The 55,211-nt window shown below is 53.1% G+C and carries 66 protein-coding genes and 1 pseudogene (1 of these 67 cut by a window edge); 18 read left to right on the top strand and 49 right to left on the bottom strand.

Annotation, left to right across the window (positions count from 1 at the left end; all coding sequences use genetic code 11):
* Positions 1 to 238: 238 nt before the first annotated feature.
* The 3 genes from O1724_RS17475 to O1724_RS17485 all read left to right on the top strand — a co-directional run bounded on the left by O1724_RS17475 (position 239) and on the right by O1724_RS17485 (position 1,498).
* A complete protein-coding gene (locus O1724_RS17475) occupies positions 239 to 418 on the top strand; it encodes a type II toxin-antitoxin system HicA family toxin (RefSeq protein ID WP_012906750.1) in 180 nt (59 codons plus the stop codon).
* Between the two features lie 21 nt (positions 419 to 439).
* Complete coding sequence (locus O1724_RS17480; protein WP_045895535.1) at positions 440 to 850, top strand: type II toxin-antitoxin system HicB family antitoxin; 411 nt, start codon at positions 440 to 442, stop codon at positions 848 to 850.
* Between the two features lie 81 nt (positions 851 to 931).
* On the top strand, positions 932 to 1,498 hold the full coding sequence (locus tag O1724_RS17485; protein WP_045345254.1) for a serine acetyltransferase: 567 nt from the start codon (positions 932 to 934) through the stop codon (positions 1,496 to 1,498).
* A 3-nt stretch (positions 1,499 to 1,501) separates the two neighbouring features.
* Here the strand turns inward: O1724_RS17485 and O1724_RS17490 are convergent, their stop codons facing one another.
* The 38 genes from O1724_RS17490 to O1724_RS17675 form a co-directional block, all read right to left on the bottom strand.
* Complete coding sequence (locus tag O1724_RS17490) at positions 1,502 to 1,924, bottom strand: tail fiber assembly protein (protein WP_045895538.1); 423 nt, start codon at positions 1,922 to 1,924, stop codon at positions 1,502 to 1,504.
* 1 nt (position 1,925) lies between these two features.
* Positions 1,926 to 4,487 carry a phage tail-collar fiber domain-containing protein gene (locus O1724_RS17495; protein ID WP_052705602.1) on the bottom strand — a complete coding sequence of 854 codons (2,562 nt, stop codon included), beginning with the start codon at positions 4,485 to 4,487 and terminating at the stop codon, positions 1,926 to 1,928.
* A gap of 2 nt (positions 4,488 to 4,489) precedes the next feature.
* Complete coding sequence (locus tag O1724_RS17500; RefSeq protein ID WP_023299876.1) at positions 4,490 to 5,041, bottom strand: phage tail protein I; 552 nt, start codon at positions 5,039 to 5,041, stop codon at positions 4,490 to 4,492.
* A complete protein-coding gene (locus O1724_RS17505; RefSeq protein WP_045895540.1) occupies positions 5,034 to 5,948 on the bottom strand; it encodes a baseplate assembly protein in 915 nt (304 codons plus the stop codon). The genes O1724_RS17500 and O1724_RS17505 overlap by 8 nt, the downstream gene beginning before the upstream one ends.
* On the bottom strand, positions 5,932 to 6,285 hold the full coding sequence (locus O1724_RS17510; protein ID WP_045325028.1) for a GPW/gp25 family protein: 354 nt from the start codon (positions 6,283 to 6,285) through the stop codon (positions 5,932 to 5,934). Before O1724_RS17510 ends, O1724_RS17505 begins: the two co-directional genes overlap by 17 nt.
* A gap of 38 nt (positions 6,286 to 6,323) precedes the next feature.
* Complete coding sequence (locus O1724_RS17515) at positions 6,324 to 7,442, bottom strand: contractile injection system protein, VgrG/Pvc8 family (protein ID WP_045895543.1); 1,119 nt, start codon at positions 7,440 to 7,442, stop codon at positions 6,324 to 6,326.
* A gap of 2 nt (positions 7,443 to 7,444) precedes the next feature.
* Complete coding sequence (locus tag O1724_RS17520) at positions 7,445 to 7,660, bottom strand: tail protein X (protein ID WP_045345265.1); 216 nt, start codon at positions 7,658 to 7,660, stop codon at positions 7,445 to 7,447.
* Positions 7,635 to 8,096, bottom strand: a complete 462-nt coding sequence (locus O1724_RS17525) for a phage tail protein (RefSeq protein WP_373418811.1) — start codon at positions 8,094 to 8,096, stop codon at positions 7,635 to 7,637. Before O1724_RS17525 ends, O1724_RS17520 begins: the two co-directional genes overlap by 26 nt.
* Before the next feature lie 5 nt (positions 8,097 to 8,101).
* The gene (locus O1724_RS17530; protein ID WP_045895544.1) at positions 8,102 to 10,192 is read right to left on the bottom strand and encodes an AAA family ATPase; all 2,091 of its coding nucleotides are present in this window, start codon (positions 10,190 to 10,192) and stop codon (positions 8,102 to 8,104) included.
* A 114-nt stretch (positions 10,193 to 10,306) separates the two neighbouring features.
* Positions 10,307 to 10,594, bottom strand: coding sequence for a phage tail assembly protein (locus O1724_RS17535; RefSeq protein WP_023299869.1), 288 nt, complete (start codon positions 10,592 to 10,594; stop codon positions 10,307 to 10,309).
* 51 nt (positions 10,595 to 10,645) lie between these two features.
* Positions 10,646 to 11,152, bottom strand: coding sequence for a phage major tail tube protein (locus O1724_RS17540; RefSeq protein WP_023299868.1), 507 nt, complete (start codon positions 11,150 to 11,152; stop codon positions 10,646 to 10,648).
* Positions 11,149 to 12,618, bottom strand: a complete 1,470-nt coding sequence (locus O1724_RS17545) for a phage tail sheath C-terminal domain-containing protein (protein WP_045895546.1) — start codon at positions 12,616 to 12,618, stop codon at positions 11,149 to 11,151. Before O1724_RS17545 ends, O1724_RS17540 begins: the two co-directional genes overlap by 4 nt.
* Before the next feature lie 38 nt (positions 12,619 to 12,656).
* Positions 12,657 to 13,280 (bottom strand): phage baseplate assembly protein V, encoded by a 624-nt coding sequence (locus O1724_RS17550; RefSeq protein ID WP_032619493.1) that lies wholly within the window; start codon positions 13,278 to 13,280, stop codon positions 12,657 to 12,659.
* Entirely contained in the window at positions 13,273 to 13,827 is a 555-nt protein-coding gene (locus O1724_RS17555; RefSeq protein WP_023303465.1) for a hypothetical protein, read from the bottom strand. The genes O1724_RS17550 and O1724_RS17555 overlap by 8 nt, the downstream gene beginning before the upstream one ends.
* A gap of 8 nt (positions 13,828 to 13,835) precedes the next feature.
* Positions 13,836 to 14,498 carry a hypothetical protein gene (locus O1724_RS17560; protein ID WP_045895548.1) on the bottom strand — a complete coding sequence of 221 codons (663 nt, stop codon included), beginning with the start codon at positions 14,496 to 14,498 and terminating at the stop codon, positions 13,836 to 13,838.
* Position 14,499: 1 nt separating this feature from the next.
* Positions 14,500 to 14,856 carry a head-tail joining protein gene (locus tag O1724_RS17565; RefSeq protein WP_045895549.1) on the bottom strand — a complete coding sequence of 119 codons (357 nt, stop codon included), beginning with the start codon at positions 14,854 to 14,856 and terminating at the stop codon, positions 14,500 to 14,502.
* Entirely contained in the window at positions 14,856 to 15,191 is a 336-nt protein-coding gene (locus tag O1724_RS17570) for a DUF2190 family protein (RefSeq protein WP_032658106.1), read from the bottom strand. Before O1724_RS17570 ends, O1724_RS17565 begins: the two co-directional genes overlap by 1 nt.
* 67 nt (positions 15,192 to 15,258) lie before the next feature.
* Positions 15,259 to 17,319: a ClpP-like prohead protease/major capsid protein fusion protein gene (locus tag O1724_RS17575; RefSeq protein ID WP_049134849.1), complete on the bottom strand. Its 2,061-nt coding sequence runs from the start codon at positions 17,317 to 17,319 to the stop codon at positions 15,259 to 15,261.
* Positions 17,309 to 18,829: a phage portal protein gene (locus tag O1724_RS17580; RefSeq protein ID WP_023299860.1), complete on the bottom strand. Its 1,521-nt coding sequence runs from the start codon at positions 18,827 to 18,829 to the stop codon at positions 17,309 to 17,311. The genes O1724_RS17575 and O1724_RS17580 overlap by 11 nt, the downstream gene beginning before the upstream one ends.
* 8 nt (positions 18,830 to 18,837) lie before the next feature.
* Positions 18,838 to 19,053 carry a hypothetical protein gene (locus O1724_RS17585; RefSeq protein WP_023299859.1) on the bottom strand — a complete coding sequence of 72 codons (216 nt, stop codon included), beginning with the start codon at positions 19,051 to 19,053 and terminating at the stop codon, positions 18,838 to 18,840.
* Complete coding sequence (locus O1724_RS17590; protein ID WP_045895552.1) at positions 19,050 to 21,170, bottom strand: phage terminase large subunit family protein; 2,121 nt, start codon at positions 21,168 to 21,170, stop codon at positions 19,050 to 19,052. The genes O1724_RS17585 and O1724_RS17590 overlap by 4 nt, the downstream gene beginning before the upstream one ends.
* A gap of 3 nt (positions 21,171 to 21,173) precedes the next feature.
* A complete protein-coding gene (locus tag O1724_RS17595; RefSeq protein WP_023299857.1) occupies positions 21,174 to 21,677 on the bottom strand; it encodes a DUF1441 family protein in 504 nt (167 codons plus the stop codon).
* 209 nt (positions 21,678 to 21,886) lie between these two features.
* Positions 21,887 to 22,402: a hypothetical protein gene (locus O1724_RS17600; protein ID WP_045895555.1), complete on the bottom strand. Its 516-nt coding sequence runs from the start codon at positions 22,400 to 22,402 to the stop codon at positions 21,887 to 21,889.
* Positions 22,399 to 22,935: a lysozyme gene (locus O1724_RS17605; protein WP_045895557.1), complete on the bottom strand. Its 537-nt coding sequence runs from the start codon at positions 22,933 to 22,935 to the stop codon at positions 22,399 to 22,401. Before O1724_RS17605 ends, O1724_RS17600 begins: the two co-directional genes overlap by 4 nt.
* The gene (locus O1724_RS17610; RefSeq protein WP_045895560.1) at positions 22,935 to 23,150 is read right to left on the bottom strand and encodes a class II holin family protein; all 216 of its coding nucleotides are present in this window, start codon (positions 23,148 to 23,150) and stop codon (positions 22,935 to 22,937) included. Before O1724_RS17610 ends, O1724_RS17605 begins: the two co-directional genes overlap by 1 nt.
* An 84-nt stretch (positions 23,151 to 23,234) precedes the next feature.
* Positions 23,235 to 23,423, bottom strand: a complete 189-nt coding sequence (locus O1724_RS17615) for a hypothetical protein (protein WP_072050888.1) — start codon at positions 23,421 to 23,423, stop codon at positions 23,235 to 23,237.
* A gap of 524 nt (positions 23,424 to 23,947) precedes the next feature.
* Positions 23,948 to 25,012 carry a DNA-methyltransferase gene (locus tag O1724_RS17620; RefSeq protein WP_045895564.1) on the bottom strand — a complete coding sequence of 355 codons (1,065 nt, stop codon included), beginning with the start codon at positions 25,010 to 25,012 and terminating at the stop codon, positions 23,948 to 23,950.
* Between the two features lie 226 nt (positions 25,013 to 25,238).
* Entirely contained in the window at positions 25,239 to 25,643 is a 405-nt protein-coding gene (locus tag O1724_RS17625) for a hypothetical protein (RefSeq protein WP_045895566.1), read from the bottom strand.
* A complete protein-coding gene (locus tag O1724_RS17630; protein ID WP_045895568.1) occupies positions 25,643 to 26,395 on the bottom strand; it encodes a hypothetical protein in 753 nt (250 codons plus the stop codon). Before O1724_RS17630 ends, O1724_RS17625 begins: the two co-directional genes overlap by 1 nt.
* 472 nt (positions 26,396 to 26,867) lie before the next feature.
* On the bottom strand, positions 26,868 to 27,560 hold the full coding sequence (locus O1724_RS17635; protein WP_045895571.1) for a bacteriophage antitermination protein Q: 693 nt from the start codon (positions 27,558 to 27,560) through the stop codon (positions 26,868 to 26,870).
* Positions 27,561 to 27,581: 21 nt separating this feature from the next.
* Positions 27,582 to 28,643 (bottom strand): DUF968 domain-containing protein, encoded by a 1,062-nt coding sequence (locus O1724_RS17640; RefSeq protein ID WP_045895573.1) that lies wholly within the window; start codon positions 28,641 to 28,643, stop codon positions 27,582 to 27,584.
* Positions 28,640 to 29,332: a phage antirepressor KilAC domain-containing protein gene (locus tag O1724_RS17645; RefSeq protein WP_045895575.1), complete on the bottom strand. Its 693-nt coding sequence runs from the start codon at positions 29,330 to 29,332 to the stop codon at positions 28,640 to 28,642. Before O1724_RS17645 ends, O1724_RS17640 begins: the two co-directional genes overlap by 4 nt.
* A gap of 14 nt (positions 29,333 to 29,346) precedes the next feature.
* Entirely contained in the window at positions 29,347 to 31,389 is a 2,043-nt protein-coding gene (locus tag O1724_RS17650; RefSeq protein WP_045895576.1) for a DNA cytosine methyltransferase, read from the bottom strand.
* Positions 31,382 to 32,281, bottom strand: a complete 900-nt coding sequence (locus tag O1724_RS17655) for a phage N-6-adenine-methyltransferase (RefSeq protein WP_479983900.1) — start codon at positions 32,279 to 32,281, stop codon at positions 31,382 to 31,384. Before O1724_RS17655 ends, O1724_RS17650 begins: the two co-directional genes overlap by 8 nt.
* Positions 32,278 to 33,141, bottom strand: a complete 864-nt coding sequence (locus O1724_RS17660; protein ID WP_479983901.1) for a conserved phage C-terminal domain-containing protein — start codon at positions 33,139 to 33,141, stop codon at positions 32,278 to 32,280. The genes O1724_RS17655 and O1724_RS17660 overlap by 4 nt, the downstream gene beginning before the upstream one ends.
* Positions 33,131 to 33,310, bottom strand: coding sequence for a DUF4222 domain-containing protein (locus O1724_RS17665; protein WP_020690687.1), 180 nt, complete (start codon positions 33,308 to 33,310; stop codon positions 33,131 to 33,133). Before O1724_RS17665 ends, O1724_RS17660 begins: the two co-directional genes overlap by 11 nt.
* 172 nt (positions 33,311 to 33,482) lie before the next feature.
* Complete coding sequence (locus O1724_RS17670; RefSeq protein ID WP_023294083.1) at positions 33,483 to 34,031, bottom strand: YmfL family putative regulatory protein; 549 nt, start codon at positions 34,029 to 34,031, stop codon at positions 33,483 to 33,485.
* A 22-nt stretch (positions 34,032 to 34,053) separates the two neighbouring features.
* Complete coding sequence (locus tag O1724_RS17675; protein WP_045347916.1) at positions 34,054 to 34,269, bottom strand: Cro/CI family transcriptional regulator; 216 nt, start codon at positions 34,267 to 34,269, stop codon at positions 34,054 to 34,056.
* A 99-nt stretch (positions 34,270 to 34,368) separates the two neighbouring features.
* On the opposite strand from O1724_RS17675, the gene O1724_RS17680 reads away from it, so the two are divergent.
* From O1724_RS17680 to O1724_RS17725, 10 genes are all read left to right on the top strand, one after another.
* Positions 34,369 to 34,995: a LexA family protein gene (locus O1724_RS17680; protein WP_045895580.1), complete on the top strand. Its 627-nt coding sequence runs from the start codon at positions 34,369 to 34,371 to the stop codon at positions 34,993 to 34,995.
* Positions 34,996 to 35,750: 755 nt separating this feature from the next.
* Complete coding sequence (locus tag O1724_RS17685; RefSeq protein WP_045895582.1) at positions 35,751 to 36,290, top strand: hypothetical protein; 540 nt, start codon at positions 35,751 to 35,753, stop codon at positions 36,288 to 36,290.
* Entirely contained in the window at positions 36,278 to 36,475 is a 198-nt protein-coding gene (locus O1724_RS17690) for a hypothetical protein (protein ID WP_016247400.1), read from the top strand. The genes O1724_RS17685 and O1724_RS17690 overlap by 13 nt, the downstream gene beginning before the upstream one ends.
* Positions 36,472 to 36,744: a hypothetical protein gene (locus O1724_RS17695; RefSeq protein ID WP_045895912.1), complete on the top strand. Its 273-nt coding sequence runs from the start codon at positions 36,472 to 36,474 to the stop codon at positions 36,742 to 36,744. Before O1724_RS17690 ends, O1724_RS17695 begins: the two co-directional genes overlap by 4 nt.
* Positions 36,745 to 36,759: 15 nt before the next feature.
* Positions 36,760 to 37,332: a 3'-5' exonuclease gene (locus O1724_RS17700; protein WP_049133527.1), complete on the top strand. Its 573-nt coding sequence runs from the start codon at positions 36,760 to 36,762 to the stop codon at positions 37,330 to 37,332.
* Positions 37,333 to 37,366: 34 nt separating this feature from the next.
* Positions 37,367 to 37,573, top strand: coding sequence for a hypothetical protein (locus O1724_RS17705; protein WP_047683674.1), 207 nt, complete (start codon positions 37,367 to 37,369; stop codon positions 37,571 to 37,573).
* Complete coding sequence (locus tag O1724_RS17710; RefSeq protein ID WP_463726402.1) at positions 37,534 to 38,709, top strand: Arm DNA-binding domain-containing protein; 1,176 nt, start codon at positions 37,534 to 37,536, stop codon at positions 38,707 to 38,709. The genes O1724_RS17705 and O1724_RS17710 overlap by 40 nt, the downstream gene beginning before the upstream one ends.
* A 249-nt stretch (positions 38,710 to 38,958) precedes the next feature.
* Positions 38,959 to 39,807 (top strand): ParA family protein, encoded by an 849-nt coding sequence (locus tag O1724_RS17715; protein WP_324641860.1) that lies wholly within the window; start codon positions 38,959 to 38,961, stop codon positions 39,805 to 39,807.
* Positions 39,804 to 40,220, top strand: coding sequence for a hypothetical protein (locus O1724_RS17720; RefSeq protein ID WP_049133511.1), 417 nt, complete (start codon positions 39,804 to 39,806; stop codon positions 40,218 to 40,220). The genes O1724_RS17715 and O1724_RS17720 overlap by 4 nt, the downstream gene beginning before the upstream one ends.
* Positions 40,220 to 40,888, top strand: coding sequence for a hypothetical protein (locus O1724_RS17725; protein ID WP_479983902.1), 669 nt, complete (start codon positions 40,220 to 40,222; stop codon positions 40,886 to 40,888). The genes O1724_RS17720 and O1724_RS17725 overlap by 1 nt, the downstream gene beginning before the upstream one ends.
* Here O1724_RS17725 and O1724_RS17730 read toward each other — a convergent pair.
* A protein-coding gene (locus O1724_RS17730) for an IS1 family transposase (RefSeq protein WP_223433957.1) occupies positions 40,882 to 41,579 on the bottom strand; the annotation gives its coding sequence in 2 pieces (ribosomal slippage) (positions 40,882 to 41,330 and positions 41,330 to 41,579; 699 coding nt in all). The genes O1724_RS17725 and O1724_RS17730 overlap by 7 nt on opposite strands.
* 46 nt (positions 41,580 to 41,625) lie before the next feature.
* Here O1724_RS17730 and O1724_RS17735 point away from each other — a divergent pair.
* From O1724_RS17735 to O1724_RS17745, 3 genes and pseudogenes are all read left to right on the top strand, one after another.
* Positions 41,626 to 41,835: pseudogene (locus O1724_RS17735) on the top strand (secretion protein HlyD); the annotation flags it as partial.
* Positions 41,836 to 42,085: 250 nt separating this feature from the next.
* A complete protein-coding gene (locus O1724_RS17740) occupies positions 42,086 to 42,385 on the top strand; it encodes a type II toxin-antitoxin system RelE/ParE family toxin (protein ID WP_015571638.1) in 300 nt (99 codons plus the stop codon).
* 10 nt (positions 42,386 to 42,395) lie between these two features.
* Entirely contained in the window at positions 42,396 to 42,743 is a 348-nt protein-coding gene (locus O1724_RS17745; RefSeq protein ID WP_022651701.1) for a HigA family addiction module antitoxin, read from the top strand.
* 75 nt (positions 42,744 to 42,818) lie between these two features.
* Here O1724_RS17745 and O1724_RS17750 read toward each other — a convergent pair whose 3' ends face one another.
* Complete coding sequence (locus tag O1724_RS17750; protein WP_045335665.1) at positions 42,819 to 44,000, bottom strand: aminotransferase-like domain-containing protein; 1,182 nt, start codon at positions 43,998 to 44,000, stop codon at positions 42,819 to 42,821.
* Between the two features lie 20 nt (positions 44,001 to 44,020).
* The gene (locus tag O1724_RS17755; protein ID WP_032660046.1) at positions 44,021 to 44,908 is read right to left on the bottom strand and encodes a LysR family transcriptional regulator; all 888 of its coding nucleotides are present in this window, start codon (positions 44,906 to 44,908) and stop codon (positions 44,021 to 44,023) included.
* Positions 44,909 to 45,005: 97 nt separating this feature from the next.
* Here O1724_RS17755 and O1724_RS17760 point away from each other — a divergent pair, with 97 nt between their 5' ends.
* The gene (locus O1724_RS17760; RefSeq protein WP_023314696.1) at positions 45,006 to 45,608 is read left to right on the top strand and encodes a short chain dehydrogenase; all 603 of its coding nucleotides are present in this window, start codon (positions 45,006 to 45,008) and stop codon (positions 45,606 to 45,608) included.
* On the opposite strand, the gene O1724_RS17765 is transcribed toward O1724_RS17760, so the two are convergent.
* From O1724_RS17765 to O1724_RS17785, 5 genes are all read right to left on the bottom strand, one after another.
* Positions 45,605 to 46,336 carry a class I SAM-dependent methyltransferase gene (locus O1724_RS17765; protein WP_023314697.1) on the bottom strand — a complete coding sequence of 244 codons (732 nt, stop codon included), beginning with the start codon at positions 46,334 to 46,336 and terminating at the stop codon, positions 45,605 to 45,607. The two genes, O1724_RS17760 and O1724_RS17765, sit on opposite strands and share 4 nt — an antisense overlap.
* A 74-nt stretch (positions 46,337 to 46,410) precedes the next feature.
* Positions 46,411 to 47,409, bottom strand: a complete 999-nt coding sequence (locus O1724_RS17770) for a transketolase family protein (protein WP_045346167.1) — start codon at positions 47,407 to 47,409, stop codon at positions 46,411 to 46,413.
* Positions 47,409 to 48,254 (bottom strand): transketolase, encoded by an 846-nt coding sequence (locus O1724_RS17775; protein ID WP_022651707.1) that lies wholly within the window; start codon positions 48,252 to 48,254, stop codon positions 47,409 to 47,411. The genes O1724_RS17770 and O1724_RS17775 overlap by 1 nt, the downstream gene beginning before the upstream one ends.
* 12 nt (positions 48,255 to 48,266) lie before the next feature.
* Entirely contained in the window at positions 48,267 to 49,016 is a 750-nt protein-coding gene (locus O1724_RS17780) for an SDR family NAD(P)-dependent oxidoreductase (RefSeq protein WP_003862216.1), read from the bottom strand.
* 36 nt (positions 49,017 to 49,052) lie between these two features.
* Entirely contained in the window at positions 49,053 to 50,384 is a 1,332-nt protein-coding gene (locus O1724_RS17785; RefSeq protein WP_023323645.1) for an MFS transporter, read from the bottom strand.
* A 215-nt stretch (positions 50,385 to 50,599) separates the two neighbouring features.
* Between O1724_RS17785 and O1724_RS17790 the strand changes: the two genes are divergently transcribed.
* Positions 50,600 to 51,520, top strand: a complete 921-nt coding sequence (locus tag O1724_RS17790) for a LysR substrate-binding domain-containing protein (protein WP_023323646.1) — start codon at positions 50,600 to 50,602, stop codon at positions 51,518 to 51,520.
* A gap of 18 nt (positions 51,521 to 51,538) precedes the next feature.
* Here the strand turns inward: O1724_RS17790 and O1724_RS17795 are convergent, their stop codons facing one another.
* The 3 genes in view from O1724_RS17795 to O1724_RS17805 are tightly spaced (at most 1 nt apart) and all read right to left on the bottom strand, a layout consistent with a single transcriptional unit that may run on beyond the window.
* The gene (locus O1724_RS17795) at positions 51,539 to 52,918 is read right to left on the bottom strand and encodes an amidohydrolase family protein (protein WP_058672811.1); all 1,380 of its coding nucleotides are present in this window, start codon (positions 52,916 to 52,918) and stop codon (positions 51,539 to 51,541) included.
* A gap of 1 nt (position 52,919) precedes the next feature.
* Positions 52,920 to 53,876 (bottom strand): carbamate kinase family protein, encoded by a 957-nt coding sequence (locus tag O1724_RS17800; protein ID WP_045335668.1) that lies wholly within the window; start codon positions 53,874 to 53,876, stop codon positions 52,920 to 52,922.
* Positions 53,873 to 55,211: the 3' portion of a xanthine permease gene (locus O1724_RS17805; protein ID WP_126296918.1), read on the bottom strand. 242 nt of this gene lie beyond the right edge of the window; 1,339 of the gene's 1,581 nt are visible here — the last part of the coding sequence; its start codon lies beyond the right edge, outside the window — the gene reads right to left on this strand; its stop codon occupies positions 53,873 to 53,875. Before O1724_RS17805 ends, O1724_RS17800 begins: the two co-directional genes overlap by 4 nt.

Raw genomic sequence — 55,211 nt, forward strand, 5'->3', positions numbered from 1 at the left:
GTATTTTGAAGGTGAAAATGTTCAATACAGTTATTACCTATCAATTATTATCCGTGGATAAGTTATTGATAAAATTCCTTTCTGCTAGTATCTCTACAATGTTCATAGGGTGAAATGCTGCCAGCAATGCACTCCTGCCTAACCCATACTTAATAACCCCTATAACCCTAAAAAACATTGACGCCACTCAGACGTAGGGTTATTATAACCCCATCAAGACAACACAGAGAGCCGGAGGATGGATAGCAGGAATGCAATAGCAATGATAGAAGCCGATGGGTGGTATCTGGTGAGAGTGAAAGGCAGTCATCACCAGTTCAAACACCCAACGAAAAAGGGGCTGGTAACGGTAAAGCATCCGCAGAAAGACATACCGTTACCAACACTGAAAAGCATCAAAAAACAGGCGGGGCTCTAAGCCCCCCTACTGGAGGTTTACATGTTGTACCCTGTTGCTATTGATAAAGGCGATTCATCCTTCGGCGTTCGCGTACCTGATATTCCTGGCTGCTTCTCTGGTGGTGATGATTATCAGGACGCGATTGAAAGCGTACGTGAAGCGATCGAGGCACACATTGAATTACTGGTTGAAGATGGCGAGACCGTACCAGAAGCTACGACCGTCGAAAACTGGCTATCTGATCCGGAATACGCCGGTGCGGTATGGGCACTGGTTGACGTGGATATAACTCGCCTGATGGGAAAAGCGGAAAAAATCAATGTGACGCTTCCCTCATTACTGATCCGTCGTATCGATCAGTTTGTGGCCGCGCATCCAGAATACGGCAGTCGGTCTGGCTTCTTATCGCGCGTCGCGGCAGATAAAGTAATTGGACGAGAAAAACGATAAGCCTCGAAAGAGGCTTTTAGCGAAAGTACCCTCTATGTATTCGCGGATCCAGTCAGAAAAAGTGAAAATGAGAATTTGAAAATGAGTAATCAACTATCAAAACGCCATTTACGTGAGTGCTTACAAGCTGAAGTAATGAAAAGCGACAAGAAATTCTCATGGACGCGCGTTTTTCATAAAGCATTAAAGTGCCCAGAGAGACGCTTTAATTTTTGGTGGCGAGTTGCTTCTTATCTTTATAGTTCTGATGCCAAATGGAAAAAACAATTGGCCAGAAGAATTAATAGAAAACTTGTCCAAAAGTACAACACTGAGATACAGCTGCCAGCTACAATTGCACCTGGTCTTCATATAACTCACTTCACATCAGTTGTTATAAACGGATGTGTAATTATCGGACGAAATTTCAAAATAAGACATAACTGTACCATTGGCATTGGTGGGGGGGTAAAGAATGAAAACTCCAGCCCAAGGATAACAATAGGTGATAACGTTGATCTGGGAGTTGGGACCTCGATTATCGGTAACAATCTCACTATAGGCAGCAATGTCACGATAGGCGCAATGACTTTTGTTAATAAAGACATTCCGGACAACACTGTTGCCTACAATGAGAAGAAGTTAATATTAAAATTTAAGCATTCCTGATTATCATGCTGGCAATACAGGCCACTCGATATCTGGTGCATGCGATGTATCAACCCGCATCAACAGCACCCTATATTGCTGCCATGCCAACAGTAAATCTTCCTCTTCATCTGTTGACATGCCCAACTCAACGGCATCTTTCAATGGCTCAATTACGGCATTGGCTGAGTTCATGAGCGCTTCTTTCTGAGCATCAGCCTCGGCAAGGAGCTGCTCTTTAGTGGCGGTTGGCGGGTCTACAAGGACAGGCTGATCGAAATCATTTACAGTGATTACCTTACCTTTCTGTTGACCTTCCAACAGATACAGGAACCACTTCTCCGAAATTTCAAGTAAATCATTCGGCCACGTACCTGCTAGTAAATAAGCTTGTTTATCTGATTCATGATAAAAACCAATTTCGCCAGGGCTAAAATAAATCCTCATTTCAATATCCTTTAGCAATTAGCATAAATTTGCCATCGGCGTTATGAGCATATAGTGTGCATCCTGTACGTGAATAAGACGGAACATAAATTGCCGAATCATCGCCAGACCCATGCCCTGCCCCATTATATGTAATTACAACCCCTACACATGCATTTGGAAAAGCCGCAGGAAATGTCACGTTAACATTTGTTTTGCTTGGAACGTTTATATTACTCATAACTACTTCCATAACACCTGTTGAAGCATCTTTATGCGTCATGGCATTGGCTGATTTGGTTGCGGTATTTTTAAGGTTATACCGCGCATCGCTTTCCGCCTTCGTATAAGCCTGCCCCGCAGGGGTGTAACTCCCTTTAGGCTGAAAACGCCCGTCACTCTCAGCTTTGGTGTATGCGCCTGTTCTTGGCATATACCCCGCATCTGATTGTGCTTTGGTGTAATAACGGTTATCAAAATTGGCATAGCTGCCCGGATTCACCTGGCCCGGCGCGTTAAAGTTGCCGTTAGTATCCCATTTAAAATTAACCTCTGATCCGCCACTGCCTTTCATGTGCAGATGCCATGAAAGTTCGGTTCCCGCGACCAGAGAACCCATTGAAAATGCCCAGGAGTTTTTACTCGCAATTGTCGCTTGTTGTTTGATTACGGGATGATATTCACTCGAACCGGTTGTCGAATACGCGTTAAAAAATGGCGCCTTTGCTTTGTACTGTTCAGCCCAGGCGTAGGGGCCGGAATAACCTGCCACCATTTCTTTGCCTGCGGTAATTTGTTCGCTTGCAGTGATTGTGTTGTAAACCGATAGCGGCGTTCCTGACTGAAGGGCGCCCGTGGTTAGATTCACATACAGCGGGCGAAGTGAGTTGTAATTACCCAGCGAATCGCCAGAGTTTGTTAACATCAAATAAAGCGTTGTGCCATCATTTCGCCAGAATGCGCCAAAATTACCGTAGGCGATACGCAGGCCATTCGCAGCTCTTGAAACAATTTCACCATGAGCAGAAATTGCCCCCCGGACTTCTGCGGCACCATTAAAATTAAATGATATGGAACCATTTACATTACGTTGCGAATAAAAGTGGTATCCCGTCGCATCTTTAAATTCTAATACTGTCGGTCGGTCAGTATTACCCCAAAGATTAATTATCCCATCAAGGGTGGATGTATTTGAAGAACTGACTTCAAGCTTGCGAGTATTACCTGAACGCAAATACCCATTCGCAATCACATTACCCGTGACGGTACCACCAGTAATAGGCAGCGCTCCAACCTCCGTCGCGGTTGGTTTTTTGGCTGTGGTATAAAACTCACACCATTCTGTCCACGTGTTATCTGCCGGGTTATAAGATCGAAGGAAAATCCGCCGAGAACTGAAAGTGCGATATTCCTGCACGCAGGCCTCGGCTCCATTTGCACTGGTCTGGTGAACATCCAGTTCGCCGGCTTCAGTAATGGGGTAATTCCTCGCAGTAGTAGCATTGGCAGTTAAAGCCTGATTAAACCGCCCGTACTGCGTACCTCTGACTGTATTCAAATCGACTGTACCAAGCGTCCCTCGATATGGAACAGCACCGACTTCAGTCGCGGTGGGCTTCTGAAACTCTGTGTAAATTTTTCCCCATTCACCAAAAATGCCTTGTGGCGTAGAGCCTGCCAGCCCGATTAACGGCGCCTGGCCGCCTTGTTTTGCAATAAGGTGCACCTGAGAGCCTGAGTCATAGCCAAAGCTAATCAGGGAAGCATTTCCATATGTCGGCTCCGACTGCACGCCGTAGAAGCCATTCCGCAGAGGTTTTTTGGCATCAGCAGCAGTAAGCAGAATGTCCGAACCATATCCACCTAACCCCATCCAGCCTACAACCGGCACGCGGCCAGCAGTTGCATCTGTTTTTGAAGTGACGACGTCTTTAGATGCGGACGTTCCCAGCGTGTCCTTGATCTCCTTAGCGGCTTCTCTGACAGCTTTCGGTGTCGCAGCCAGCGTCTCTGACGAGCTGTCGGTTTCGCTACTGAGCTGCACAAGTCCTTTACGTGAGGTTGTCGCATCATAAACGCCTATGGCTTCGCGAGACCCTTTTTGTGCAGCCTCCCCGCGCGCCGCTATTTCAGAAAGGTTTTTATCAATGCGCAGGAACAGACCATCTCCGGTCGCTACTTTGAGCTCTACGTTTGCCGCATCAGATACTGCAAGACGGAATTGCAAACTGACGCTGACACCGTTTTCAGGCTTTTCAATGGCGGCACAGTTCGCAACAGAATACAGTTCGCCTGCATCTGTCAGCAGGCCAACTTCCCTGACTACGAATCCACCAACGGCAACCGGAAGTACCAGCTGAGCAAAAAACTGGTTCGCCTGATCCGGAGAAACCTGTAGTGCAGAAATTGCGCTGCGATATACCTCACGCACCAGCTTCGTCTGCGCAGGATCCGGTTTAACGGCCTGCCCGTTCCCGTCCCCCACAACAAAATCTTTGATGATGACGGGCTTCCCGGTTGCAGAGGATTGCGTCTCCAGCTCCTTGCCCCGGTTTGTCAGAATGCTGTAATACTTCTCAGCCATGGTTATTCTCCGGCCTCAATAACAACGTCAATCCAGGCGGTAACAGCACCGCCGGCATAATAAGTTCCCTTCGCACCCAGATCGGCGATCACATCGATAGTGGTCAACAGGCTGCGGAGGTTTTTGGCTTTATCGACCTGGCGCCGTATGCGCTGGTAAAGCGCTTCGTCAACAGCCTGTAAGCTGTAAACCTCCACGCGGAAGGTGTAGGGATCCTTGCGCGGTGTATCCTCCCACCACTCAATCACAGTGGTCGGGAGACTGACGGCGCTTAGCGACCGCCTGACCGCCCCGGCGGTGCCCCGGTGCTGATGGACATAAGCGGCATCCCTGATCACCTGCCTTTTTTCTTCCTCGGTCCAGGCCTCCTCCCATGAATCCACCGCGAATTCCCAGGCTAGCCATGGCAGCAAATGTGCGGGACAGGTATCAGGATTTTTCACCTTACGTACCATGTCAGTATCCAGCGCCGCGATCAGCTCTGTGCTTGCCTGTTCCTGCGCCCGTTCCGGGTGAATAGCTGAAGGTGGAAGCAGAGATCGAAATTTATCCACTTACTCCTCCTTTACGGGTGATGTTTATCGCGCTGCACCACGGGGCCTGTCCTGCTGCCGCTTCCAGATCAGCCGTCGGGCTGAGCAACTTAACTCTGGATACGCCGGGCTGCTGAAGTGCTGAGTAAATCGCGGAAAGCGGTACGATGGCATTAATGCGATGGGAAAGCTGTGTGTAGCTCGTCAGCGTACTTATCGCGTTTTCCAGTACCGTCTGTGCATCCGGACCGTCTGGTATTTCAAGTTCAGCCTTAACGGTATAGCTGGCGATACTGGCACTCTTCACACTGACAAAATCGGTGAGCGGCCTGACTTCATCCGCGCTCAGTGTGTTCATGACAGTTTCAATAAGAATGAGTCCTGCCTGACCGTTCCCTGTGCGCGAGAGCACGTACACATCCACCTCGCCGGGTCGGTTATGGGTTTCAGGCCCGTAGGCGTCCGCATCCAGCACATCGTTATCCGCAGATTTGGCATGAAAGCGATAAGCGTTACGCGCGCCGGCCGTATTCAGCTGCGCCCACGAAAGCTGTATACGTTCCCGGAAAGCGTCGTCGTCTTCATAAACAGGGTCGACAGGGGGAACCGCATCCGGATCGCCGGTATTAATCACCAGACGGGAAACGTTAAAGGCCGCGCCCAGCTGGTCGAGATCGGCCCCTCTTGCACTGGCAAGGAAAACTGCGCGTACTGCGTCGTTAACCCGCTGGAACGCCAGGGTGAGCTGGTAAGCGGTGATTTCCCCCTGCTTATACGCCGGGTCCGATTCCACAAGCGCATCAAATTCCGTATCGAGTTCACGCAGGCGTGCCAGCCAGCGGGTAAAAATGTCGGCGGTATCCGGTACCACAACGGCATCCGGCACCGCCAGGGCGGACAGGTTAATTACGTCATAGCTGCTTGCCATAAATCGGTATACCTCCGGTACTGACAGGAAGATTGTTCTCTTTGTTAATCCCTTCGATATCCACCACACACCCCGTTTTATCTGCCGGGAAGGAGACGAGCACTCGTGTGACCTTAAGCCGGGGTTCCCAGCGCGCGAGCGCTGTGGCAGTCGCGGCGATAATGCGTAGCCTGGTCAGGTCATCACGTGGATTGTCCACCAGCGAAAACAGATCGCTGCCATAATCACGGACCAGCACGCGGCTGCCGACAGGCGTGGAGAGAATATCGCTGACGGACTGGCGCAAATGGTCGCTACCGGACAGGCGTTTCCCGGTCCGGCTGTTTACACCGTTCATAATTTTTTTCCGTATCAGGGTCGCCGGGCGGCGGCGTGTTAGCCGAAGTAATTCGGGCCGGTTTTATCCGAACTGCCGGATTTTTTTGAGGACTTCGCAGGCTTGCGAATATCAACCACCAGGTTGTATGTGTAGCTGAACCCGGCGGGCGTCAGGGAAAACACCAGCGACTCAACCACCCAGGCGCGATCTTCCCGTTCGCCAAAGCCGGACGTGGATAAGCCAGACTCTGCCGTGAGAGGAACGTGCCTGGGTCGGCAGGGCCCCGTTACTGTCATTTTTTGTTCATTGCGGCGGGCCTGCGTTTTTTTCGCTTTGGCCTGTTGATCGGCAGTAGCTTTTACAGGCTGGGTATACGGGTTAGCCATTGAGGGACCATCATGATCAACCGTGGTGGTTTTGGTCTTCCCGTCAGCCTCATCGTAATAACGTACGCCGATTTTTCCTGAAGACTTACCACTGCTGGCGGTGGCCTTCCCTGTCGAACTGCCCCGCTCTCCTTCGCTGTAAGACCAGTTTGACACCTCTTCTGGTGTGATAATCAGAGCTGCGGTCTGTTCGCCGGAAGCATTTGCCGTGGCTCCCTGACGCAGAAAGAGCCAGTATCCGCCCGACGGTTTACTGACAGCATTCCATGTTCGGGCCAGGCGCGTCAGCAGATTGGCGTCCGATTCTGCCACCTGGTCAACGTGGTCGATATGGATATCGGCGAGCTCTGCGGCCACTTTCGGTACCAGACCGTTTTCAGTCGCTACTGTTTTAACCAGATCCGCCAGTCGCAGATTATCCCAGCTGCGTGTCTTCTGGCTGATCACATCACCCGGTTGTTTTTGCGCGTTCATTGGCGCAGCGGTGGCATAAATCTCGATACGACGTGGCGGGCCGCTGCTGGCCACGCCGGACACCACGAACCAGCCCTTATCCACCAGCTGATCATTAAAACCCAGCGCCACCCGAAGACGAGCGCCTTTAGTCGGAAGGGAGAGCGTTTCCGAGAGCAGGGTGATTTTCAGCTCATCTGCTTTTGCCGTGGCACCGCCGTAATCAGTCAGCGTCAGCTCTGCCAGGCATTGTTGCAGCGCACGGGTAATATCTTTTCCTTCAGCGCTGACGCTGAAAGCGGGAGCATATTCCGGTTTAACAATCTGATCTGCCATTTTTAATCCCACAGGTTGTAAGCGGAAGCCTGAACCGGCGGAGCCAGATCCGGTAAAGTGATATACAGACCTGACGGATAAACGGCCCCACGGTCAGCCAGTCCAGGATTCGCTTCAAGAACCTGCGTCACAATAAAAGAGAGGTTCTCCGTGCCGTAATGCGTCGCGCAGATCGCATCCAGAACATCACCGTCACGGGTTTGATATGTCGTCGGCATAATGTTTCAGCGTCATCGTCCAGTTTTTGTTTCGGTGGCCGCCGCCAGGCAGGAATCGGCTGGTCGTATCTGAGAAGTCGATTACCACCCACCAGCCCAGGACATCTCCTTCACCGCTGACCAGTTGCTGAGGCTTATTCTGGTCTGCCAGGTCGAAGAGATCGTTAACAGCATCCACACCCTTGCGAAAGAAAGCATGCGATTCTCCTTCAAGCCGGACGGTTCGCCCGGGCTTGCCGGTATACTGCAATAAATCCTGCTTCCCGATCCGCTCCTGTTCGCTCCATCGCCAGCTGGCCTCGCGGGTCAGCTGGTTGTATGCCGTGGTGTCGATCGAAAAGGCAAAATCGCCCAGCATCATCATCACCCGGGCGGCCTGAGCCCCCCGAGCAGCGCTGGACTGAAGCTGCCCGAAGTCTTCAAAGACAGGAATGATTTCACTCACCAGATTTGTCCTCCGTCCAGCATGCTGCTGTCACCGTTAAATACCGGACTGGTTTTAGTCACCGCGACAACTTCATCCCCGATCGCCCTTTCGTCCTGGCCAGGTGCGCCATGTATTTCATAATGAAATTCGAAACGACGGTTGTCAGTCAGTTGTCGGGGAGGCGGCGCTTTGTCCGCAAAATCCAGCTTCTGAAGTAATGTTTCCCAGTAACTGCTTTCCACTTCACCTGACAGTTCTGCCGGTCTGTCTGAAACAGGATCAGGAGACTGTCGGGAGTTAATCTCAGGCGGTAAGTGCAGGACGTCTGCGCTTTTATCCCTGTAACGTTCGTTACCCCTGAATGAACCCTGCGCTTTGCCAGTACCCGGTAACGAATCGACATCAACATTCACATCCGGGATAGGCTGTGCCGGGTATTTTGAATTCCCCTCAGATCCTTCCTCTGCTGCTGTCCAGTTAAGGGAAGGATAAACATCGACATTGACCACCGGCTTATCCGGTGAGATGCTGTCTGCGGATCCCTTCTGTTTTTCCGCTGCGGGCCAGACGCTACTTTTTTCAAACGAGGGAAAGGAAGGAAGTCTGTAGTTATTCCAGGCGCCGGCAGCCCTGTCAGATGTTTCATGTCCCGGTTGCACAGACGTCTCCTGGTTCTGGTTGAGTGCTGATTCCCAGGAGAACGGCGCGCCGCTGCTTTCCGGCGTCACGTATTTATCGAGCGTACTGTTAAAGGTATCATCGTCGTCGCGGAAAAATCCCCGGGTGTCCCGGTACGATTTTTTCACATCATCAGGCAGGTCCGGCTTTTCCTTCAGTTGCTGCTCAAACCATTCGCCCTGACCATTGCGTTGCGCCGTCATGCGCGCAATATCAACCGAGCCGGTCATGGCCAGCGATTTGAGCACGTCCCGCTGATCGCTTCTCTCATCCGGTAAAAGCCAGGACAGTTTTTTCGCCAGCGCGTAGGCCACTTTCCCGACGAACACAATGCCCTGGCCGAACGTCAGCACACCGGGGTAAAGATCATTACGCAGGAAACTGACAATGCGTTTGATCCCGCCCCCCTTAAACCACTCCGCCATATCATCCGTCAGCCGGCGGATATCCGGTGCCAGCTCGTTTCCCAGTTGCCCTGAGATTTCCGCTACAGCGGAGGAGAAGACCGTGCGCAGGCTGGTGATGGCGCGGTTGCCCTCCATCGCCCCTTCAGCCCCCTCTTTCGTGACGAGGTTATAACGCCGCTGCTCGTCCATCAGGTCACGGTAGCTTTTGCCGGACTGCTTCAGCAGCATCAACAGCTTGCTGGCCTCGCCGCCAAACAACGAATCCAGTGCAAACGACGCTTTCGACTCGTCCTGCATGCTGAGCGCACGCTCGACGATTTTTTCGAACTGCGCCATATCGCTGAGGCCCGCAAAATCCCCCGCCTTAAATCCCAGCGTTTCAAACGCATCCTGAAGGGAACCCTGCTTGCCGTTCTGCTTGTACTCTCCTGCCTTGTGAAGATACTCCTCGAACAGGTCGCCGATGTTCTCCCCGTTCATGTCGTACTGCTTCGCGAGCGTGTCCCAGGCATCAAACGTCGGGATATCGACGCCATAACTTTTCGCCACGCCGGCCCGTCGGGCCGTTTCTGCGTTGGTAGCCGCAGGTGCAATCAGGGTGCCCAGGGCGGAAGCCACCACGCCACCGCCGCCAATCGCCAGCCCGGGAGCCACCATCCCGCCCAGTTGTCCGGCCATACCGAGCCCACGGCGAAACAGCCCTTTCCCTGCCCCCTTGAAGGCGGCCAGCCGTTGCGTCTTCTGCATCTGCTGATTCAGCTTCTGCTGTTCGGCCTCCGTCTTGCGGATTTCACGGGAGACGTCGCTGTAACGCCGTTTAAGATCGCCAAGACTTTGCCCGGCCAGCTTCGCGCGCTTAATCTCTGCTGCCAGCTTAGCCTGGTCTTTCGTCAGTTTTTCTGACTGCTTTCCGACGTCCTTCAGGCTTTTTTGCAGGCTGTTCGCTGAACGGCTCCAGGAGCTGTCGATACTGCCGCCAAAGGTAATGACGGCCTTAAGGTTCTGGCTTAATCCGGCCACGATTTACCGCCTCCACTTCGTCGGTGAGAAAATCCGAAAACACACTGAACGGCATATCCAGGTATTCCGTCATGGGAAAATGCAGGCGCCGTCCCAGAAAACGTATCGCCCGCATCAGCCCTCTTTCGGTCGCTTCTCGGGCGGGAGCATAAAAACATTAAACGCGTCCAGCAGCTGGGCATAATCTGCCGCAGTCAGTTGCCAGATATCCTGTTCGCTGAGGTTGCACAGCAGCGCAATCATGCGCGCCTCTTTTTCTTCTTCACTGCCGCGGTCTTTGGAAAAGGCAATGCGGTCACGCACCAGCGGCTCGCGCAGCGTCACCTGTTCGAGCAGGCCACCGTTCTCAAAGGAAACAGGGGAATACAGTTTGATAACGCGTGTTTCACCGGGAAAAGACATGTTGATCTCCATAAAAAAACGGCCCGCAGGCCGTTGTAAGATTGTTTGAAGTTAAAGCCGTACTTTTGCCGCCAGACCGGACAGAACATCCACGCCATTCACCCGACGCGAGAAGCGCTCAGTATCTATCTCAAAGAGCTCGCGACCATCTTTGGTCTGACGGTAATAGCTCACGGCGATTTCCACCGTGACGGCATTTTCGGACAGGCTGTCCTTGCCACGCGCATCGGGAGTGACGGTCTGCACAAAGCCTTCGATCTCCTCGATGGTACCCAGCGCGGTACCGTTAGCCAGATAGCCCTGATAGGCCGTAAAGCGTGGACGACTGCCGCTGACAAAACCGAAAGCGGTCAGCATATCCACGTCCACACCGTAAAACTTCAGCTGACAGGTTAGAGCTTCCATGCCGTCATCAACGGGGGACGGCGCATCCTGTGCGCCGGTACGCAAATCCGTTTTGACAATGGACAATGCCGGCGGAGTAAATTCATGCGCCCCCTGTATGCGGATCCCCTGCCGGAAGAAGGTCCAGACGCGTAATGTGTTTTTTTCGCTCATGCTGCCAGCATCTCCTCAAGCGCATAGTTGTTATTCACCCGGACGCGCAGGCTGATAAGCTCAGTCGGCGATTTCGGACCAAAGTCATAGTTGATGTACAGCACCCCCGCCGCCATGCTCTCAGCGGTGTTAAGTTCTTCATCCAGCCAGGCGCGACCACCGAAAATGGCTCCGAGGCCGACCAGCTGGCGCATATAAGCGTTGATGGTGCCGATAATGTCGTCGGCATTCTCCCGGTCCAGCGGACGGTCAACGTATTCCAGCATCGTTTCCTGAATACTGTCCTCGATGACGTCTGCGGTTCGGCGAACCGATTCGAAGCGCCACTGTGGATCGGTACCGCACAGACGGTTGCCCCAGTGCTTAAACCCTGCCCGGCGGATGATGGTAGAGACGTTCTGCATGTTGAGCAGGTTTGCGTCGCAGTTTTCATCGCCGAGAATGAACTCGTCGATCTGTTCCACCCCGAGGATGTTATTGATGTCCTGGTTGGATTTACTCCACCACCAGCCCTTCTCAAAGTCGATTCGGGCACGCAACCCCGCCGCAAACGCAGAGTAAGGACGATAGACCAGCTGGCCGTCTGCATTGCTGACCTGTACGCGCGGGCGCAGCAGTTCGGTGCGGGTACCATAAGACTGTCTGCGCTGGACCACTTCCTGTAGTGTCGCACCGGATTCGCAGTCAACATACGCCACCGCCCGCAGCTTGCCGGCGACGGTTTCCAGCGCTTTGCCCACGGCATCATCCTCACTGAACCCCGGAGCGATGACGATACGGGGCTGGTATGTTGTCACGGAGCGAGCAGATGACAGCGCGCCGATCCCGGTCAGCACCGCCGCACGCTGTTTCGCTGTATCGTTAACTTCAGCCACGCGTACCACCACCGTCAGGGCATTTCGCTGATCGTTGATTTCCATCAGGGCCTGCTTCAGCGTGCCTTTTTCACCGAGCCGGGAAAGCATCGAGGTACCGACAATCGCCACAGGAGTATTCAGCGGGAAAGGTTCATCTTCGCCGCCTGCCAGCTGCAACCGGAACGGTGTGACCACGCCACTCCCGCTTCCCGTTGCGGTGACTTCCACATCATCCACCGCGCCCACGGCAGAGGCCACTGCTGAAGAGGTTGCCGTCAGCTTGCCCGTTTCATCGCAGCCAAGCGTGATAGTCAGCGTTAATGCCTCCGCATTCCAGGCAGCAGAAGTTTCAATCGCTGCGGGATTTTCTTCATTCGGGATGCCAGCTACTGCCTCAACCACCACCACGTTTCCTGACCTGCCAGCAACTGTCGCGGCAAAATCCACAACATTATCCAGAATCGGGGTTCCTGTACTGGCACTCGCCGGCGTTCCGGCAGAGGCATCAGGCGCAGTACCCACCAGGCCGATAATGGCCGTCTGGATCGTCGTGACCGCGACCGTACCGGATGTCAGTTCGATCGTTTCCACACCATGTAAATTCGCCATTTATTTTCTCCAGGCATAAAAAAACCTGCCGCGGCAGGTCACATTTTTTGATTGGGGGGATTCGTGGTTCCGCCGCCATCACCATTTTCTTTATGGTCATGGCCGTTGTAGGTTTCGCGGATCCCGCTCATTTTCCCGGTACCGTCAGAAATTTCCTGTGTTGCACCGATGTTTCCCTTCACATTCGTGTCGGAATTTATTTGCGTAACGCCCTGAACTGTGAGGGTGTCGGTGATTTCCACCGGACCATCGAGCGTTCCCTTTCCGATAATTTTGTAGGTCCCGCCCTCCGCCAGCGTGATGGTCAGGGCATGCGCGGCGCGGTCATACCGGATCTCGGTACCGTCACCGTAGCGGGTGATATGTTCGCTGTCGCTGCCCTCCGGTACCGGCAGACCGCCGGTATTCCAGCCGGGAAACACCCGGCCATTATTAAGCTCGCCCGCCTCCGACAGCACAGTGACAGCATCCCCGACCGCATACGGATTGGAGTCAGCCCGGTTTGCCCCGGAAAAGCCCTGGCAAAGCGGCAGCCAGGTAGTGGTGATGTCGCCCAGATCCACCCGGCACTTCGGTATACCGTCATGCTTAACGGAATGAATAACCCCGCGCCGCACAATATTCGCCAGGCGACGCTGTAAATCGCCCTCGATATCACTCATCGGGTTTCGCCTCGTAAATCAGCTGATAATCGTCCACATGCGCGCGCCCGATATCCGGAGCCTTACCAAGCCAGACGCCGTTCAGCGGAGAATTAATCTGCGCAAACGGATCCGCACCAAAGGCTGCTGATTGTGTGAAGGAGATCCGCCAGACCAGGTAATCATCCATGCGCGGATCAAACTCATCGCGTGACGCATCGATAAAGACGGCTGGCTCAAGACTGGTCAGGCCGAACTGCTGGCCGTCAATCCACTGAGTGATATCCGCCGCCGCCGTGCGCAGGAAAATTTCGGGTCGGCTGACGCCAGCGCCTGCCGCGTCCACCACAACGAACAAATCGCAGGACAGATTCACATTAAGCTGTCCCTCGTTGCCGCCGCCCTGCTCCCAGCCGTTAATGGAGAAATAGACCGCCGGGGTGGCCAGTCCGGTAAAGCGGGGCACGTTTTTTTCCGGGTAGGCATCGGCGTCACGCACCCACGCAATTTTTTTCAGCGCGCCGGTGACAGCATCGTGATACTGCCCCAGCAGTAATGGCTCAGCCATAGTCCACCTCAGACAGAAATACGGGCTTTCACACGCCCGCGCAGATCGGTTTCAAAGTGATGCATAAAAATCTCCATCGCCTCCGCAAAGGCGTTATCTTCGATGTAATTCAGCATCGGCTCATAAATATCGACTTCCGCTTCGCAGGTACGGCGGGTATCCGGATCGCGAATAACCACCGTCCGGCGGTTTTCACGGCGGGAGCGCGCCACTTCCCCGTTTTCAAATGTGCGCGGGGATAGCAGGCTGCCCTTTGGGGTGAATCCGGCGTTTTCTGCCTGGCGCCGCGCCCTTATATACCGCCCGGTGGATTTATCCCGCCGGGTATGGTGAGGCCTGACCCGCCCGTTAATCCTGCCTTTCAGGTCTTTTACCTTGATGGCATTGAGACCAAACCAGAGACGAAAATTATCCAGTTGTGACTGGGAAGCGCAATCAAGACGAAAGGAAAGCAGACGCCGGCGCACCAGATCCAGGCTGCGCGGCGCCAGCCCGTCTTTCAGGTCAGCCATCGCTTTTTTACGCAAGGTGGCGGCGGTACGTTTCAGCGCACGGGAATACGCTGCCCGAAACTGTTTATGGGTGGCACCGATGTGCTCGGCTATCCGCCAGATGGCATCCACATCGATATCGACGGGCAAATCCCGCCGCAGTCTGGACTCACGCGCCATATCAGCTCCACTTGTTGATGTCCGGCTGCACCTTACCCGGTGCGCCATACGCCAGCGTGACGCGGGTGCGGCCTTCTTCATCAGCGCCAATGTGCGTCACACGATAAGCCGTGCCGTTGATCTCCACGCCGTGATGCTTCTCAAGCCCCACGATATCGGTGGTCATCGCGCTGAAGGCCGGAGAGTGATCCTGAATTTGCCCCCCGCCGGGCACGTCAACCGGGACATCAGGCGTCTCGAAAATCACGGTAACAGGACGCAACTCAGCGCCGACAGACAGGACAGCAGGCACCTCTTCGGCAAATGCCCGGGATATCCGGGCATCCGCTTTTAACAGGCGTTGCCGAAAGCGGTTCATCAGTAACCAAGCCGGACCGGAACAGAATCCGCATCAGCCGCCGCCTCAGCCCAGGCCGTGCCCGCCAGAGGATTCGGAGCTGCCTCCTCACCCGCTTCCGCAGTCAGCTTACCGTCTGCCAGATAGAGCTTCTGGCCAACAGTGACCGCTTCCGCTGCTTTTGGCAGGACGAACACCCCAGTGGTATGCAGCACACCCCACAACCCAGCCGGAATGTCGTCGTGAGCAACGCCCACCAGCGCACCTGAAAGCACGGCGTCACCCGAATGAATATCGGTCGCACCGGTATTCTGAAAATCAAGGGTGTTGCCATCCTGCTGATAATTTTTCGCCATTTTTCTCTCCAGACAAAAAGGAGCAGCACGTGCCGCCCCGTAAAAAAAAACCGTCAGATGACGGTCGTTATTTTTTGGTGACTTTAACCATGCCGCGCCAGTCAAGCGGTGCCACCCCGGCATCGATACGTACCTTGAACGCGGCACCGTCAACGGTGAAGCCCTGCTGCTGCTCAAGGTATGGCGTATCAATACCGTCCAGATATGCCACCTCAATGGTGTCGCGTCCCTGTGCAGCGGTCAGGTAGTAATCCGTTGGGCTGCTGTCATCGAGGCGAGCCTCTGAGGACACCGTCACAAAGTTCTGGATCGGGTTAACGATACCGCTGTTCGCGTCCGCACCCGGTACGCTTGCAGATTTGATTAGCTGGTTAGCGCGGGACTCGATTGCCACTGGCGTCAGCATGTAGGCCGGGCGAATGTTCAGACGGCGGTCGCCTGATTTTTGCAACAGCATCGCCTTACGCGCCGTATCGAGGCCTTCGATACTCAGATCGGCGGAGACCAGGTTGCCATGATCGGCGTGGAACAGCGGCTTGCCGTCGGACATTTTTGGGTTGCTGGTCAGAACTGCCCACACCAGATCGCCCACGGTAGCACGCGCGGCAAGGCCCATTGCCTGCGGGATACGGGTCAGCATGTCCAGGTCATCATTGATGATAGTCTGGCGGTCAATGCTGAAAAGTTCGCCGTAGGTCGCAAGCGCAATCGGCTCGCCGCGATCTTTGATGGTGACATATTTATATTCCGCCCCGGCGCGGACCTTGCGAAGCGATGCAAGTGATTCCAGACCGACGCGGTGCGCGGTTTTGAAATCAGTCAGGGTACCTTTACGGGTCCACTGTTCGAATGATTCAGTGGCCTCGTCCCAGCCCATCAGTGCCGCCTTGTGCGCCACATCCATTAGGATATTGCCGAAATCGCTGCTGCTGTGGGTAAACGCAAGGCCGACCATCGCCTGTGCTGTCCCCGCACCTGAAATACCGATCCCGCGATCCACAAGGGAAGCTCGCGCCAGTTCACGCAGGGTATAACCGTTGTAGGCGTTATCTTTTTCAGCCTGCGCATAGCCCGCGCGGCTCATTACCGCAGCACGGATGGAGTCACCGACCAGATTGCCGTTTCCGGCATAAAGATGAACAGCGCCAGGACCGGCACTCGGCGTAGTCCCTGCCGCCAGCGCCTGGAGGAGTCTGTCACGGGCTTTTTCCGCCGTGCAGGAGAAGTCGGCCAGACATTCTGCCTTCAGCGTCGCGAAAGTCGGGAACGCCTCAAAAACAGCGGAAACCGTGTTCACGCGTTCCGCGTTTGCCGTCTGCATCTGCTGTTGCAGCTGCTGGGCCAGCGCAGTGATATCGATATTAGTCATCTGCTGCGCGGACTGTTGTTGCGTTGGCGGGTTCAGGTTCGCCTGTACCGGCGCGGGCTGCTGTGGCTGATTCACCGGAGCTTCAGCGCGCGGCGCAAAAAGAGATTTAATCTGTTCTGGCATGTTCTGATAATCCTTCAGTTTATTTTCATTCACACAGGCCGCAGCCTGTAGTTCAGGTTCAAGCGTGTCAGCGAAACCTTTCTCCACTGCCTCGGCCCCGTTAAGCCAGGTCTCCGCTTTCAGCATCGCTTCCAGCTCCTCCTGCCCCAGTCCGGTTTTATTCATATAGGCGCTGAGCATCAGGGCTTCGTTACGATCAAGCCACGCGGCATAATCGCGCATGTCATCAGAATCCCCGGCGATCCCGCCCCACGGTTTGTGGACCATGATCCAGGCGTTTTCAGGCATGTGCACCGTGGCGCCGGGCAGGCAGACAATCATCGAGGCCATGCTGGCCGCCACCCCGTCCACCCAGATATCCACTTTCGCTTTCAGCCGCGACAGGGTGTTGTAGATGGCAAATCCCTGCATGACATCGCCACCGGGGCTGTGGATATGTAAATCCACCGCGCTGGCGTCAAACACCCCGGCTTCTTTACAGTCCGCGACGAACTGCTGGGCTGTGATGCCCCAGCCGCCGATCACGTCATAGAGGAAGATTTCGACGCGCCCGGCAGACAGCGCGCGGATTTCGTACCAGCACTGACCGTTTGCCGCATCGACACCCGCCAGGCTGGCGCAGGGGTTAATCATCATCGTCCGGCTCGCGCCGATCGTCTTTTGGTTTTGCCGTTGCATCTGGCATCGCTCCTTTGTCGTTGGCGGCGTCGGAATCAAACACCAGCCCGTGTTGACGGTTAAATTCGGTTTCACGCAGTCGCTGGCGTTTAACCTCCTGCGGGTTTTTACCCCGCGCCCGTGCCCATTCCGCTTCGGTACCAGCACCGCCACGAACAATGGCTTTCCAGGCATTAGCCTCTTTCCCCGGATCAATCCACGGCATCACCGGGCCGAGATAAAGCGCGTTATAGAGAGAATTTGGATCCACATCCGGCGGCACTTCAACGCCACTCAGCAACGCCATCGCCAGCCATGCACGGTAAACGGGCCGGCTGTGCTGGCCGACAAACCACTGTTGCAGGACGTTGTACCCTTCGAAGCTCTCCACCAGCTCCTGACGCTGGGAGCTGTAGGTGCCGTTATAGTCCCGGGCAATGCTGGAATAGCTGCCGCGCGTGCCTGCGGCCACGGCCCGCATCTGTCCGTTTCGGAATTCATAGAGGTGAACATTCGGGCGATTGGATTCCACCATGCCAAGGTCTTCACCCGGGCGCAGATCGTCGTAAATCATGCCCGGGGCGATATCGTAATGACGCTGGCCGCCGGGAGGTGAAAACTCCCCGTCGTCACCAAGAGACTGCGCATCACCGCGCTTGATATAGAACCCCAGCGCGGCGGCAATACGGGCGGCGACGCGTTCACTCTCTTCATAATCCTTGATGTCAGAAAGACGGGTAATGACGCCGTGGATCAGGCTGATACCGCGCAGCTGGTGCAGACGCTTGCGCTGTGCAAGGTGAAGCATATTTTCAGCTGAGACGGTTTTAAGTTCAGCGCTGAACCGCGTCATATTTGCCGGGTGGTACTTGTAAACGCGGTAGCCGACGGGACGCCCCCAGTCGTTCACGATGATGCCCTGGCGAACCTGCTGGCCGGCGGTGCTGTTAAGGTTGAACGGAACAAAATCCGCCTCCAGCATTTCCAGCGAGAACGGTACGGAGGTGGAATGTTGCAGACCCGGCACATTCCCCCTGACCAGTTGCGTGAACACTTCCCCGTCACGCAGTGCTGAACGCAGCAGCAGGCGTTCGGCTTCCGGGCGGGTGAACATGCCAGTCACCTCAGGACGCACGGACCATTCAGCCCAGAGCGCCGAAAGTTTCCCAGCGAAATCGGAATGAAGATTCCCCTCCAGATCGAGGGGCTGAGGCTCAACATGGATCCCGTGGGCACCAATCACCCGGTCTTCCATTTTGTCGAACAGGCCGATCACCAGATCATGGTTTTCATCAAGCCACCGGGCCTGTTCCCGCAGGGACTGACCTGCTGCAAACACAGAGGTGTCCGCCGACTGGCTTTGCTTTTTCGCCTTGTGCAGCCGTGACGGATTTGCCGCTTCATACGCATTAAGCCGGAGACGATCCCGCTCGCGTGCCGCGGCCCACCCGGGCGAAATTGCCCTCAGTGTTCTTTCAAGAATGCCCATAGAACGCCTTACAGAAAGTTAGCGAGTTTGTACGAACCACCACGGCTGTTGACCGCGCGCCAGCGACGCTCCCAGTATTCGAGCTCATCGCGCAGCGCCTTCGGATCGTGGTTGGTAATGGCGCGACCGTTTACGCCGGTGAAAGAGATACTCTTGCCGTCCAGCGAGTCCTGGTAGGCCTGGCGCACCATCACCAGCGTTCTCCAGATGTCGTCTTTCTTCACAGCCAGCCTCCTCCCCTACCGGAAGATCCCAGCCAGCTGCCGGAAAGCGTGTTTTCTTTCTCAGGCTCAGCCCTGACTTGTGGCTGAACGGTTTTGTTTTTTTTCACGGTTATCTCCCTGGGGCGTTCCCCTTGATGAATATTTGGGTTGAGATCCTGCGGCTCAGCCCATGCAGGAGGTTTTTCCCAGTCGCGAATTTTTTCGTAGCCGCGCAGAACCGCGACGGCGTGGGCATAGCAGAACAGGTCAAAGGCTTCGTTGGCGCCCTTGCCTGGCTTACGCCATTTGCCATCCACGCCGCGCTCTTCGTAGGTGAGTTCCTCGTAGAACCACTCCCCCAGCCAGTCGGGAAAATGGATATAGCCTGCTCCGGGAGTCTCACGATCAAGGTTATTGCTGAGCTGATCCTTGAGCAGGTCGGTTTGCAGCAGATACACCGGCACCTCGCCACGCGCATCAGCGCGACGGTCACTGCGTTCGGTATTATTCGGGTGAGTTTTGGTAATAATTTTCTGGCGTTTTGTGCTGTCGCCCTTGATCAGATAGACACGCTTACCCAGACCATCCCGGCGACACTGGCGCCAGAATTTATAGGCATTATCTGTCACCCCTTCCTCACCGCCGCTGTCGACGGCCATGGCCAGCACCGGCATACGCCGCGTCGGGTCAGACTGAAGTGCGTAAGTTTTTTCCAGCACATCGGAGACAAGTAGCTGCCAGTCCTCCGGATACGCGCCGGGGTGGACTGGCTCCGCCTCGCCATGTTCATTGCAGCGCAGGGACTGGCGGATGTTGTAGCGATCCACAAGCCAGCGTTCACCGTTTTCGCCATAACCAATTATCTGCACGACGAAACGGCGCTTTTTCCCGCCCTGAACGTCGACGGCTGCCAGCAGGAAACGCACCTTCGGCGGAACCATGCGTTTACCGTAATCCTCCGCACGCTGCATCAGCACATCGGCGCGTCGCTGTTCGCTGGCCGAGCGCGGCAGGTATGGCAGCCCCCAGTCGGTGTTGATAACCGCCTTGAGGGTTTCTTCGCTGCCGGTAGCCTCATACTCCTGCTCAGCAGTCAGCAGTTTGTACACCAGCTGCGCCCAGGTCTGGTACGCGGCTGCGGGCCCCTCCATCCAGAACGACGCTATGCGCGAACGGCGTGGCTCACCGGAGATCTTGCCGTCCCGGTCAATACTCTGACCTTCACGCAACCAGACACCCACCCCGTTGAGCTCGCGCTTTTTATCTGCGGTGATAATGGTGCTGCAATGCGGACAAAGCAGATGAGCCGACTCACTTGCTTTTACCGGATCAGGTTCATCGCGGTATCCGGTCATCGCCTCCATCGCAGGCTGAAAATATTCACCACAATGCGGGCACGGCCAGTACCAGCGACGGCGATCCCCACGGTTATACAGCGAAAGCGCGCCTGTCGTTGGTGGTGCTTCATGGGGAGATTTTCGGCGCCATTTGCTGTCGCGAATGTCCCGACCTGGCGAACACTCCACCAGAGTCATCCCGGCGGACATAAAGGTGGTGGTACGCTTGGAAGCCAGGGTAAAACCGTCACCCTCGCCATCGATGTCCTCAGGGAAGCGGTCATAATCGGTGAGCGCTACACATTTGAAATCTGACGAGGACATGATGTTGATGGAAGGCCAGCCAATCTTGAGATAGTTGCCCGCCAGAAAAGTACGATCATGCACGTTGTTGTCGTTTCGCAACGGGCTCAGGCGTTTCGCCACTTCTGGACTGACACGAAACGTTCTCGCCAGACGTTTTTTAGAGTGCTCACGCGCTTTCTCTTCGGTCATCTGAACGACGAGCATATCGGACGGGTCACAGACAATGTTGTATACAACCCAGCCATCCACCAGGCCGATCGTTTTCCCCGTTCGTGCCGGTCCAACAAACACCACTGCATCGTATTCACGCATCGCGAGGCAGTTCATCGGCTCTATCACATAGGGAGCGACAGCAGGATCCCACGGTACCGAGTTACCGGCCCCCATAGGTACGCGCATAAATTTTTGAACCGCCTCAGCCACAGGCATACGGCGCGGGGCTTTGAGAATGGCGGAAGCGTTACGCCTGACTTCCGCTGCCGTGGCCTGTCGCATGATTTACTCCTCTTCTGGCATTTCCTCCTGTTCTGGTGAGTCGGCCTGCTCAACTTTGAGGGCTATCTGGTCGCGCAGATCGTCAATAACCTGCTGCACCCTGACAACTGCGGAAGGGGTCATGGCGCAGTCTCGTTCAAGGATGTCGGGTAACGTCTCCAGCACCTGAACCATTGCTTTTGCCATGGAGGAAAATTCTCTGGTGACTTCTGACGCCGGGATCAGCTCCCCTGTTTCCTGCTGAAACTTGAGCCTTTCACGCTCCGACTGAAACCAGGCTTTACGATCGGGGGGAAGCATTTTGTCGACGTCCACCAGCTCCGAAGGTGTGGTACTCGTCAGCAACTCCCTGAGGATATCGGTGATGGCATAAAGCTTAAGTTTTGGATTGCTGCCCGGTGCCGGCTGAACATTTGCAAGCTTGCTCGCGACCGTCTGGCGGTGCAGATCGGTAATGGCTGCCAGCTGCGTGATATTCAGCCGGAAATTTTTGAGTTCGTTATCCATGATGGTGAACAAAAAATTGTCATTTCGACATCCTGCTAATGATCAGGACTGAAATATCAAGAGGTTAAACAGATGATGATGAAACCCATAAAATGCAAAAAACTAGCCGTTTCCCGCGTGTCCTCGCCCCCTCGGTGTTCAGAATCACCAGGAGTACCTTTTAAAATGAGAATCAATCTCGAATGAATACCCCCTAGTGGGGATAATTCTCATCTTCGCTCTTGTTCGATTTGACGAATTCCAGCGAAATTGTTGTTGCCCTTTTCAATAACGGCCAGCAGTGACTTAATCCAGAGCACAGCTTCGCAGTACGTTATTGAGCTGGTGGCAGCGGTACGATCATCGGCTGCGTCAGGTCTGTCGGTATCGGCGTGCATTGCGCTGGAACGTAAACGGTGCGCGTATTCGAGCAGCCCACCAGCAATGTCATCAGGCACAGGCAGATCACATGTTTTTTCATGGCGGAGAATCTCCCGGTATTCGATTACGGTTTCTTCAGTGCTGGTGTCGATCAGGGAGTTAAGCCTGTTAGCATGTTCTGCAACCTGATTAAACCGATTGAAGTTGAAAGCCTGAGTGGCAATCACCTGATTCTGCAAGTTGTTGTCACTGCGCAGTACAGCATTATCTCTCTGGATATTACTTACTTCAGCGCAACTTTTTACGAGTGCAATAGCCAGCCCGGCAATGACTACAACAGCGATGAACAGTGGATTAATTTTCATTGATCCAGCCCCCAGCAGGCCAGCGCGCTTTCCTGATCACGTCGCTCAACCTGACCATAGCAGCCATTCTTCTGGCCTTTGGTTAGACGGCAATCACGGCCACCGTCTTTAATCCACCAGCGGATTGCCTCGCATGCACCGATGCGGTCACCTGCGTTGATGCGCTTATAGAAGGTCGATGGTAAGCATTTACCGGGGCCGATGTTATACGGGCAGAAGGACGCGATACCCACCTTCTGTGGCTCTGTCAGAGGCACTTTGATATTGCGATCAACCCAGGCTAATGCCTTATCGCGTTCAATAGCGTTAACCTTCCGGCATTGTTCCTCAGTGGCCGTCATGCCCTTAACAACACTCCTGCCATCAATGACGGTTACGCCGTGACATAAAGACCAGACCCCACCCGGATCAACTACGGCCACCAGCGCATTGCCTTCTTTCTCGCTGATGAATTGGTCGAAAATGAGAGGAGCAGATGCCCCTGACGCGATTAACGCCAGCACTGCAGCGCTGAGCTTTGTTTTATAGGACATTATTCACCTCGCGCAGCTCTTCGACGGTCTGCTTTGATTTGGAAGTAGAGATTGGTAAGAAAGGTAAGCAAGCCGAAAAGTAAACTACCGATTACACCTATAGCTGCCCACTGTTCGGGTGAGTAACCGTCAAGAAGTCTTCTAAACCAATAGATGGCGCTGCCTCCCGACGCACCGTAGGAAATGCCGGTAGTTATTTTATCCATGCGAAACATACTCTCACCTCGCAACTTAGCGGGTGCTGAATTTAGGAAATAAAAAAGGCCGCCTTTGGGCAGCCTGTATTGGTAGTCGTTGGATTAGGGTGGAGGGGCTATTGGGCCAGTCAAAACGATAGCTTCACCGTTATGGCAAATGTCGAAGCCGCGAGTCAAGTGCCACACTCCGCGGATTATCTTGCCTGTCAGCATATCTTCGGTTTTGCCATGCGAAAAGTAGGCGACCTGGACACAGTCATTGTGTCTAATCCAATAATATCCCTCTTTCATAATTCACCTCTCAAATTGTTTCATTTAGAAGTGTATATGACGATGCAGAACCTGGCGGTCGACGAAACGTTTTTTTTGAGGATGTGATGCCGGGTGCCTCCCGGTGACTTATCTCTGGTTATCAAAGTCGCGCGCATACCTGCAGATAGCAGTTAACCAGGCGCCCCACCGCTTAGGGGGATTCATCACATGCATAACTTAATCAAGATGTATTCATCCGGTCAATGAGTGATTTTCGTTGCAAAAAAATGCCTGCTCGGACAAGCAGGCATAAGAAGCTAAGTTGGCAAAAACTCAGGGTGTGGTGCCGGGTGCCTCCCGGTGGAAATGTTTACAGCGTTCATTTCCGCGCGCTGGTTGGACACTCTGGAGAAATGTCCTGCTGAATCGCCCCTCCGCTTAGGGGGATCCACCACAAAAACGCTTTCAGAAACATCCATTCCGCAGGATGCTTAAGAAGCATATGCACGAACTGGAGAATACACAATGCAATCAGACAAATATATCCGTTCTGATGCCAATTCCTAGCGGGGTACAGGTTGGTCTATAAGGCCCTTTATTTCATTAGCTGTTTGGCTAAATCTATCCTCTTCCAGTTCTACTCCGATGGCCTGGCGGCCCAGTTCAATGGCTGCTTTAACAGTTGATCCCGAACCCATAAAGAAATCAGCTACCACATCGCCGGGCCTGCTGCTGGCGTTGATGATTTGCCGCAACATATCAGCGGGCTTTTCGCACGGGTGTTTGCCTGGATAGAACTGGACGGGTTTATGTGTCCAGACGTCTGTATAGGGCACGGCTACTGTCACAGAGAAATGCCGCCGAAGAGATTTGTACTCCTCCAGCAGATCAAGGTATTTCCGGTTCAACGAATGCCATGTGGCCACCAGCTGGTGATGCGGTGCTTTGAGTTCAGAGGCGCGGTGCTTCTCAATGGCGATCTGAGTGAACAATTCCTGCAGCTTTTCGTAATCCTGCTCGTTCGGTAGTTGCCACTGACTGGCACCGAACCAGTGAGACGCCATATTTTTCTTTCCGGTGGCGTCAGCTATTTGCCTGGACGTGACCCCCAGTTCGGCTCGTGCATCCCGAAAGTAGGTGATTAACGGAGCCATGATGTGCTGTTTGACCTCGTTGCTTTTCTCAGCAAATCCGTCGCTTTTCGGCTTATATGGCCCCTGATAATGCTCAGCGAAAAGGATGCGTTCCGTGGCGGGGAAGTAAGAGCGCAGGCTTTCTTTATTACACCCGTTCCAGCGCCCTGATGGCTTCGCCCAGATAATGTGGTTCATGACGTTAAAGCGTTCACGCATCATGATCTCGATATCGGATGCAAGTCGGTGACCTGAAAACAAATACAGGCTGCCGGCAGGCTTAAGCACTCGCCAGAACTGGGCAAGACACATATCAAGCCAGCGAAGATAGTCGGCGTCACCGTTCCACTGATTATCCCAGCCGTTCGGCTTCACCTTAAAATAAGGCGGATCCGTAACAATAAGGTCGATGGTGTTATCTGGGAGGGTTGCGAGGTATTGCAGGCAGTCAGCGTTGACAAGCTCAACACTGTTTATATTTACAGTATTTTTCATAGATCCGTAAGCGTAACTCTGATAGGCTCACTATGCTTTTGCGCTTAAGCAATGGGCCTTGGTTAGCTTGTGACCTGAAAGCATGAGCTAATGGCTGGTTGGGTGCTACAACACCCACCAGCCGCCCATTTTCACAGCAAGAATCCACTTTAGTGGGGTGTGTTAAGAGGAAAATAATCCCTCTTAAAGCAAAAATCCCCACTAGCGCGGGGATTTTAGAAGAAAACTATGCAGCTGGTTGGGAGGGGTAAACCTGCTCATACATTTCCTGAAGTGTATCAATAGCCTTATTAGCCATTAATAGTATTGCTTCAGCATCTGCCTTATGCATAGTTCTATCGAGTTCGTAATCGGCCCATTTTCGCCGAGTGTGTAAGTGCTTTAACATCGCCCCCATTGATAAAAGTTTCATTTTATCAAAAGGTTCGTTCCCTTTTAACCATGCGTCATTTGAAAGATAATCGCGTACTGCTTGGTGTGATGATTTATTAGGGCATTTTTCTAGCTTCTCAAGCGTTTCATGAAAAACACCATAGTAAGCGCGACCAATTGCGTTTCTGTAGCCGATTTCATCATTATGGCCGATACATTTTCCAGCGAAAGTGATGAAGTCCTTACCTGTTACGCTCATCAGTAAATCCCTCTTTTTTCATCGCTTTGGAACCATGATGTAAAAGGAATATTTCGATAGCAATCGTCCGTAAGCAAAACTAACAGTTCCATGTTCATTTCGGCCAGAACCTGGGAATCATCAGTTTGAGCTCTAACAATGAAAGCATTGTCTTCATCGCCACCCATGTAATAACTCACACCAGTGCAATTGATTCCACGTTTGTTTGCTATGTCTTCAGCATGATCGCAAAGTATTTCAATATCTCTGGAGGAGAGATTGGTTGCATTCTTGAAATCGATGATCAATTCAGCCATATACTTTCCCTGATTGATTATGTCTTCGCGCTCTTCACCATCCCGAAGGGCAGCCAATTTGAGGGAAAACTGCTTAACTAGTTTCTCATTGCCGATGCAAAAAGCTGCATTTCTAGCCACGAGCCTCATATCGTCAGACGGGAATTGCTCGACAAGCCGAAAAAGTTCCATACGATGTTCAAGGTTATGAGCAGAACGGGATAAGTAAGCTAAATAATTCTGAACAACAGAAGGGTCAGAATTCATCGCATCCTTAAACAAACGTACAGCGTCTGCGTGATGACCAAGCATTCCATTCAACCAAGCATACACGTAAGCACGATCACCTATAGGGAGGCGACCGATCTCGTGCTTAAGAGTTTCGAGCTCTTCTGCATCTGGAGTTGCTCCCTTTTGGAAGTAATCCAGTATGGTATCAAGTAAATCTTGCTCTTTAGTCTCTGGCTGTCCTGACATAATATTCCCGAAGAAAACGCAATAACCTTAAAGTAATCAATAGCTTCGTTTATTCGAACGAAATCTTCTTGTATTGAGTATTAAAGCTTTTACGGGATTGTACAGCACCAAGATGAATTCGGTTGTGCATAACAATTTGATAAATCCACAGAGTTATCCACAAGCAAGAGAGTTATCAACAAAAAAAGTCATAAAAAAAAGAAGAAATGAGCAAGCCTGTTAACAAGCTGTGCGTAAAAATAAAAGTTATTAAACTTACACACAACCGCTTCCAGCGCATCCCACTCATCGTTTATTCCTATCAAAGTAAGAAAAGTTACTTTGCACCGTTGAAATTGAAAAGCTCTGTAAGGCAAAAAACCCCGCCGAGGCGAGGTTAAATATAATTATGACAAAATATCAAATTAGCTTCAAATATGGCTCATTTTGTTGCATTTTGCAAGCCCAATTTAGGGAGTTAGTGAAAGTTACCTCACATTTCCGTCACTTTCAGTTCTTGGTACTCTTCGTACCGTGACAAAATTTCGCTTAGTGCCTGGCTGTCCATCTCAGTAAACGACGCTTTGAAAGCCGCCCAGTGGCCTGAATACACTCTGAGCCAGGTGGAACGCTCAACGCTGACCATGCGCGCCAGAGCTGCACCAGCATACTCCTGATAGGTATCGTTATTACGCGAGGCAGCAACTTCTTGCGCCGCCAGCCAGACAAGCCCTATCAGTTTTTTAGTGACACGGTCCTGGATTTTTTTGCCGCTATGCTGACGCTGAAACTGTTCCCATACGTGCTGGCACATTAACCTCTGGTACCGGAAAGCAAGGTCATGCCCATAGCAGTACCGCACCCATGCCTGCAAATGCTCCCCTAGACCATTGACCGATCGACGCCATGCTGAACAAGCGAACTCTGTATCCTTAATAGGCGGTAAAGGTCGGCGACGGCTCCTTGTCTCAAGAACATAAAGTGGAGTGGCCAGCGTTTTTACAACCTTTGACCCACAACTTTCCCCACCCTCCATAACGATTTCAGGATGATGCCGGGGGTATTTATTCTTATCTGCTGTTGGATGCTCACTGAACGCCTGTAGCTGTCCTTTTGTCGATCCTGATAAATCTGCCAGCGCGCGGCGCAGTTCAATCCGCGTAAATTCCAGTTCTTGTAAATTCATTATGCTCAGCGCTCCATACAATTACGCTTTTGTTATTACGCCGATCGCCAGCGCTCGATTCATAAAACGGAATAGCAGCTCCAGCTGGGTACCGTGTTTTTTCTCGAACGCTGCAACATCAGCATGTAATTTGTCGTGACACTCTCTGCACAGAGGGATTACGAACAAATCGTGGGCTTTAGTGGCAGTACCGCCCATGCCGTGACCAATGACATGGTGTGGATCATCTGCTGGGCGCCGGCAACCTTCACAGGGCTGGGTTTTAACCCACCGGATATAGTCCTCATTCACCCACCTGCGGTGTTTTGGGCGCAACATGAATGATTCAGGGGATTCAGGATCCGCATGCAGAGCCAGAACCTTTGGCTGGTCATAGGCCACTTCCTGATTTGCTCCATGCTTTAATTTCGCAGCCGTGACCGCAGTGGTGACCTTCTTCTGCAAAATGCTTTTTGCCGGGGGCATCGGCACAATGTCACTTTCTCGATATACGGATAAAAACGGCTCATCTGGTAAGCGAAGCGCATGCTGGGCCATCCTTTCCGTGATTGCATCAGCAATGCCTGAATAAACGGCCCACCAGCACAATTCACCGAGGGATAGTTCACGCTCGTTGTTGTAGCCAAGCGAAGACAGGATAGAACTGATCAGCCAGTTAATGAGATTACGCCGGGCCAGTTCTGCCAGCACCGCGGTGGTTTGATCGCGCAGCTGGTTATCGCAATGCCAACAGAGCAACATTGATCCAGGGGGATGTCGCATCGTTACCAGCTCATGATGATGATAATCAGTGTGCGGGTACTGGCATTCCTTCACATTACGCTCTAACCAGGATTCCAAAGCGGTCAAACCGCCTGCTGCACGGATAACTCTCTCGTCGGTGAAGAATTCCTCGAGGGACTTATCACCTGCCAGCGGCTGCCTGGCATCAGGGACGAGCCCCGACGGAAGCCCAGCCATACTTTTTGGCTGAGGCTCCACCAGCACTCGCCCCTGTTGAAACAGATACATCAGTTCACTACCCGGCTTTAACACCACAAGCCCCAGGCGCGGAACAGTCTCGGCTGTAAACAGTCCTCTCACGCGGCATGCCCCTTAGCGATGTGTGCCGTCCACAAGCCGCCGATCCACTCGATGCCTTTGGGTGTAAAGCGTGCCTGGCTAAAGGCGTAGTTTGTTTCGCTCGTAGTGCCAGTTTTCACTTCAAACCGCCCGGCAGCAATGTGCTGGTGCCGCGGTGTCAGCACTCCGCCAAGCCGGTACATGATGTCGCTCTCAATGAGGAACAAGCGGAAATCTGTTTCCTTGGCCTGCAACAGCTTTGCCACCTGGCGGAAAGACATTGAGCCTTTGGCAGTACAATACCGATCGACAAACTCAACTTTCGGCGCGGCAGCGGCTAACTGCTGGCTGAGTTGTTCTTTCTGCTCGGCAAGATCCGCGGCGAGACGTAATGCCTCCGGCAATGTTTGCGGGACACTGACGGCCTGGCTGTTCTCCAGCTCTTGCCAGCGATCGACAACAGCGGCGGTAAATTCTGGCGACAGCCTGGCGACGATCACCAGAGAATCACGTTTGTTGAACCAATACTCCACGTAGGTTTGCCCGTTTTGCGGGTGTGTGTAGGGGGTGTGCGCCAACGGCGCGGTTAAAATACCAGCAGATGCAAGGCGCTCAGCTGAGCGCTTCACATCACCATGTTTGCTTTGCACCAGCCGGGCAATTTCACGGCTGGACATTGTCACAACACCCTTTGCGGTTAACTGATTCATGCTATTTCTCCATATCAGGCGGCTGCACCCGCCTTTTGATTTGCACATAATTCAGGAAGATTTGCCTCTACCAGCGCACGAGCGAACGGCGGCGGTACTGCGTTACCGCAGCGCGCTACCTGCTTGTCTTTGGCGTAACGATTGCCGCGATAGTCCTGATCGATAACGTAGCCGTCAGGGAAGCCCTGCGCCTTATAAAGCTCATGCGGTTGCAGCATGCGCATTCCGATATCGACGATCTGGTACTTAACACCCTCTATCGTCACCAGCCATTCATCCTCGCTTTCACCGCAATAGGTTTCGAGGAATGTCCGCACCTCGCCTACATGCTGGCCGCCGGCGGTAATCGTCGGCATAGGAGTATCAATCGCCTGACCGTCGCGGCACGTCCCGCGCAACTTGATAAGATGCGATGTCACCATCGCGCTATCTGCTTTTGTCGTGAGGGTTTGCAGCGGTTCACTCACATCTCTTGGACGACTTTGTCCCGCGCGGCCGCCAACACCTACAATTTGTGCGCTGACTAACGCATGGTGATCGACGGTTGTGACTGAATGTGCTGGCTCATCCAGACCAACGCCCGACCCCGTGTAATTCCCACCATAGTGCTTGGCCAGAAACGCGCTCACCGTCGCAAACTTATTACCACCAGCAGTGACTGTGCCGAGCGGGTTATTCAGTTGAAGAACACGCGGTTCCTGCCCCGGGCGTTCGCCGTACCCCATCTGGATCAGTGTTGGGGTTACCAGCTGCGACTTACCGCCACCGCCAGCAGTTATCGTTGCGCTCGGCTCGTCTGCCCTGTGGCCGACGCTGGCACCAAACTGTCGGGCGATGACCGGCGCAACCACGCACGCGCGGGATTGCTTCAGGATTGTGTGGGAAGGTTTATTAAGTGGTCGCGGCTTTGCCTGGTACTCACTACCGCCGTTCCCAGCCATGAAAGGAGTGATAGCTGCCTCTACTACGCCGAGAGCATGTCCATTTCCGCCCGGGCGCGCCGACGAGCCAGCGGTAACGGTTGGTACCGGCTCGGTTAATGGCTGACCGATTGCGCCTGTACGGAATTTTGTCAGGTGCGGTACCGCCAGTGCGTACCCGTGGGTTTTCGTGATGGTTTGCAGGGGCACCTTCAGTTCTTGCCCTCGAAAACAGTCGTAACTACCTTTGGAGGTTGTGTGATTACACTTTACGATAAACGGTGATGCGCTCTCGATAACAAAGCGCTGGATACCGCGCGCGATACGTTTGAGCGTATTTTCCGCCAGCGGCTTTTTGCGGTCGAAGATGGAACGGGCCGGGATGTTCCAGTCAATGCACTCCGCCGCGGTACGCCATGGCGCCAGCTTGCCGCTTTGTACTTCCAGTGATTTTGGATCCCCATGAGTCGCTTCAGGCCAATGAATCTTACGGCCGTCACAGCGCATGACCATGAAGAAACGCTTTCTGATCGTTGGCGCGCCGTAGTCACAAGCGCGCAGCTCACGATAATCGACCTCATAGCCAAGCCCGGCGATCAGCTGTTGCGCCTGCTGGCCGTGCGGCTCAATGGCAAGAAATTCACAAACCTCAGCCAGCGCAGGGTGATTCGCCGCGATCCCCGTCGACAGCATGCCGACAAATGCCTCGAATGTTTCGCCAGCACGCTCAGGATCTGGGCGTAATTCTTCATCCAGCAGCGGGCCCCATGTCTTAAATTCTTCGACATTCTCCAGCATCATGACGCGGGGACGTACTGCCAGCGCCCAGCGCAGGACAATCCACGCCAGCCCGCGAATCTCTTTCTTAACCGGCTTAGCGCCCTTCGCTTTGGAAAAGTGGCGGCAGTCAGGGCTAAACCAGGCCAGACCGACAGGTTTGCCGCTGGTGGCTGCGCTTGGGTCAACGTCAAACACCGACTCGCAATAATGCAGCGTGTCCGGGTGATTCGTCTTATGCATCGCAATAGCGTTTTCGTCGTGGTTGATAGCGATATCCACGCTACGCCCGATCGCCAATTCAATGCCGGTACTCGCGCCGCCACCACCAGCAAAGTTATCAACGATCATTTCACGCATTGACGGCCCCCTGCATACTGCTAACCAGACCACCGGCCACGCTAATTATTTCGCTGGTAGGCACACGCTCCAGCCAGAGTTGGTTGATGTTGGCCTTCAACTTGTTCTGTTGGTTCACCCCCAGAGAATCCGCCCCCTCGACCTGATTGAATACCAGACCAACCTCCAGAGGCCAGATGCGCGACTCTGCATCTACCGTTGCAATGGGAGTAGGCATTGCTTTTTCCGACACCGACGGAAGGGCCATTTTTGCCGCGGCGAATTGAGCTAATGACAATGCTGCACGCCCTTTTTCTTCCAGTTCGGTGCGATTGATATAGCTGAAGCTTTCACCACGCCAGGTTTTGTCGAAGACAGCGATTGCCCCGGCAAAAAATGCGCTGGTGGGTTGCTGCTTCTCGTCAGCGGGAACAAACCAAACAGGAAGATCGAACCCAATACGACCACGAATAAACATGATGTGATCGGCATCTTCCGGCCACCATGTTTCACTTGTGGCTGACTTCACGAGGTATATGTAACGACCACCTTTATCACGCATCGCCATTGTGTGATTCATGATGTGGGTCATGCCAGTGATGGCCTGCTTTTCATGGTACTGAGAACGGCTATATGGCGGATTTGCAAACGCGGCGCCACCGAGTTCTGCCAGACGCTCTGACCAGTCCTGCGTCAGCGCGTTATCTTCGGCGGTATACCATGCAGGGCATTTAGCATTGCTATCGTCTACAAACAGATCCAGAACCATCGGCCCAAATATCGAATTGATGCCCCAAAACAACAAATCTGGAGTGCGCCACTGATCGCCAACCTCTTTCAATTCATGCGCTGGCTTTGAGCGCAGTTCAGCCAGCGCGCGGCAATATTTGTTATCAGCATTCATGCTCATCATTTCGCTCCCCTGAAGCCAGCTGGAATGGCTTTATCTGGTCCACCAAATTTCATCGGATCATGCTTACGGATTGAGCCCCAATACTGTCGTTCTGGACGTCCTGCTGCGTTCCACTTATTTGCGGATTGCAGGTAGCCTGGGAATTTTGTTGGCAGAAACAGCGTTGTTGGGCGCAGATATTCGGCCATTTTCAGATCCTCGCCCCACTTCTCGACGCTGTAATCCACCACCAACAGCAGCTCATCGGGCGTAAACCCGTCAGCCAGGCGAGCCCGGATGTTTTCCAAGGATGATTTGCAGACCTGATACCGTGATCCGGTGGTCTTGTTCAGATGTGATAAAACCTGCTTCGCCTGATCGGTGATAACCACCACAGGGTCGGGTTGCGCAGCAACCGGACAAGAATGTTTTTTATCTGATGGATCAGTAGTTGTATTTACTGACGGATCCCCCCCAGATTCTGTCGGGTGAAAACCGCCTTTTTCATCGTTTTTTGATGCCTCAGATTTTGACGCGTCGGTTTTTGAGGCATCAGATTTTGATGCGTCAGAATCTGACAGGTGAGAAAAGGCAGCAGCCTGTAATTTCGCAACATTGAGCTGGTAAACGTTCGATGCATTGCGGTTGCCTTTACGGCGCTGCTGGCGGGTTAACCACCCGTCTTTTTCCAGTTGAGATATGGCTGTGCGAACCGTGCTCTCACCGGCACCAATCTGGCGCGCGATGGTAGCGATGGAAGGCCAGCTAACCCCTTCATCACTGCTGAAGTCTGCCAGACGCGCCATGATGGCAACGCTGGACAGCTTCATGCCAGAAGCGGCACAAGCGTCCCAAACGTAACCCGTTAATTTAGTGCTCATGGTCGTCCTTTAACTCTGTAAACTTGCGCTTGAATTGTTCGAGCGGGCTGAAACATTCGTGGTTATAACCATCCCGCAGGTAGATAACTCGTTGAGTCTCTGGCTCCCACCGGATAACCCGAACGGGGATCCCTCTGTGGTCTTTGAACCTTCGGTTAACTTCGCGCATAAGCGTTTCGCCTTCCTGTAGTAAACCCCCACAATTGCGACCGCCCGACTGTGGTTACATGGCACCCAGCGGTTTGCTATTCTGCGTTCATACCGAAACAACGGAGCGCCCGGTACCGGGATCATCCTGAGTTGCGGCAAACGGTTAAAAGCCGTTAAACTGGTCATGCGGATTACTTCTCCATACAAGATTTGTCTGCCACGACGCCCGGAGCTGCACACTCGCGGGCGTCACTCTTTTCCGGCGCACAAAACACACGGAAAAGCAGCGTCAAATGTTCCTGCCACTTAGCCATCACCTGATAGCTGTTCTCTTCGATCTGGGCGCGTTCCTGAGCATCAATAACGCCGTCAGCGGTAGCTTTACGAACGTATTGTGAATGCCTGCCGATCCACTCAACTGACTCCATGAGACGCTGGTTGATATCGCCGTTCTCAATCTCTTCAACATCAGCCAATGGCACAAAAACACCGTTCGAGTGACGTGCAATAGCGTTCGCTATGTGGTTTGAACCACCAGCACGTTGAAGCACCATCGCCCAACCGAGCGGGAAGATCTGATCGCCATCGGTACGCAGCCGGTTAAACAGCGCGTTCTCGGTCACACCCAACCACTCAGCAGCTTCTGAATATCCGCCAGGCAGCTCGGTGATCGTTTTTTTGATTGCGGCCACCAGCCAGGCTGGCTGCTTATCTACTTTCCATTCAGGTTCTATACCCACGGCTAGGTCCTCCCTTCTGTGGTTATTTCTGATCGTTAGGCGATGTACTCTTGCCATAACGTTCTGGGTTGAATTCCAGTTCACCAGCAGTTCGATACGCAGCTTCAGCAGCTCGTCCTTTAGGGATTAAGCGTCCGGGGCGATTACGCCACTGGTAAACGGCCTCACTGGTGATGCCAAAAAACTCGGCAACTTTCTCAGTGCTGCCGAAATGTTGTTCAATCTCGTCGGTTGTCATGAAGCCTCCTTAGCTAAGTTTGGTTAGATATTAATAACCAATCTAACTTTGGTCAATAAAAACTAAGATTACTTAGTCTTTTTTAAATTCGGTGCTTTCATGGAAACGGTTGGTCAGCGCATTAAAGCCCTACGCAGGGTTACAAAAACCTCTCAAAAAGAACTGGGTAAGTTCTGCGGGGTTAGTGACGTAGCGGTGGGTTATTGGGAAAAGGATGTGAATATCCCAAACGGAGAATCGCTGGTTAAGCTGGCTAAATTCTTCAATACATCAATAGATTACATTCTTTACGGCACTGAATTTGAAGGTACCCTCATAACTAAAATGAGGCGTGTGCCCGTGATTTCCTGGGTTCAAGCTGGGCAGTTTACGGAATGTAAGGCCGCTGATTTATTCAGTGATGTTGATAAATGGGTTGAAACATCACTACGCATTGGGGATAGCTCGTTCGCTTTAGAGGTCAAAGGGGATTCAATGACCAATCCAAATGGCCTCCCAACAATCCCTGAAGGGGCTACCGTTATTGTTGATCCAGATGCCGAACCCCTTCATGGCAAGATTGTTGTTGCGCGTATTGATGGCACTAACGAAGCGACTGTTAAAAAACTGGTCATTGATGGCCCTCAAAAATTTTTAGTCCCACTAAATCCTCGCTACCCCAACATCTCGATCAATGGTAACTGCCTCATTATTGGCGTAGTTAAAGGCGTTCAGTACGAGCTCTAATCCCTTCTCGCTCTTCCCCTAAGCATCAAGCTAAGTTTAGTTTGATGTTTTCACTTGACCATTTAACTAAGTTAAGTTAGATTTTTTTCTGTCAACACCAAACCACCGCGCCTGATGTGGTTAAAAGCAGGCCAAAGCAATAAGAAGTGATCCCTGTTCTGGCTGTTCACTTTCCCCTTGAGGGTGACAGCCAGTTTTTTAAGGGCACAACGTGAAAGCGCACTCCTTCTCTCTTTCACTGGGGGGCAGGTTTGTTACCTAAGGAGTGGGCTTTCAGTTGTGGTAATGCGGCTCTGCGCACGTGACGAGGCCAACAAGTTTTTATTTCAACATTTGAAATGAATACGTTTCTTGAGGTGTAGCGTCGCCGGTTCTGGCCGGTCTGGCAGGTGGAGGCACCACCGCCACAACAAAATCATTGCTGTGTGTAGTCTTTGCCCATCACCTCGGTGGGCACCTTTTTTACACAAGAGACAAGGGCATCACCGGGCGACGGGCTCATTACCCAATCCACCCGGGCGCAGAAATGTTGGTTGCAGCCGTCAGTGCTACGCAGGTGCCCTTTTCTGTTGTGTATGGAGAAGTTCCACTGGCGGTGGCAGCCGCCTTACTGAGGGTTAATTCTCTTCAATAAATCCCCGGCGCCGCGGGGATTTATTGAAGCGTAATTCCCTTTATCAATCGCCAAAGGCGAGGGATTCGTACAACCAAAAACTAGCGCAGGTGCAGCTGCCAAATATGGAGAAGAAAAGACGATGAGTTATATCCAGACACTTTCAGGTAAGAAATTCGATTACCTCAATTCAACCGCTGACGATGTAGAAATCGAGGACATTGCGACCGCACTTTCCCACATCTGCCGCTTCAGTGGTCATCTGCCGGAATTTTACAGCGTGGCCCAGCACTCGGTACTGTGCAGCCAAATTGTGCCGCCAGAGTTTGCCTTTGAAGCCCTGATGCATGACGCTGCTGAAGCCTATTGCCAGGACATCCCTGCCCCCCTGAAAGCATTGCTTCCAGATTACCGTCGCATTGAAGAGCGGGTAGAACAGTTGATCCGGGCCAAATTCAGCATCACCCCTGATATGTCAGCGGTAGTGAAATACGCCGATCTGGTGATGCTTGCCACGGAACGCCGCGATCTAGATATCGACGACGGCTCACTCTGGCCTTGCCTAGAAGGTATTCCGGCCAGCGACATTATCCAGATCGTTCCTCTTCGCCCAGGCCAGGCATATGGCTTGTTCATTAACCGTTTCAATGAGCTTACGGAATCACGCGCATGCCTCGTATGAAGATAAAAGAACTGGTAGCCGCAGCCCATGCTGCGGCGGGGAAACTGCCACCAGCAGAAGCCTCTCTAATGCGTGAGGTAGCCACTCGCCTGGACGTTACATTTGCCGCCTTGACGGAATCGATGGACCAGCGAATGAGCCTTGACGCCGAAATTAACCATCTTCGTCAGGAGTCAGTCCAATGACCACCAACAAATATGCGACTCTGCGCGGCACAATCGGCAGAGCCAAACGCCACGACTGTCAGAAAGTCGTGATGCGTGTGACGTTAGCTGAAGAACTTCTCGATCAGTTGTCAAAAGCAGATGAGCGGATCGCGGAGCTGGAAGCAGTATTGGCATGTGATAGGTGCGGGACAATTTGTACTCGTCCTGACGGGGCTCATTATTGCCACGTTAGCGACAACGCCGACTCGCGCTACCGCCCCCCAGTGAATCAAAAGGCCAAAAATTAACAATGGAGAAAGCAATTGAACGACTTAATGATTGACCTCGAATCAATGGGAAAAAAGCCAAACGCGCCGATCGTGTCAATTGGTGCCGTCTTTTTTAACCCTCATACAGATGAACTTGGCCAAGAATTCTATACGGCCGTCTCGCTTGAAAGCGCAATGGATCAGGGTGCGGTACCGGACGGAGATACTATTCTTTGGTGGCTAAAACAAAGCCCGGAAGCACGCTCAGCTATTTGTGTTGATGACGCGATGCCTATCACTGATGCATTGTCGGAACTTAGCCATTTCATTCATCGGCACGCAGATAATCCAAAATACATGAAGGTCTGGGGTAACGGTGCCACCTTTGACAATGTAATTCTGCGTGGAGCTTACGAACGCGCCGGCCACATTTGCCCTTGGGCCTTTTGGAACGATCATGATGTGCGCACTATTGTTACTCTCGGTCGCAGTGTCGGTTTCGATCCGAAGCGTGACATGTCTTTTATTGGCGATGTGCACAATGCCCTAGCTGATGCGCGACACCAGGCAAAATATGTGTCAGCAATTTGGCAGAAACTGATCCCTACCACCAGCGACAAATTTTAATTACTCGGGTGCAGCCGGGTTAATGGAGAAGTATATGCTGAGCCTCGATTGTGTTCCCATCTCAACTTATTGCAAAGAGACTGGCGAAACCCCAGATGCTATTAATAAGCGCATACAGCGCGGTGTGTGGCGTGAAGGGGTTCAAGTGCTAAAGGTCGAAGGCGTTAAGGAAAGATGGATTGATCTTAGTGAGGTTGCAAAATGGGCACGACAGAATCGCCTAAACTCCCGCGCGGCGTAACCATCAGGAAACATCTTAATGGTGAAACCATCAATATTACCTTCACTTATAAAGGGGTTAAATGCCGTGAGCCTCTTTCTAATCTGGACGTAACCCCCAAAAATATCAAATACGCCGAGCGCACACTCGGCGAAATCTATAACAATATAGAAAGGGGGACGTTTGTCTATGCGGAATACTTTCCCCGTTCGACCCGGTTGAAAATTTTCGGTAATGCTGCCGCGGGCAAAACGGTGAAGATGTACCTAGATGAGTATCTAGTGATCTGCGAAATGAGGAAGTTATCACCTTCGACAATTGGCGGGTACAAGAAATGCCGAAGTGCTTTGTCTTCACTTCATATGTTTCCCGCAAGTGAGTTAACCCCAGCAGCATTGAAGACATGGATCCAGAGCCAGAAAACAACATTGAAGACCATCCGAAACCAACTTTCGTTCCTGCGTTCTGCACTAGATGAGGCAGTGACAGATGGTGTGCTTCAGATTAACCCTGTATCACTGGTAACAGCTTCACGGTACCAAAGTGATAAATCAGAAGCAGAAAGTAGTTATGTGGTAGATCCGTTGTCGCCAGCTGAAGTAGACGCATTACTCTCAGCTGCTGGAAACAAGCAGTGGGAGAACCTTTTCCGGTTTGCTATCCAAACTGGGCTGCGTAGCTCTGAATTATGCGCTCTTAGTTGGCGAGATATAGACTTTGTAGGGAAAACTGCGCATGTTCAAAATGCCAGTGTAGTTGGCGTCATCAAAGGAACAAAAACAAAAGCAGGTACAAGGAAAGTAGAACTGACTGAAGAGGCATTGACAGCTCTTGCCAGTCAGAAATTGTTCACTTTTATGAGGAATGAAACGATTTTTGAAGATCCAAAAACTAACAAACCATGGGCAAATGCTGACGCAATTAGAAAAAAAGCTTGGATTCCAACATTGAGAAAGGCTGGTATACGATACAGAAACCCTTATCAGACTAGGCACACTTACGCTACTAAGCACATTAGCCAAGGAGCGAATCTCTTCTGGCTAGCAGGACAGATGGGGCATAAAGGGCCCGAAATGTTGTTTCGTCATTATGGTCGTTATTTGAGTCATTATGACAATCACACCTCAACAACGATCACTAGCAATTGCAAAAACTAGCCTTAAACAAGGTTGAGAGTTTATACCAAGAAGCCCTTTTCGATCAAAACCTAAGGGCTTCCACAAATCCATGTCTGATTGGAGCTTCTTTAGAATTATCAGCATCCTCCCCATAGTTTTATTCCTTGGGTGAGATTCTATGCCCCTGATAAAACAACAGTATTAATTCCCCAAAAAAAATGTTATAAGTAAATTTACCAACATGTAAACTAAGTTTTTTGCTTAATAAAAATAAGTTAGAGGGATGAAATGACTACACCAGTAATAAGCTTCATAAATATGAAAGGTGGCGTTGGTAAAACAACTTTATGCGTCGGCATTGCTGAATACCTTGCAAACTTCATGGAAAAAAAGATATTAATTATCGACATTGATCCACAGTTTAATGCTACACAGTCAATACTTAGTAAATATGACCGAGTAAAAGAATATATAACTGATCACTTAGAAAATACAAAAACCATCAGACGCATTTTTGAAACAAAATCAAGCTTAACTGGTAAGGTTCAACAGGTTACTCCTGAAGAAATTATTATCAAAATGTCCGAAAATCTAGATATGATTTTTGGCGATATTAATACAATATTTGATATAGAACAACCTGCAGCAAGATTGCATAAGCTAAAGCGATTTATAGAAGAAAATAATCTTCGAGAAGTATATGACTTCATTTTGATCGATAGTCCGCCAACTATTTCATTATTTACTGATGCAGCTCTCGTTGCTTCAGATTACTATATTGTACCTGTTAAAATTGATCACTATTCAATTTTAGGTGCAACAAGCCTTTTAAGCGTAATAGAAAACATTCAAGATAACTATGACCATAAAAACATTGAGAACTTGGGTTTTATTTATACTAACACCCTCGAAAACCTGTCTCTAAAGACAAGAAAACTTCAAACAGAGTTTCAGAGTTCTGAACCTTTTAATGAGCTATACTTTTTTGATAGCCAATTGAAATTTGTGCAGGATTTAATGGTAGGTGGTAGAGGTAATATTTCATCCAGTTACAAATTATCCAGAAAATATATCAAAGGTATTTGTGAGGAATTTTTAACTCGGATCCAAGAAGTGCAAACGGGGGGGGGGAGATGAATAAATATAACAACAGCCTCGAGATATTACAGGCATTAGTTTACAAGAAACCCAGCTCTAGAGAGGGGTTTATTGGATTGATTACGTTAGTAATCTACTCTAGGGAAATTTTCGTTAAAAATGAAGACGCTGCGAAATTCGTCAAAAATGTTTTTGGAATTACTTTTTTAGAGTACGTCATAAAATCAAGAACTTTATTATGCGCCAGACTTACCCGTACTTTGGTAAATATGAGCGACAGAGACATCAAAGAATCCATTTATAAAGTTTCAGAGTATTTTAAGACTGACAAATTTATTATTGATTATAATAATAGCTTACATACTGATAATAATAGCTTTAAAAAGAAACATAACGCAAATCGAGATGTAAGCACGTGGATCAGTGCTCTTTTGAAGAAGGATAAAAAATAATGCTTCAAAGAGATCCTCATGGATTTAGAAAGGACGTGAAAGAATTTATCACTTTGATAAAATCTTTTCAGACAGACACTCGCACAGAAAATAATCTTACATCAGCATATAAACACGTTCTTTTTCTGGAGTTCATCCATAACTCCAATCCAGAATTAAGTCACAAAACCTTTATAAAAAGTATTATTTACGATGTCCTTAGTTCTATTACAGCTATACTTCATAAACGAGAGAGATATCTACATCTCAATTTTCGTTCAATGATTGAACATCTTGCACGTATATCCCTACAAAAGGTTGATAACGGGGGGGATTTTGATATTACTGTTAGAACTGTAGATTTTGAGAATCTTAAGTCTACAAACACTGATGAAAATTGGGCTTACATGCATTCACAATATAAACAGGCATGTGGCTGGCTACACTCATCATCTAAAGTCAAGTTAAACATCACTGCTTCATTCCCAGACTTATTAACTTCAGATTCGAAAAGTAATGCAGCTAAACTATCAACTCATTTGCAAAAAATGACAACTGAAACGCTAAAAATTTTTTTCAATTATTATGTTGTTGAGATTCAAACTTCTTTTTACCGCACGCGGGGGGAAATGAGATATGTGGTTGGAAACCACAACTTCGAATATTTGGTAATGACTCCAACTTACTGATAGTGTTTTATGTTCAGATAATGCCCGATGACTTTGTCATGCAGCTCCACCGATTTTGAGAACGACAGTGACTTCCTGCCCAGCCTTGCCAGATGTTGCCTCAGATTCAGGTTATGCCGCTCAATGCGCTGCGTATATCGCTTGCTGATAACGTGCAGTTCTCCCTTCAGGCGTGATTCATAAAGCGGCCAGCCATCCGTCATCCATACCACGACCTCAAAGGCCGACAGCAGGCCCAGAAGACGCTCCAGCGTGGACAACGTGCGTTCACCGAATACGTGCGCCACAACCGTCCTCCGTATCCTGTCATACGCGTAAAACAACCAGCGCTGGCGTGATTTAGCGCCGACATAACCCCACTGTTCGTCCATTTCCGCGCAAACAATGACGTCACTGCCCGGTTGTATGCGTGAGGTTACCGACTGCGGTCTGAGTTTTTTAAGTGACGTAAAATCGTGTTGAGGCCAACGCCCATAATGCGTGCACTGGCGCGACATCCGACGCCATTCATGGCCATATCAATGATTTTCTGATGCGTACCGGGTTGAGAAGCGGTGTAAGTGAACTGTAGCTGCCATGTTTTACGGCAGTGAGAGCAGAGATAGCGCTGATGTCCGGCAGTACTTTTACCGTTACGCACCACGCCTTCAGTAGCTGAACAGGAGGGACAGCTGATAGAAACAGAAGCCACTGGAGCACCTCAAAAACACCATCATACACTAAATCAGTAAGTTGGCACCATTACCGACGAAGCGAAGCCGGAGGTGTTCTATTACCGGGTATTTATCCGTACCAGCCAGGATTATCTGGTGAATAAGGCGGGCAGGCACTTCTCGATCGTGCCGGGGATGATAGCGACGGTGGATATTAAGACCGGAGAGAAAACGGTGCTGGATTATATGATCAAACCGTTTAACCGGGCGAAGGAGGCGCTGAGGGAGCGGTAGTCAAACGCCGGGTGGCGGCTGCGCCTTACCCGGCCTACATTCTCGCAGGCCCGCGCAAGCGCAGCGCCGCCGGGCATTAATCCGCACGCAAGACGTGGAATCCGCCTCGAAGAATTAACCTTTAGTCATGCATCACACTTCCCTTCAGCCATGACCAGGGTAATATTACTCGCAGACAAAACGCACTTGCGCACAGTGCGGGAGTGCATTACTATCCACTCAGCTTCAAGGACTGGAGCTTACCAGCATTATGATTAATCATTTTCGGGATCAATGGCTTGAGGATTTTTTTCTCTACGGGAGATCGAGCAATGTTATTCCTTTGAATCTGGAAACAGCGCTTGCAAGAAAGCTCGACATCATCAATGCGGCTATGTCGCACCTGGATTTACGATCGCCACCGGGCAATATGTATGAAGCATTGAGTCCTCCGTTGAAGGGATACTCCTCTATCCGGGTAAACAGACAATACAGGCTTGTATTTCGCTGGTCAGAGGGAAAAGCAGACGATCTCTATCTCTCTCCACACAAGTACACGCAACACAAGTGAGGCATCACCTATGACACTTCAACAGGCACTCCGCAAACCCACCACGCCGGGCGAGGTGTTGCAGTATGAGTATCTTGAACCGCTCAATCTGAAAATCAACGATCTGGCAGAGATGCTAAATGTACACCGCAATACCGTAAGCGCGTTGGTCAATAACAATCGCAAACTTACTGCCGATATGGCGATCAAACTGGCAAAAGCCTTTAATACCACTATTGAATTTTGGCTGAACTTACAGCTAAACGTTGATATCTGGGAAGCGCAATCTAACTCCCGCACGCAGGAGGAGTTAAGCCGGATAAAAACCGTTGCGGAAGTCATGGCGAAGCGAAAATCCGGCAAGCCGGACGTTGCCTGATCCGCTCGCGCCACGCAATACGCTTACCCGACACGGGAACGGCGCATAACGGCATCTGCCATTATGCGCATCCGCTTACAGGGAAATTTTCAAACGTCGAACCGCTTCTTTAAGCTGCTCATCCGTTGGGGTAACGAAAGACATGCGCAGCGTGGTGTGGTCCGGCTCGTTGCAGTAGAAGAACTCACCCGGCACAAACACGACGCCGTTGCTCAACGTTTTTTCCAGCCATTTCGTCGTATTGATGCCGTTATTCATTTTCGCCCACAGGAACATGCCGCCCTTTGGCTTGTGGAACGACATCACATCGCCCAGCTCCGCTTCCAGTTCACTGGCAAAGGTCTGGTATTTCTGGCGGTAGGCTTCGCGGATCATTTTAATCTGATTCGCCAGACGACCGGTTTTCAGATATTCGTACGTCATCAGCTGCGACAGCGTGCTGGTGTGCAGATCGGTGGTTTGCTTGAGGTTCACTACCGCGCGCTTTAGCCACTCCGGCACCAGCACCCAGCCCACGCGGGTGCCCGGCGCGAGGATTTTAGAGAAGGTGGAGGTGTACACCACGTTATCCTCATTGCCGATATCTTTGGCATGAGCAATCAGCGGGCGGAACGCTTCGTCGGTGTAGTTGATCTCGCTGTACGGGTCGTCTTCGATAATCACGAAGTCATAGCGCTTCGATAATTCCACCAGCTGTTTACGACGCGCTTCGGAGAGCGTCACGCCGCCCGGGTTACCAAAGGTTGGCACGATATAAACCGCTTTGATGGTTTTAGTTGCCACCAGCGCTTCAAGTTCATCCACTTTCATGCCGTCGCCGTCGGTACCGACGGATTCAAATTTCGCCTGCGCCAGGCCAAAGACCTGCAACGCGGCGAGGTAGGTAGGCCGCTCCACGACGACCGTATCGCCCGGGTTGATTAACGCCCGCGCCAGCACGTCAAGCGACTGTTGCGAGCCGGAAGTAATGACCACGTCATCGGCTTTACAGGCGATGCCGCGACCTTCAGAGATGCGTTGGATCTCTTCGCGCAGCCCCGGGACGCCTTCCGTCAGACCGTACTGGAATGCTTCGCCAAAATGCTGAGACAGCACGGCATCAGCGGCGATTTTTAAACCTTCATGATCGAACAGGTCCGGATTTGGAATACCGCCACCCAGCGAAATCACGCCTGCCATTTTGCTATGTTTTAATAATTCACGGATGGCAGAGGATTGCAGGCCCTGAGCGCTGCTGGCGAGTTTGTTTGCAGACATTCTTTACTTACCTTCTTTTTTTATATTGTGCCCAATCTTAGCAGAATATGGGCAATAAATTCCGTTAGCTTAGGCAGCGGCCGCAAATCCTGGCGCCACAGTAAATGCACCGGCCTCGGCGCGGGCGTAAACGCTTCCAGAACCCGAACCAGCCTGCCGCTTGCCAGCTCTTCCGCCACCAGCACTTCCGGTTGCAGCAGAAGTCCCGCCCCGGCTCGCGCCGCCATGCGTAAGCCGTAGCCGTCATTGCATCGTAAGACGGCATCACGCTTCCAGCGCACTTCGCCTTCCACACCCGGCAGCCGCCACTCGTTACGCGCCGTCCATACCGTGTGCGACAGGCACAGGTGATCCACCAGATCGGCTGGCGTTTGCGGCGTACCGTGACGCGCCAGATAATCCGGCGCGGCGCAGATCGTCATGTTGTAGGGACACAGATATTTCGCCACCAGGTCCTCATTACGGATCTCACCGATACGAATGGCCAGATCGACCCCTTCCTCCACCAGATCAACCATTCGGTTGGTGAGATCCAGTTCGATGCGCACTTCCGGGTAACGCTGCAAAAACGTGGCCGTCAGAGGCGCGATAACGCAGCCGCCAAACGAGGTGGGCGCTGTCACGCGCAGGGTGCCGGCGGGTGTGGCTCGCAGGCGCTCAACCGCGTTTTCAGCAATCGAGACCTGCTCCAGCACGCGCCTGGCCTCTTCGAAATAAACGCGTCCGGCGTCGGTCAGGCTCTGGCGACGGGTGTTGCGCTCCAGCAGCCGCGTGCCGAGCTGCGTTTCCAGCTGCGTAATATACTTCCCGACCATCACCGCCGACATCTCCAGCCGGGCCGCCGCGCCGGTAAAGCTGCCGCTTTCCACCACCGCGATGAACGTCTCCATGCCGCGAAGCTTATCCATATTCCGAACCTCTGGTTAGCAATCTTCTAACATCAACCCAGTTTATCTGAATTTTTATTTATTAAAGAATGAAGGCTCACAACATAAGGAGTCTGCTATGAAAATCGTCATTATTGGTGCCAGCGGTACGGTCGGTCGTGCTGTGACAGATGAGCTAAGCCGTCGTCACGAGGTGATCAGCGTGGGTCGCACGCAGGGCGACCATCAGGTGGATATCACCTCGCAGGCGAGCGTACAGGCGCTGTTCGAAAAGATCGGCCCGGTGGATGCGATTGTCTCCGCCAGCGGTGGGGTACACTTCGGCCCGCTCGCAACCATGACCGACGGCGAGTTCAACCGGGGCTTACAGGATAAGCTGCTGGGGCAGATTCGTCTGGCGCTGACCGGCCAGCACTACCTGAACGAAGGTGGTTCGATTACGCTGATAAGCGGCATTGTGGCTCACGAGCCGATTGCTCAGGGCGTCAATGCCACCACGGTGAATGCGGCGCTGGAAGGGTTTGTGCGCGCCGCGGCCTGTGAACTGCCGCGCGGGATCCGCATTAACCTGATCAGCCCGACGGTGCTGACGGAATCCGTCGAAGCATATGATGGCTTCTTCCCGGGCTTTGAAAGCGTTCCCGCTGCGACCGTTGCGCAGGCCTACCGCCGCAGCGTGGAAGGGGTACAGAGCGGGCGGGTATATAAAGTCGGCTATTAAGCCTTACGGGCGGCGATCAGCACCAGCATCGGGCGTTCCGCCTCTTCGGCCAGCGCGGGCCAGGCGTCAACCTGCGTCTGCGTTGGTCCCCACTCATTGACTTCGCTTATCGTTAACCCCGCTTTGATCAGTGCGTTAAGCGTGGTGCCCAGCGTGCGGTGGTATTTAATCACCCCGTCCGCCAGCCAGTTGCTGACGCGCTGGCTTTCGTCCTGATAATGGTTCACGCCCCAGAACCGCTCACCGTTGTCGTCGGTGAGCCAGCCCTGACGGGTGGCGCAGGTATAAATCGGGTGCTCCATCGAGAAGACCAGGCTGCCACCGGGTTTTAGCGCGCGCTGAACCCTGGCGAATAGCGTGTCCAGCTCCGGCAGGTAGTGTAGCGCCAGCGAGCTGTAGACCAGATCGAGGCTATTCGCTTTCAGCGCCAGAGATTCCAGATCGCTACGCTGATAGTGAATCCGATTGTCATCAGTCAGTTCAGCCGCGCGGGCGAGCATTTTTTCTGAAATATCAACACCCGTGACGTCAGACGCGCCCAGCTCGCGCGCTGCGCGACAGAACCATCCGTAGCCGCAGCCGAGATCGACAACCGCTTTACCGGTTAAATCTGGCAGCATTGCCTTGAGCGCGGGCCACTCCGGCGCGCCGTTCAGGCCCTGAACCGAGCGCGGAAGCTGGGCATAGCCTTCAAAAAATGCCGGGTTGTCGTAGATGTTTTGTGCCATAACGGACTCCTTTATCGCAACAGTGGCGAGGGTAAAGCACCCCTCGCCCGTTGACAACGTATCCGTCTTATAAATCACAGCCTGCGCCGGATTTTCTCCACCATGGCTGTGGTTGAGATCCCGTAGCGGTCATGGAGGGTGGGCAACGCGCCCGCATCAAGGAACGCGTCCGGCAGCGCGACGGTATCGAAATCCACGTTCACGCGGTTGCGCATCAACAGCGACGCGACGGCTTCGCACAACCCGCCTACGCTGCTGTGGTTTTCCGCCACGATGACCAGCCGTCCCGGCTTCGCAGCCTGCGCCAGGATCGTCTCTTCGTCCAGCGGCTTAATGGTGGGCGAGTGCAGCACCGCCACGCTGACGTTATCCTTACGCAGCTGCTTCGCCGCCTCCAGCGCACGCATGGTCATCAGGCCTGAGGCGACGATCAGGACATCGTTCCCCTCTTCCAGCAGCGCAGCTTTGCCAATCTTAAACTGGTAGTTGTACTGGTCCAGCACCACCGGCACCTTGCCGCGCAGCAGGCGCATATAGACAGGGCCATCGTGCGCTGCCATCGCCGGCACCGCCTGTTCGGTGTCGATTGCGTCACAGGGATCGATAATCGTCATGCCCGGAATACCGCGCATAATCGCAATATCTTCCGTCGCCTGGTGGCTCGGCCCGTAACCGGTGGTTAGCCCCGGCAGCGCCGCGCAGATCTTCACGTTCAGGTGCTCTTCAGCAATCACCTGATGGATAAAATCGTAGGCGCGGCGGGTGGCGAAGACGGCATAGGTGGTGGCGAAAGGAATAAAACCCTCTTTCGCCATGCCGCCCGCGGCCCCCATTAACAACTGCTCGGCCATGCCCATCTGAAAGAAGCGTTCCGGGTAGGCCTGAGCGAAAATATGCAGATCGGTGTACTTCGACAGATCCGCCGTCATGCCGACGATCTCCGGTCGCTGTTCCGCCAGCTTCACCAGCGCGTGACCGAACGGTGCGGCTCGCGTCTCCTGGCCCTCTTCCGCGATAGAGGCAATCATCGCCGACGTGGTTAAACGCGGTTTTTTCTCCGTGGTCTGGCTCATTACAGCACTCCTTCAGGTTTGTTGGCATCCAGCACGGCGAGTGCCTTTTGCCACTCGTCAGCATCCACGCGAATAAAATGGTTCTTGTCACGCTTTTCGAGGAACGGCACGCCCTTGCCCATCAGCGTGTCGCACAAAATGACGCGCGGCTGGTTTTCCGGGTAGCGTTTGGCGTTATCAAACGCCGTTACCAGTGAAGGGACATCGTTGCCGTTGACGCGCTGCACGTACCAGCCGAAGGAGGTCCATTTATCTTCCAGCGGCTCAAAGCCGAGGATCGCGTGCGAGTTGCCATCCGCCTGCTGGCGGTTAATGTCCACCAGCACGATCAGGTTCGACAGGCCGTGATGTGCCGCCGACATCGCAGCTTCCCAGGTTGACCCTTCGTCCAGCTCGCCGTCCGACATGGAGTTAACGACCCATGCCGCGCTCTGCTTGCGCTTCAGCCCCAGCGCCATGCCAACGCCAATGCTTAAGCCCTGCCCCAGCGAACCGCCGGAGATCTCCATGCCCGGCGTGTAGGTTGCCATGCCGGACATCGGCAGGCGGCTGTCGTCCGCGCCGTAGGTCTCCAGCTCCTCTTCAGGAACGATCCCCGCTTCAATCAGGGCGGCGTAACAGGCAATGGCGTAGTGGCCGTGAGAGAGCAAAAAACGGTCACGCCCCTCCCACTCCGGCTCGCCCGGCTTAAGGTTCATCCCGTGGGCAAACGCGGTGGCCAGCACATCGGCATAGCCCAGCGCCTGCCCGATGTAGCCCTGCCCCTGCACTTCGCCCATGCGCAGCGCGTAGCGGCGAATGCGCCAGGCCGCGGCGGCAACCTGTTGAACTGTGGTATCCGTCATCGTCGTATCTCCTTAATGGATCAGCATCCCGCCGTTCACGTCGAGCGTGATACCGGTGGAGTAAGAAGAGAGGTCGCTGCCGAGGAACAGCGCGGCGCGGGCAATATCCTGCGCGTCTCCGAGGCGGTTAAGCGGAATGCCCGCCAGAATGGACGTTTTCATCTCATCGCTCAGCTTGCCTGCGGTAATGTCCGTCTGGATAAGACCCGGCGTGATGCAGTTTACGCGCACATTGTCGGGCCCCAGCTCACGCGCCATGGCTTTTGCCAGCCCCAGCACACCCGCTTTTGCAGCGCTGTAGTGTGGGCCGCCAAAGATGCCGCCGCCGCGCTGGGCCGATACCGATGAAATGCAGACGATGCTGCCCGACTTTTGCGCGCGCATAGTGGGAATAACCGCCTGGGACATTAGCAGCGTGCCGCGCAGGCTGACGTCAAGCACCGCATCGTAATTTTCGCGTTTGATATCCATCAGCTTGATCGGCTGAGTTATGCCGGCGTTATTCACCAGAATATCGATGCGCCCGTATTTCCCCAGCACCTGCTCAATGGCGGCATTAACCTGTAATTCATTGCTGACGTTCGCCGCAAGGCCCAGATGTTCGTCGCCAAGGCTCGCGGCGGCAGCCCGGCTGGCTTCAGCGTTTAAATCGATAATCACCACTTTCGCACCCTGTTCAGCATATAATTTCGCCGTAGCGAAACCCAAACCGCGTACGGAAGCCGCGCCGGTAATAACGGCGACTTTATTTTTCAGTAGCATACATTTACTCCATTAGGACAAGAGAGATTTAATGTTTTATTTCGGCTCTTCCAGCAGCATAATCATTATTAAGCCAATGGCTGCGCAAATACCGAAATAAATAAACACGGAATTAAAACTACCTGTTTTATCCAGCAGATAACCTGCCAGCATCGGGGAAACAAATCCGCCGAGATTACCGCCGCTATTGATAATGGACGCGGCAATCGGATAGGTTTTACTGTCCGCAACAGCCATTCCATAAGCCGTAAAAGCGGGCCAGCCGATATTCAGACAGAGGCCGACAAAAAATAACCCGACGCAAACCGCGACGGTGCTTTGCGGAATATTCAGCATAATAACCATCATTAAAACGGTGCTGATGGCGGTAAACATCATGGTCGGTTTACGTCGGCGGCCGAGCAGTTTGTCGGAGACGTAGCCGCCAAAAATCGCACCGATAAATCCACCGATGCACGGCATGCTGGCGACCAGCCCCATGCTCATAAACGTAAAGCCTTTCTCTTTCACCAGATAGAGCGGGATCCACGTCAACAGTCCGTACAGCACGCTGACCATCATAAAATAGGCCAGGCAGTCGCCGAGAATATTCTTCGAGGTAAACAGCCCTTTTACCGTGCTTACCGGGGCTAATTCCCGCACGCGGATCAGCCGATCGAGGCGTGCAAAGCCTGGTGAAATCACGATATTTTCCCGTCTGGCGTCCGGGGTCTCCTGACCGGCGGTAATGGTCTCCAGCTCCGCTTTCGAGACGAATGCGCTCTCGGACGGCCTGGTGCGTACCAGCAGATACCACAGGACGGCAATGACCAGGCCGGGGATCGCAAAGGAGAAGAAGACCCAGCGCCAGCCCCAGGTCATGGCGATCCACACTGCCAGCGGCGGCACGAGGATGGGCGCGAACATGGTGGCGGCGATGTAGACGCCCGTGGCCGTGGCCTTCTCCTTTGGCGGAAACCAGTTATTGATGGTGGAGGCCAGCCCGACCGGGCACGGCCCCTCTGTTAACCCCAGCCCCAGGCGGATACACTTCAGGCCCAGAACCGAGGTTGCGGTGCCCATCAGCCAGGTAAAGGCAGAGAAGCCGAATATCGACAGTGCCACCATGCCGCGAATTCCCTTTTTGGCAATAAAAAAGCCCGCAGGAATTTGGCTCAGGGCGTATCCCAAAAAAAACATGCTGGCGATGGCACCGGCTTCGAAATTATTGATATGAAATTCGTCAATGATAAACGGCAGTACTGCACCAATATTTGTTCGGTCAGCATAGTTAATGGCATAAACAATAAAAATTAATGCCAGCACAACGAAACGGTAATTGGTTTTTTTAGTCTTTATGTAGGGGACAGCTTGTTCTATACGAGACATAACTTACCTCATTATTCGAACACCGTGAGTCGTTTTATTATTGCGTTCAACGTCAATATATCGGCTCACCCATGAAACGCCATTCAATAAAGCTCATTTATTGCTGAGATAAATTTGATTCGCGATACAGCTCAAAAAAATAACATCGGGATAAAATTGCCCGCTCGCAGTCTCAATGTTATGTTTTTTATCAATTATCGTGTAAGGAGTAGGCCATGTCCGCGCAGGATCGCCAGACGTTATCGCTGCCCTCGCTCAGAAATTTGCAGGCGTTTATCGCCGTTGCTAACGCCCTGAGCATCCATCAGGCGGCGGAACAGCTCAACGTCACGCCTTCGGCGGTAAGCCACCAGATCGCGTCGCTGGAATCGTGGCTGGGCAAGAAATTATTTATCCGCAGCGGCAAAGGGGTTCAACTCACCCCGACGGGAGAAAAATATCTGCGGGAGGTCTCGGCGGCGATGAGCGCCATCGGGCGCGCCACCGATCAAATCGTGAAAGAAAAAGACAATGCTGTGCTTCGCGTGCACTCTTCCCCCACCTTCGGGCTGTCCTGGCTGTTGCGCCGTCTGGGCAGATTCCGCGCCGAATATCCTGATATCACCATCAATCTCACCTGCTCCTATGAGAACCTACAGTTCGCCAGAGATAATATCGACATTGATATCCGTCACGGTATTCCGGACTGGGACGCCTACCGGGTGATGACCATTAAAAACGACACGCTGGTGGTATTGGCCTCGCCGGACTATGCAGAAGAGCATCCCATCAGCACGCCCGCCGATCTGCTGCAACAGTCGCTTATCTCGTCCACCAGCACTCTGGTGAACTGGGAGAAATGGTTCGCCTGGCACAATATCGACAGGCCCTGGCTTAATTTCAGCCTCAGCTTCGACCGCTCCTACATGAGCTTTGAAGCGGCGCGCATGGGGCTTGGGTTTATTCTGGAGAGCAAAATGATGGCTACCGATCACCTGAAGGATGGCTCGCTGGTGCAGGTGCTGCCTGATGAAATGGGTATCGCCATCAACGCGCACCATCTGGTGATGCCGCACATGAACGAACGCGCGTGGAAGATCCAGCAGTTCGTCGAGTGGATTGACCGTGAGTTGCGATTGTCGGGGTATCACCTGTAGCGATACCCCAACGTGGCGTCAGGCGACCGTGCCCCAGACCAGATTCCCCTTGTGGAACGTCGCGGTGCGCGGAGAAATGCGCGCCACCGCCTCGGCGGAACAGGAGGCGTCAACCAGCACAAAGCTGGCGTCGTCCTGCGCTTTAGGCCACACGCGCTCACCTTTGTCGTTCAGCGGCAGCACGTCGCCGGTGGCGATGCCCAGCGCCCGCGAAAGCGTCTGCTCGTTCGGGCGAATATAGAGCTGGGCGTACAGATTGGCTTTCTCCAGCATGTCACCCAGACCGTACGGCGACCAGTGGTCAATCACGCTGTCGGTACCGGTCATGACAAACACGCCTTTATCACGTAACTGCTTCAGCGGCATGTGCAGGGTGCCAATCGGCACGGTCGAGGCGATGGTTACCTGTTGTGCCGCCATGCGGGTGGCGATCTCATCCACCTGCTGTTCGTTAAGCGTGGCCAGCGCGAAGGCGTGGCTGATGGTCAGCTTCCCCTTCAGCGCCGGCGTTTTCTCCACGGTTTCTACCATGTAGTTCACCGCCGCCACGCCCGCCGGGCTGGTTTCATGCAGGTGAATATCCACCCCTTTGTCGTAATCCAGCGCAATCTGGAACATGGTATCTAGCGATTTCTCCATCGCGCCGTCGACGCTGGTTGGGTCCAGCCCGCCCACATAATGCGCCCCCGCCTGCATCGCCTCGCGCATCAGCTTTTCAGAATTCGACAGCAGCAGGCCGTGCTGCGGGAAGGCAACGATTTCGCAGTCAAAGCCTGCGCCCCGGCGCGCCAGTACCGCCTGCAAATTTTCCAGGTTTTTCAGGCCGGAAACCGGCTCTATGTTGCAGTGGCTGCGGGCGATGGTGGACCCTTTGGACTGGATCAGGTCGATCAGCTTTTCGGCGCGTTCTTGCGTGTAGGGCTGTAACTCCGGCAGCAGCTTCTGCTCCAGGCGGATCATGTCCTGAATGGTGGTGCCCGCCGGACGGTTCAGGGAGCGCCATGGGCCGCCGTAGAAGGTTTTATCCAGATGAATGTGCATGTCGCGCATCGCCGGGAGCATCAGCTTTTTGCCCGCGTCGAAGTGCGGCAGGGCCGCATCAGTGTGGCTGTTGTTGTCGAGCAGGGCGACGATTTTCCCGTCTTTGATTTCCAGCGTTTTCAGCTCGGTGCGTGTGCTTGTCGCCACGCTGCCGTCGTAGTTAAACCCGGCTTCCAGCAGCACGTTGTCGAGATAGTAATGTTTTGCGGTGATGTTCATCGGTTTACCCGTCTCGCAGGTTGCCTTTACAGAATCGGCAGCATACGCGACGGAACCCATGGCGCCAAACAGCGCGCAGGCAGTAACCATTTTGCCGCTCTGGCTGATAAACTCGCGGCGGCTTTTATTCTCACTCATCTTATCTTCCTTCATTAATAATATGGGTACCCGTTTCACCGCGCAGCGCTGCGGGCAGGCAGTCCGGCGAGGTGATGATTACGCGCCTGCCGCCATGGCGTAAAAATTCCAGCGAAGCGACGATTTTTGGCAACATGCTGCCCGCCGGGAAGTGGCCCTCATCCATGTAGCGCGTCATCTGCGCCACGTTGACGGTATCCAGCGCCTGCTGGTTCGGCTTGCCGAAGTTCACGCACACTTTCTCCACGCCGGTGGTGATCACCAGCACGTCGGCGCGGATCTCGCGCGCCAGCAGCGCGGTGGAGAGATCTTTATCGATAACCGCATCCACGCTCTGGTAATCGCCCTGTTCACTGCGCACCACGGGAATGCCTCCACCGCCCGCGCCGATGACCACAAAACCTTTCTGCGTTAGCGCCTTAATCGCATCCGCCTCGACGATGCGCAGCGGCTGGGGCGAGGCCACCACGCGGCGATAGCCCCGGCCTGAATCCTCAACAAAATGCCAGTCCGGGTGCGCGAGCTGTAGCTCGTCGCGCTGCGCCTCGCTGAAGAACGCGCCGATCGGTTTTGTCGGGTGCGTAAAGCCGGGATCGTTTTTATCCACCTCCACCTGGGTGACGACCGTGACCGCCTTTTGCTCGCCACGCGCCGCCAGGCGGTTGTTGAGCGCCTGCTGGATCAGGTAGCCGATGCCGCCCTGGGTATCCGCCACGCAGTTTGCCAGCGGGGTCAGCGGCAGCCCTTCCCGCTCGTGGGCGATTTCGGCGCGGCGCAGATCCAGCCCCACCTGCGGGCCATTGCCATGGGTGAGCACGATGTCATAGTCCGAGGCCAGCATTTCGAGCACCGACTCAGCCACCGCTTTGACCGCCTGCGCCTGATGCTCAATCGACTGGCTGGCGTTGTCTTTGATAATGCTGTTGCCGCCGATGGCGACGACCATAAGCTCTTTCATTTTGTTTCCTTTAGAAGGTGCGTTCTGGTGCCCTCACCCCGGCCCTCTCCCACAGGGAGAGGGGGATTAACAGAGGTATCCAGCACATGCTTCACCACAAACATCCCGCCCATCATCAGGTAGGCCGTGACAAACATCAGGGAACTGCCCTCGGCAAAGCCCACCACCGGGGCGTGGATCACGCCAAACAGCGCCAGCAGCGCGCCTCCTGCGGCGGCGACGGCCCCGCGCAGCGGTTTGTTGAGGATGGCGAAGATGGCGATACAGCCCCAGAGCATGCTGGCGAGCGGCGCGCCGTTGCCGAGATGCATCAGGCCTTCGTAGTAGATACCCTTGCTGTGCAACACGTCGGTGCCGATTTTCGCCGCGCTGGTCCCCGCGGCGCTCATCACGCTGTTCATCATGGTCAGCGCCCAGTTGGCGATCCACGGGAACAGGCAGATGAAGATAACGGGCACCTCCACTTTCGGGGTTTCCCTCACCACCTGGTTGGCGGTGACGACGCCGATAAACACCAGAATCGGCACGATGGCGGTCATCGGTATGATGGCGAGCATAAAGGCCCCCAGCCCGAACAGCGGCACGATGAACATGGTCACGCCGGACGCCAGGGTGTAGCCGATGCTGGCGCCCATCGCTTTCCAGCCAGGATGGCCGACGTAGACCGTGACCGGGAACGGATTGCCCATCAGGCAGCCGAGCATCGAGGCCAGACCGTTCGCCAGCATTACCTTGCGGGTCGGGTATTCATCCCCTGCCGCGTGGGCGCTTTCGATGTTCTCCAGGTCAAAGATGTAGTTCGCCAGCCCCAGCGGTACGGCGGACGCCAGATACGGCAGCGCGTGCGGCAGCCCCTGCATAAAGCTGTCCACGTGCACTTCCGGCGGGTTAAAGCCGAAGGATGACATGGACGCTTTAATGGCATCCGGGCTTTGCAGGCCGGAGATCCACGCAAGTAGAGTACCGGCAATTAACAACAGCAGGCCGGTCGGGATACGGGCGAAAATCGGCTTTTTACCGAACCAGTTAATGAAGATCAGCAGCAGGACGATAAACGATACGGTCGGCGCTTCGAACGCCTGCAACATCGGGTTCATCGCCAGCAGCAGCAAGCCAAGACCGGACAGGCACGACAGCAGCACGGTACGCGGGATCATCTTGCGAATGGTTTCCCCAAGGAAGGAACCGCCCGCGAGGATCATCTCTTCCACAAAGCACCACACCAGGCCAATCTGAATCGCGAAATCCGCATCGCCGGTTTGCTGGTAAACCGGCATTAAGACCAGGAAGGTCACGGTAAAAATCGACGGCGCGCTCGGGCCGGACGGCAACGCG

The sequence above is a fragment of the Enterobacter cloacae complex sp. HYC074_NIDB genome (assembly GCF_056673345.1).

Coding starts and splice junctions, on each gene's coding strand:
- O1724_RS17475 (WP_012906750.1), top strand. CDS start 239: ATGGATAGCAGGAATGCAATAGCAATGATAGAAGCCGATGGGTGGTAT.
- O1724_RS17480 (WP_045895535.1), top strand. CDS start 440: ATGTTGTACCCTGTTGCTATTGATAAAGGCGATTCATCCTTCGGCGTT.
- O1724_RS17485 (WP_045345254.1), top strand. CDS start 932: ATGAGTAATCAACTATCAAAACGCCATTTACGTGAGTGCTTACAAGCT.
- O1724_RS17490 (WP_045895538.1), bottom strand. CDS start 1,924: ATGAGGATTTATTTTAGCCCTGGCGAAATTGGTTTTTATCATGAATCA.
- O1724_RS17495 (WP_052705602.1), bottom strand. CDS start 4,487: ATGGCTGAGAAGTATTACAGCATTCTGACAAACCGGGGCAAGGAGCTG.
- O1724_RS17505 (WP_045895540.1), bottom strand. CDS start 5,948: ATGGCAAGCAGCTATGACGTAATTAACCTGTCCGCCCTGGCGGTGCCG.
- O1724_RS17510 (WP_045325028.1), bottom strand. CDS start 6,285: ATGAACGGTGTAAACAGCCGGACCGGGAAACGCCTGTCCGGTAGCGAC.
- O1724_RS17515 (WP_045895543.1), bottom strand. CDS start 7,442: ATGGCAGATCAGATTGTTAAACCGGAATATGCTCCCGCTTTCAGCGTC.
- O1724_RS17520 (WP_045345265.1), bottom strand. CDS start 7,660: ATGCCGACGACATATCAAACCCGTGACGGTGATGTTCTGGATGCGATC.
- O1724_RS17535 (WP_023299869.1), bottom strand. CDS start 10,594: ATGTCTTTTCCCGGTGAAACACGCGTTATCAAACTGTATTCCCCTGTT.
- O1724_RS17540 (WP_023299868.1), bottom strand. CDS start 11,152: ATGAGCGAAAAAAACACATTACGCGTCTGGACCTTCTTCCGGCAGGGG.
- O1724_RS17545 (WP_045895546.1), bottom strand. CDS start 12,618: ATGGCGAATTTACATGGTGTGGAAACGATCGAACTGACATCCGGTACG.
- O1724_RS17550 (WP_032619493.1), bottom strand. CDS start 13,280: ATGAGTGATATCGAGGGCGATTTACAGCGTCGCCTGGCGAATATTGTG.
- O1724_RS17555 (WP_023303465.1), bottom strand. CDS start 13,827: ATGGCTGAGCCATTACTGCTGGGGCAGTATCACGATGCTGTCACCGGC.
- O1724_RS17560 (WP_045895548.1), bottom strand. CDS start 14,498: ATGGCGCGTGAGTCCAGACTGCGGCGGGATTTGCCCGTCGATATCGAT.
- O1724_RS17565 (WP_045895549.1), bottom strand. CDS start 14,856: ATGAACCGCTTTCGGCAACGCCTGTTAAAAGCGGATGCCCGGATATCC.
- O1724_RS17570 (WP_032658106.1), bottom strand. CDS start 15,191: ATGGCGAAAAATTATCAGCAGGATGGCAACACCCTTGATTTTCAGAAT.
- O1724_RS17575 (WP_049134849.1), bottom strand. CDS start 17,319: ATGATGATTAACCCCTGCGCCAGCCTGGCGGGTGTCGATGCGGCAAAC.
- O1724_RS17580 (WP_023299860.1), bottom strand. CDS start 18,829: ATGGGCATTCTTGAAAGAACACTGAGGGCAATTTCGCCCGGGTGGGCC.
- O1724_RS17590 (WP_045895552.1), bottom strand. CDS start 21,170: ATGCGACAGGCCACGGCAGCGGAAGTCAGGCGTAACGCTTCCGCCATT.
- O1724_RS17595 (WP_023299857.1), bottom strand. CDS start 21,677: ATGGATAACGAACTCAAAAATTTCCGGCTGAATATCACGCAGCTGGCA.
- O1724_RS17600 (WP_045895555.1), bottom strand. CDS start 22,402: ATGAAAATTAATCCACTGTTCATCGCTGTTGTAGTCATTGCCGGGCTG.
- O1724_RS17605 (WP_045895557.1), bottom strand. CDS start 22,935: ATGTCCTATAAAACAAAGCTCAGCGCTGCAGTGCTGGCGTTAATCGCG.
- O1724_RS17610 (WP_045895560.1), bottom strand. CDS start 23,150: ATGTTTCGCATGGATAAAATAACTACCGGCATTTCCTACGGTGCGTCG.
- O1724_RS17615 (WP_072050888.1), bottom strand. CDS start 23,423: ATGAAAGAGGGATATTATTGGATTAGACACAATGACTGTGTCCAGGTC.
- O1724_RS17620 (WP_045895564.1), bottom strand. CDS start 25,012: ATGAAAAATACTGTAAATATAAACAGTGTTGAGCTTGTCAACGCTGAC.
- O1724_RS17625 (WP_045895566.1), bottom strand. CDS start 25,643: ATGAGCGTAACAGGTAAGGACTTCATCACTTTCGCTGGAAAATGTATC.
- O1724_RS17630 (WP_045895568.1), bottom strand. CDS start 26,395: ATGTCAGGACAGCCAGAGACTAAAGAGCAAGATTTACTTGATACCATA.
- O1724_RS17635 (WP_045895571.1), bottom strand. CDS start 27,560: ATGAATTTACAAGAACTGGAATTTACGCGGATTGAACTGCGCCGCGCG.
- O1724_RS17645 (WP_045895575.1), bottom strand. CDS start 29,332: ATGAATCAGTTAACCGCAAAGGGTGTTGTGACAATGTCCAGCCGTGAA.
- O1724_RS17650 (WP_045895576.1), bottom strand. CDS start 31,389: ATGCGTGAAATGATCGTTGATAACTTTGCTGGTGGTGGCGGCGCGAGT.
- O1724_RS17655 (WP_479983900.1), bottom strand. CDS start 32,281: ATGATGAGCATGAATGCTGATAACAAATATTGCCGCGCGCTGGCTGAA.
- O1724_RS17660 (WP_479983901.1), bottom strand. CDS start 33,141: ATGAGCACTAAATTAACGGGTTACGTTTGGGACGCTTGTGCCGCTTCT.
- O1724_RS17665 (WP_020690687.1), bottom strand. CDS start 33,310: ATGCGCGAAGTTAACCGAAGGTTCAAAGACCACAGAGGGATCCCCGTT.
- O1724_RS17675 (WP_045347916.1), bottom strand. CDS start 34,269: ATGACAACCGACGAGATTGAACAACATTTCGGCAGCACTGAGAAAGTT.
- O1724_RS17680 (WP_045895580.1), top strand. CDS start 34,369: ATGGAAACGGTTGGTCAGCGCATTAAAGCCCTACGCAGGGTTACAAAA.
- O1724_RS17685 (WP_045895582.1), top strand. CDS start 35,751: ATGAGTTATATCCAGACACTTTCAGGTAAGAAATTCGATTACCTCAAT.
- O1724_RS17690 (WP_016247400.1), top strand. CDS start 36,278: ATGCCTCGTATGAAGATAAAAGAACTGGTAGCCGCAGCCCATGCTGCG.
- O1724_RS17695 (WP_045895912.1), top strand. CDS start 36,472: ATGACCACCAACAAATATGCGACTCTGCGCGGCACAATCGGCAGAGCC.
- O1724_RS17705 (WP_047683674.1), top strand. CDS start 37,367: ATGCTGAGCCTCGATTGTGTTCCCATCTCAACTTATTGCAAAGAGACT.
- O1724_RS17710 (WP_463726402.1), top strand. CDS start 37,534: ATGGGCACGACAGAATCGCCTAAACTCCCGCGCGGCGTAACCATCAGG.
- O1724_RS17715 (WP_324641860.1), top strand. CDS start 38,959: ATGACTACACCAGTAATAAGCTTCATAAATATGAAAGGTGGCGTTGGT.
- O1724_RS17720 (WP_049133511.1), top strand. CDS start 39,804: ATGAATAAATATAACAACAGCCTCGAGATATTACAGGCATTAGTTTAC.
- O1724_RS17725 (WP_479983902.1), top strand. CDS start 40,220: ATGCTTCAAAGAGATCCTCATGGATTTAGAAAGGACGTGAAAGAATTT.
- O1724_RS17740 (WP_015571638.1), top strand. CDS start 42,086: ATGATTAATCATTTTCGGGATCAATGGCTTGAGGATTTTTTTCTCTAC.
- O1724_RS17745 (WP_022651701.1), top strand. CDS start 42,396: ATGACACTTCAACAGGCACTCCGCAAACCCACCACGCCGGGCGAGGTG.
- O1724_RS17750 (WP_045335665.1), bottom strand. CDS start 44,000: ATGTCTGCAAACAAACTCGCCAGCAGCGCTCAGGGCCTGCAATCCTCT.
- O1724_RS17755 (WP_032660046.1), bottom strand. CDS start 44,908: ATGGATAAGCTTCGCGGCATGGAGACGTTCATCGCGGTGGTGGAAAGC.
- O1724_RS17760 (WP_023314696.1), top strand. CDS start 45,006: ATGAAAATCGTCATTATTGGTGCCAGCGGTACGGTCGGTCGTGCTGTG.
- O1724_RS17765 (WP_023314697.1), bottom strand. CDS start 46,336: ATGGCACAAAACATCTACGACAACCCGGCATTTTTTGAAGGCTATGCC.
- O1724_RS17770 (WP_045346167.1), bottom strand. CDS start 47,409: ATGAGCCAGACCACGGAGAAAAAACCGCGTTTAACCACGTCGGCGATG.
- O1724_RS17775 (WP_022651707.1), bottom strand. CDS start 48,254: ATGACGGATACCACAGTTCAACAGGTTGCCGCCGCGGCCTGGCGCATT.
- O1724_RS17780 (WP_003862216.1), bottom strand. CDS start 49,016: ATGCTACTGAAAAATAAAGTCGCCGTTATTACCGGCGCGGCTTCCGTA.
- O1724_RS17785 (WP_023323645.1), bottom strand. CDS start 50,384: ATGTCTCGTATAGAACAAGCTGTCCCCTACATAAAGACTAAAAAAACC.
- O1724_RS17790 (WP_023323646.1), top strand. CDS start 50,600: ATGTCCGCGCAGGATCGCCAGACGTTATCGCTGCCCTCGCTCAGAAAT.
- O1724_RS17795 (WP_058672811.1), bottom strand. CDS start 52,918: ATGAGTGAGAATAAAAGCCGCCGCGAGTTTATCAGCCAGAGCGGCAAA.
- O1724_RS17800 (WP_045335668.1), bottom strand. CDS start 53,876: ATGAAAGAGCTTATGGTCGTCGCCATCGGCGGCAACAGCATTATCAAA.